The organism is Ectothiorhodospira magna, from assembly GCF_900110965.1.
Classification (GTDB): domain Bacteria; phylum Pseudomonadota; class Gammaproteobacteria; order Ectothiorhodospirales; family Ectothiorhodospiraceae; genus Ectothiorhodospira; species Ectothiorhodospira magna.
The window spans coordinates 1-57,321 of the sequence record NZ_FOFO01000020.1; the positions used below are offsets into that span (position 1 = coordinate 1).

The following is a 57,321-nucleotide window of genomic DNA, read 5'->3' on the forward strand; positions in this document are numbered from 1 at the left end:
TATCCGTTGCCCGGATTCGCCAAAATCACCACAAAATACCCTGATCTCACGGCTACTGGCGCTCGCAGCGTGAGGGAAATTCGGAAACTTCAGACGACAAGGTAGACCCGAATATTTTCCAGCAACAACTGGAAAACCTGTTTGCCCAGAAACAGTTGGTTGCCTATCCCAAGGAAGCCTTCAATCCGGAGGGTGATGCCGATCCCGAGCAGGCGATGACCGGTGACACCGTCCCACTGGAGGGGATTCAGGATGGCATCATCGTGCCGTACCAGACTGCCCAGGCACGGGGCTGGATCACCAAGCCAACGGTGGAACATCGTTCCTTTGTGGTCAAACTACCCGACAAGATCAAGCAACTGTTCAACCTGTTGTCGGGAACCGGCCTCAGCCAGGGGACCACGGAGGTGCAGATGCTGCAAATCTCTGCGGAAACTCCGGCTTGTCGTGTTCTTGCTCGATAATTTCAGGCAGTTGCTGCAGGTCCACCTGATCGCGACTGGCAATGGTCTGTTCAATCCAGGCGGCTACCGTGTTGGGGTCACGGACGATGCTTTCCAGCCAACCCAATTGCTTGGCGTGCTCCTTGGTGCAGAGGATCCAATCCCGTCCTGCCTGCTCCAGGGGGTCTGCCGTGAGGGGTGGCGGATTATCCTTGTGATAGAGGGCGTCCGGCTTATGGGAGTTCTTGTCGGGCATGTGCCCCAGACACCAACTGCTCCTTTTGGCGCCTTCCACCAGAATCGTGGCCAGCAGCGCCGGGCGTTGCAGGATCGGCCAGTTGCGGCGGGTGGCAAACCGTTCCACGAGGTCACTGACATTGACCTGCTTTCGGCTTTCGAAGAACAGCTTGCCAACAGCGCCAGTGCCTCGGCAGTGCAAGCGCGTTCTTCCGTCATCAACTCACCTTCGTCGGCCAGTTGCTTGAGAATGGCGTCTTCCAGGTGCAGACCACTGGATCCCCCCCCGGTGGGGCCAGCCCCTCGCTTGCCCAGATCTCGAACCACAATCCGACCGCCGTCCCGACCGGGATAGATCAAAAAGCGATAAGACTCATCAATGGCCGTGCGCAGTTCGGCCGGTGTTTTGGCGGCTCGGTCCTTGAACTCGCTTTTCTGTAGCTGATCATGGCTCACACCCCAGTTTTCGGGATTTTCCTTGAGGCGTTCCACGGCGATGGCCTTGCGGGCCAGGCTCAGGATGTTCTGGCGTACACGCCGCTCCTGCTGGGCACGGGCTTCCATCCAGGTTGATCCCGCGATATGGGTTGTGCTGGGTGCCAGCAGAAAGATCTGATTCTGGTACTCACGCACTGCCTCGCCACGGCGCTCGATGAAGCGCACGGGATCCAGGGATTCCAGTTCGAAGGCAATGATGCCCAACTGGGGTTTGCGGGTCTTGTCGGGAATCGCTTCGCCGTCATCCACATTGGCGTGCACGTCAAAGACGGCAGACCGTTCCAGGAGTCCACGCACCACCTGCTCTACACGGGTCATGGCTTCCCCATCGGCCACATTGCCCTCGATGCGGCGCAGGATGTTGTTCAGCGTGGGGACGGTATCGGCATACAGTCGGCCATTACGTTCCCGTAAATAATTGGCTTCACGCTCAATGGTGCCCAGAGCGGAACGCACGGTAGCCGGCTTGATGGCGGGGGAAGCCATCTCGTACACGGCAGAGGTCATGTCGATGCCGAATTTTTCATCCTGCAAGCCACCGGCACGGCCAATCAGACTGTGCAGGAAGACCACACGCCAAGCCCATTCATGCACCGGATACCCCTCTGGATGAGGATTTGCGGCGTCCAGTTCGCCGGCAACGGTACGGCTGGTGGCCTGAGCGCCAGAGGCTTTGCTGATATCGGAATCCAGTACCGAGACTAAATCTGTGTTGCCTGTTTTCCCCAATAATTCGGTACGAATGGTGCCATCGGAGAGGTCGATATGGCCGGTCTGGATGAGGGGAATGGAGAGTTTGGCCTCCCAGATGCGCCGCACGGCTCTGGCCAGGGTGCGCAGCAGCCCCCGGGTGCCCTGAAAGCTCTCCAACTGGGCCAGTTCCTTGGAGAGAAACTGGATCAGCGTCGGGTGAAAGGGGTAATGGGCCACCAGGCGGTCATGTGCTTGCGGGTCATTGGCGCCCGCCGGAAGATCCGTGCCTGCCTGTCGGTAGGTCTCGATAAATGCTGATGCGACCTCGCTGGCCGCCTCCATATCCACGGACAGAAACAGACGCTTGGCCATGATGCTGGAGAGGTCGCCCTCCTGCACCGGCGTGGTCGCCTCCGAGGTACGATTGGCAACATCCAGCACCCCGTGCTGCGCCTCCTTCACCACGGCCTCGCCTTCGCTTGTGGTCATGTTATGGGTGGACTTCAGGGTGCGGATGAGTTTATTGAAGTCGCCAAAGGCATTGGTGGCCGAGGCGAGACTGAGCACTACGGCGATGTTGGGTTTGCCGACAGCATAGGTGGAAAGGGCCATCAGGAAGGCAGCCGACTGCTCAGCGCCTACGCCGGGAAAAGCGGCTTCCATGCGCGAGAGGTACTGGGCGATTTCGTCAATGATGATCAGTGTTGGCTGGTCTCCATCAAGGATGGTGCACAACCCCTGTGTCGGGTGGGTGGCATCCCGGAAAAAAGCCACGGGGTCAGAATATAGGGAGTCGGCCCCTTCAATGGCTTTCCCCTGCTTGTAATCGCTCAGGACGCGGCTAAGGCTAGCCGTAAAGATTTCCGGGTTGAAGGTGCCTGCCAGGATTTCCGGGCGCGGATGGCAGGTGGTCAGTAGATCACGCATCGGGAACTTCCTTGCTCCGGTAGGCGCTTTTTGGAATCATCTCGTAAACTGCCATCCCCGAACCGCGTCAGCGATTTCAGGCATGGCTGATGTGTCGAGCGAGAATGGCGGAAGGGGTGGGATTCGAACCCACGGACGGTCTCCCGTCGCTGGTTTTCAAGACCAGTGCAATCGACCACTCTGCCACCCTTCCGCGGGGATGCCTTGCAGGCGAGGGGTCTTCAGGCCGGGTAGTTTAACCGTCTGGAGAAAAAGCGACAACTCGGGTAGCGAACGCACGGGAACAAGGCAAGAGACCTGCCGGTCTCAGATTCCGGCGACCATCGCCGGTTTTGATCCTGGGACGCCAATCAAGTAACTTAGCGCCATCACGGACACACTTGGTGTTCGTCATTCCATCCCGTCAAAGAGGAGCATCCACCATGTCAACCGAGCACGTCACTGCCGCCAGCCGTCCGGCTGAGGGCGTCCTGGCCACCAACAAGGTCATCCGCAATACCTACATGCTGCTGTCCATGACCCTGGCCTTTAGTGCCGTGATGGCCTTTGTCGCCATGGCTGTGGGCGCCCAGCCGGTCCACTGGCTGTTCATGCTGGCTTTCTTCATTGGCTTTCCCTTCCTGATCAATTACCTGCGTAACAGCATCTGGAGCCTGCCGCTGGTCTTTGTGTTCACCGGGGTGATGGGGTACATCCTGGGGCCCATCATTGGCATGTATCTGAGCCTGCCCAATGGCCCGGCTGTGGTGGGCAGTGCGCTGGCCAGCACGGCGCTGGTGTTTGTGGGATTGTCGGCCTATGCGCTGATCACCCGCAAGGATTTCAGCTTCCTGGGCGGCTTTGTCTTTGTGGGGTTTTTGGTGGTACTGGCGGCCATTATTGCCAATATTTTCCTGGCCATGCCGGCCCTGTCCCTGGCCATTTCCTCGGCCGTGGTGCTGCTGGTGTCGGCGGCCATCCTTTGGGATACCAGCCGCATGGTGCATGATGGTGAAGCCAATTATGTGGTGATGACCGTCTCCCTGTATGCCAATATTTATGTGCTGTTTTTGCATCTGATGAGTCTGTACGCCATGCTGACTGGCGACAACTGACGCCGTTCGAGCCGTTGCAGACGTATTGCCAAAGGCCCTGGGCATTGTCCGGGGCCGGTTTTTGTTGCCCGAAGACTCAAATCGCGGAACGTCAAACATGCAGATCGAACATGGTGTATTCCTGGACCTGGAAACCCTGGATCGGGGCGACCTGAACCTTTCCCCCCTCAAGCATGCCTTGCCCCAGTGGACCTTTCATGATTACACCACGCCGGATCAAGTGGTCGAGCGTATCTGTCAGGCTCAGGTGGTGATCACCAACAAGGTAGTGCTGGACCGGCAGGTGCTGTTGGCGGCTCCTCAACTGAAACTGGTCTGCCTGGCGGCTACGGGCACCAATAATGTGGATCTGGAAGCCGCTGCTGAGCAGGGTATTGTGGTCTGCAATGTTCGGGACTATGCCACCGCTTCGGTGGTGCAGCATGTTTTTGCCCTGATTCTGGCCCTGACTGTTCGCCTGGAGGCCTATCAGCGGGATGTCCGGGAAGGTCGCTGGCATGCCAGCCGTCAATTCTGTCTCCTGGATCATCCCATTCATGAGTTGGCGGGTCGGCGGTTGGGAATCATTGGTTACGGGGTGCTGGGGCAGGCCACTGCCCAACTGGCCAGGGCTTTTGGTCTGGAGGTGCTGGTGGCAGAAAGTCTGCGGGATGGTTCACCACAGCCGGATCGGTTGCCGCTGGGGGATGTATTGGCAACCTCGGATATTGTCAGTCTGCATTGTCCGCTCACGCCCCGGACCAAGGGACTCATCAATGCCCAGCGGCTGGCCTGGATGAAGCCGGATGCCTTGTTGATCAATACGGCCCGGGGTGCGGTGGTGGATAATCAGGCGCTGGCCCAGGCGCTGCGGGAGAGGCGGCTGGGCGGGGCAGGCATCGACGTGCTGGAACAGGAGCCGCCTCCGGCAGATCACCCATTGCTGGCGACAGATATCCCGAATCTGATCGTGACGCCCCATGTGGCCTGGGCAGCGGTGGAGGCCCGGCAGCGGATGGTGGATGCGCTGGCGCGAAACATTGCCGGTTTTATGACCGGCGACATCACCCATCAGGTGAACGGATAAGGAAGATAGATATCGAACCGGGTACTGCTGCCCGGTAAGCTGTGACTGGGCGATCTACCCCCCAGAAACTCCCCCCGCGCTGGCCGCTTGACCACTACCCGTTCACGGGCCGCTCCCAGAGCGGCCTCCAGCAGGGCGGCGGCGTCCTGATCATCCCCCACCAGGGTGCGAAACACCCGCATCTCCTTCTTGACCAGGGCCTGCTTGTCCCGGTGGGGATACATGGGGTCCAGACAGACCACATCGGCCTGTTGTCCGCTGAGCCATTGCACCCCATCCCCTGAAATCAGGGTCATGCGTTCGATAATCGGTGCCAGCGCCGCCACTTTCCCGGCCCGGGTCAGCCCGTCGGCCAGCAGGGCGGCAATGACCGGATGACGCTCCAGCAGGATGACCTGACAGCCCAGACCGGCCAGGATGAAGGCATCCCGACCCAGGCCGGCGGTGGCATCCACCACCTGGGGGCGGTGCCCCTTTTTGAGTCCGGCGGCGCGGGCCAGGGGTTCGTTACGCAGACTGGACTGGCGTCCGCGATATCCCAGACGCCCTCCGGCAAAGTCCACATAGACAGGCCCCGGTGCCTTCGGGCCGCTCTGGCGCAGTTCCAGGCGTTCGGCCGTGACCATCAGGACAGGACCATCCGGTTGATCCGATGCCTGCAGGGGCAGGGCCAACTGTCGGGACAGGCATTCGGCCCGATCCTGAAGGTCGGGGGACTGGTGGGCTATGGAAAGGGTATTCACGGTACTGGCGGTTACCTTTATTTCATAAAGCCATATAAAGAATGTTGTTTAGAACTTTCTTGAGGATTTTGTGGTCACAGTATTTCGGCATCAAGGCGTTTTTTTGATGCATGTCAATCGCTGCCCATGACCATCTTGCACTGGGAGGATCAGGATCATGCTGACGTGGTTTGCTATCTTGGTGTCGGTTTTGACCATTGTGGTGGGCGTATGGTCCAGTTGTCTTTCATCCCAGTGGTCGCGGGTGTCCTCCTCGGTGACGCAGGCCCAGGATATTTTCTGGGTCCGGGTGCTGGGTGTCTCTTTGACGGTATTTATTCTGGAGCGTATCTGGCGTGTGGAGCAAGGGGGACTGATTTTGGGGTTTGTGATCTGGTGGCTGGCCATGGGGCCGATTGTTGCACTGGTTTCCATCTTTGCGGCGATGGGCCTGAGGGAGTCGGTGCTGGCCATGATGGATGTGGAACGTCCCAGGGCCGGGTCGCTATGATTGATGGCCGCCCGGAAGGAGCAGTATGGTGGGAGCACCCGCGCCGAATTTTTGGTGGAAAAGTCTGTGGGTAAGTCGAGAAAACCCGACAGGCTGCCAGGGGCCCAAACGAAAAAAGGACCAGCAGCTCTAAGCTGCTGATCCTTCTATCAAAGATATGGCGCGCCCGGAAGGATTCGAACCTCCGACCACCTGGTTCGTAGCCAGGTACTCTATCCAACTGAGCTACGGGCGCTGAACAACTGAAGCGCGCATTTTATGGATCAGGCTCCGGGGCGTCAAGCACTTTTTAAAAACTCCCGAACAGGGTTCCCAGGGTGATCAGCACCACCAGGGAGATGAACGGGGCCAGCATGGCCACCATGGCGATGTCGAAATAAGCCTGGCGGTGGGTGAGGCCGCAGATGGCCAGCAGGGTGATGACCGCGCCATTGTGGGGCAGGGTGTCCAGACCTCCGGTGGCCACCGCCGTGACCCGGTGCAGCAGTTCCGGATCGATGCCCCGGGCCTGGGCCATTTCCATGTAGGTCTCGCCCAGGGTGGACAGGGCAATGCTCATGCCCCCGGAGGCGGAGCCGGTCATGCCCGCCAGGATGTTCACCGCGACGGCCAGGGAAATGAGCGGGTTGTCGCCCCCCAGCCCCACCACCGTATCGCGGATCAGCAGGAAGGCCGCCAGGGAGGCGATGACGGCACCAAAGCCCACCAGGCTGGCGGTGTTGAAGATGGGCAGCAGGGAGGCGTTGGCGCCGCTATCCACCGATTGCTTGAGGGTGGGCAGGCGCTTCCAGTTGGTGGCGATGACCACCAGCAGGGACAGCACCAGGGCGGCGATGACGGACCAGATCCCCCGCACCTGTTCGATGCTGGTCTCGCCGTACAGGGGCAGGGCCAGGAAGTCCGTGTTCATGCGCGGGATGATCAGGAAGGTGAACAGCAGGTTGATGGCAATCACCAGCACCAGGGGCAACAGGGCCACGAACACGGAGGGCGGCGCCACCGGGCGCTGTTCCACCGGCAGTTCCATGAGGTCGAAGCCCTCGCCCGAGGCCCTCTCCCGCAAGTCCTTGTTGGGGGTGAAGTCCGCATCCGGATGGTCGCCGTAGCCTTCATGGGCCAGTTTGCGGGAACGGTAGGTGAGCCAGAGCATGCCCAGGGTGAACATCACCAGGGCGGTGATGATGCCCAGGCCCGGCGCGGCGAAGGGGGAGGTGCCGAAGTAGGGCATGGGGATGGCGTTCTGGATCGCCGGGGTGCCGGGCAGGGCGGTCATGGTGAAGGTGAAGGCACCCAGGGCGATGGTGGCCGGGATCAGGCGCTTGGGAATGTTCGACTGGCGGAACAGGGCGGCGGCGATGGGGTAGACCGCAAACGCCACCACGAACAGGGAAACCCCGCCGTAGGTCATCAGGGCGCAGGAGAGCACCACCGCCAGGATGGCCCGGCTGCTGCCCAGCCAGCTGATGATGGCCTTGGCCAGCACGTCCGCGCTGCCCGAGTCCTCCATCAGCTTGCCGAAGATGGCCCCCAGCAGGAATACCGGGAAGTAGAGGGTGATGAAGTTCCCCGCCGCCCCCATGAAGATCTGGGTGTAGCTGCCCAGCACCGGACCGTCCATGGTGGCCACCACGGCGAAGGTGGCCAGGGCCGGGGCCAGGATCAGCAGGCTGATGCCCCGGTAGGCCAGGTACATGAGCAGGCCCAGGGCGATGAGAATGACCAGGATACCCATCATGGCTTGGCCTCCTTGGGCGGATGGTCGGCGTTGTCGTCGCCGTCCTCGTGTTCCAGGTCGGGCGGGGCGAAGGTGTCGGTGAACAGGCTTTTCAGGTCGAAGCTGGAGCGCTGGCCCAGGTCATCGAAATGCCGTTCCAGGAAGTTGTCGGCCCAGGCCCGGCCCCGGTCACGGAGATGGGTGAGGTATTCCCACTCGGCGTTGAGTTTGCTGGAGGCGTCCAGATCCTTGAGTTCCTCGTGGGCATGGATCAGGTGCACGAAGATGTCCCGGTAACGCTCCGATTCCAGCTGCTCCGCCTCGATCAGCTGGTGCAGCAGTTCGATGGCACGCAGTTCCTTGATCAGGCTGGCGTTGAAGGTGATTTCGTTGAGCCGGTTGATGATGTCCCGGCCGGTGCGGGGCAGTTCCTCCCGGATCAGGGGATTGATCTGCACGATGATCAGGTCCCGGGTGGCGGTGTCTTCCACCAGGGGGTAGAGGGCCGGATTGCCGATGTAGCCCCCGTCCCAGTACGCCTCACCGTTGATCTCCACCGCCTGGAACAGGAAGGGCAGGCAGGCGGAGGCCATCACCGAGTCCACGGTCAGCTCGGGCTGGGTGAAGATGCGGCCCCGCCCGGTGCGCACGTTGGTGGCGGTGACGAAGACCTTGAGTTTACCGCAGTGGTTGACCCGTTCGAAATCCACCTGTGACGCCACCAGATCCCGCAGGGGATTGATGTTCATCGGGTTGAGTTCGTAGGGGGAGAACTGCCGGGTGAGCTGTTCGAAGAAGAGGTAGACCGGTGAATGGTCCATGCTGAAGCGACCGGTGAGCCGGTCCCAGAGGGTGCGCTGGATGGGGGAGAAGCGGGCGGCGTCGCTGACGGTTTTCCAGAAGGCGGTGAGGGCGTCGCGGGCGCCTTCCCGGCCGCCTCGCTCCAGCCCGTCGGCCACCACCACGGCGTTCATGGCGCCGGCACTGGTGCCGCTGACGCTGCTGATGTGGATACGGGGGTCCGCCAGCAGACGGTCCAGGACGCCCCAGGTGAGGGCGCCGTGGGCGCCGCCCCCCTGCAGGGCCAGATCCACGGTCTTGCGGGGTGTGCTGTTGCTCATTGGTCACTGATTCCGGTGTGAGCTTGGCTCTATTGCAACGCAGCAGTGGGGGTGATGTCCAGTCCCTCGGGATGGGGCGGGCGGCTCAATCGTCGTCATCGTCGTCATCATCGGACAGGTCCACGGTGATGGGGCGATAGATCTCCACCCGGTCCCCTTCCTGCACCGGGTTGTCCAGCTTGCAGAACTTGCCGTAGATGCCCACCTTCTGATTGTCCAGATCAATGCCCGGAAACCGCTGGAGGATGCCGGATTGCTCGATGGCCTGCTGCACGGTGGCCCCTTCCGGCAGTTCCACCCGCAGCCACGCCTGGTTGCCGGGTTCACTGTAGGCTACGCCGACTTTCATGGATGTGTTCCTCTCAAGCTGTCATGTCATGGGGATGTGGCCGGGTCCGCCGCCGGCGCCGTCCGCGCCGCCAGTCGGGCATCCAGCACCCGTTTGCCCGCCAGGATGAAACCCAGGGCCAGGAAGGCGCCGGGGGGCAGGATCATGAGCAAAAAGCCCCGGTATTCAGGGATCAGGGTCAGTTCCATCCAGGCAAAGCGTTCTCCCAGCAGCAGGTGGGCATCGGCGAACAGGGTGCCGCTGCCGGGGATCTCGCGCACGGCCCCCAGGACCACCAGGATCACGGTGAACCCCACGCCCATGGCCAGACCGTCCACCATGGCCCGGTGCACCGGCTGGCGGGAAGCGAAGGACTCGGCCCGGCCCAGAATGGCGCAGTTGGTGACGATGAGGGGGATGAACAGGCCCAGTGCCTTGTGCATTTCATACAGGTAGGCATTCATCACCAGGTCCACCAGGGTCACCAGGCTGGCAATCAGCAGGATGAAGACCGGAATCCGCACCTCGGGGGTGATGATGGTACGAAACATGGACACCAGCAGCCCCGAGGCCACCATGACGAAGGTGGTGGCCAGGCCCATGCCCAGTCCGTTGGTGGCGGTGCCCGTGACCGCCAGCAACGGGCACAGGGCCAGCATCTGGGCCATGACCACGTTGTTGTCCCAGATGCCGTCCCGGAACAGACGGCGATAGTCCTCAAAAAGCGCCTTGACGGACGGGTTCATGGCAGGGTCTCCTGCAGATACTGATCGGGCGGGGGCGTTGAGGTGTCAGCCGGAACCGGGGCCTCTGGGGTCATGGGCATCGGCCCATCGGGACCATCCGGGGCCCGTTGCAACAGTTCCGACTGATGGGCATGGAACAGGGTCAGCCCGTCCCGCACCGCGTTCACCACCGCCCGGGGGGTGATGGTGGCCCCGGTGAATTGGTCGAAGGGGCCGCCGTCCTTTTTTACCGCCCAACGGGGGGCGGGCAGGGCGGCGAAGCTCAGGCCGTCGAAGGCCAGGATCCACGGATCACGATTCACCTCGATCTTGTCGCCCAGTCCCGGGGTTTCCTTGTGCTGCAGCACCCGCACACCCAGCACTTCACCCGCCGCATCCACCCCCATGAGGATATGGATAGGGCCGGCATAACCCCGCCCCTGAACCCGGAACGCCACGCCGGACACCCGGCCTTCCTGCCGGGCCCGGTAGACCTCCAGGGTGCGTCCGTCGTCGGTGCGCAGGATGTGGATGTCCTCCTGGGGGCGGTTATCGTGCATCTGCGCGGGCAGAACCTGCTCCAGGGTGCGGCGGAAATCCTCGGCGCGACGCTCGGCAATGGTGTCCCGGGTCTGCAGGTCGGCAATCACCAGCACGGCGCTGGCCAGCAGGGCGATCCCCCCCAGCAAGGTGGCCTGGTAGCCGACCCGTTTGCGGTAGGTGGGTTGTGCCACGGTGGTCATGGGCGTTTCTCCTGGGCCGGTGCTTTGGTGTTTTTCATCGGCAGGGGCTTGCCGCGCCGGGTGCGGCCATAGGCGCGGGGACGCAGGTAGTGGTCGATCAGGGGCGTGAGGGCATTCATGAGGATCACGGCGAAGGCGGCGCCTTCCGGGTAGCCGCCCCAGGTGCGGATGATGTAGATGAGCAGGCCGCAGCCGGCGCCGAACAGCAATCGCCCGGCCACGGTGCTGGGAGAGGTGACCGGATCGGTGATGATGAAAAAGGCCACCAGCATGGCCGCACCGGAGAACAGGTGCAGACCGGGTCCGGCATAGCGCTCCGGGTCGATGAGCATGAATACGGTGGACAGGATCACCAGGGTACCCAGCATGGCCACCGGGATGTCCCAGGTGATGATGCGTTTGGCCATGAGCAGTAGCCCCCCCGCCAGGAGCAGCAGGGCGGAACCTTCACCCAGGCTGCTGGGTACGAAGCCCAGGGCCTGCTGGAGCGGGGCATAGACCCCGGGCAGGGTCTCGGACAGTCCCAGATCCCGGCTGAAACCGGTCTGGGTCTCCCCCAGCACGGTGGCGCCGGTGACGGCGTCGGGAATCGCCACCAGGCCGAAGGTGATGGCCAGCCCGTCCAGGAAGCCGGGGGCACCCTCTGAAAACAGGGGGGAAGGGGTGATCCAGGTGGTCATCTCCAGGGGAAAGGAGACCAGCAGGGCCACCCGGGCCAGCATGGCCGGGTTGAACAGGTTCTGGCCCAGGCCACCGAAGACATGCTTGCCGACGATGATGGCAAAGGCCGCCCCCAGCACGCCGATCCACCAGGGCGCCCACGGCGGCAGGGTCAGGGCCAGCAGCAGGCCGGTGACGATGGCCGAGCCATCCATCAGGAACGGCGATACCGGCCGCCCGGCGATGCGCAGGCACAGGGCCTCGAACAGCACGGCGGCCAGAATGGTGATGAGCAGCAGGTTCAGGGCGGGCCAGCCGAACAGGTAGACACCAAAGGCGGTGGCCGGAAGCAGGGCGAGGGTGACCCAGCCCATGTTCCAGGCCACGCTGCCGGGGGCATGGGTATGGGGTCCGCTGACGGGGGTGGTCTGAGTCATGGGCTAGGTCTCTGCCTGATCGGCGGCGGGGGTCTTGGGTGGCTCCTGGACGGCGGCAGCCTTGGCGGCGCGGGCGGCCTTGGCTTCTTCGGCCTTGCGCTTGGCGGCCTCGCGCTCCGCCTTGCGCCGTTCCGCTGCCTCGGCCTTGGCCCGGGCTTCCGCCTCCTGGCGTTCCCGGCGTTGCTGGGCCAGCCGCTTGATCTCCTCCTGGCGGCGCTGCTGCTCCCGCCGCGCCCCCAGCACCCCCTTGGCATGGTGGAAGAACTGCACCAGGGGGATATGGGAGGGGCAGACATAGGAGCAGGAACCGCAGGCCACGCAGTCCATCAGGCCGTAATCCACGGCGCCGTCCATGTCCTCGTTGCGGATTCTTGCCGCCATCTCCAGGGGCATGAGACCGCAGGGACAGGCCGCCACGCAGCGTCCGCAGCGGATGCAGGGCATGGTCTGGCCGATGTTGATCTCTTCTGCGGTGAGGGCAATGATCCCGTTGCTACCCTTGATGACGGGCACCTGGGCATGGGGCATCACCTGGCCCATCATGGGGCCACCCATCAGCAGCCGGGCCGGTGGTTGCCGGGTGCCGCCGCAATGGGCCAGCAGGTCTTCCACCCGGGTGCCCAGCAGGACCTCCAGGTTGGCGGGGCGCCGGACCGCGCCGCCGCCCACGGTGACGATGCGGGAGATCAGCGGGCGGCCCATGCGCACCGCCCGATGGACGGCGTAGGCCGTCCCCACGTTGTGGACGATCACGCCGATGTCCGCCCCCAGTTTGCCGGCCGGGATCTCACGGCCGGTGACCGCCTTGATCATGTGTTTTTCCGAACCCATGGGATAACGGGTGGGGACCGCCATGGCCTCGATGGTGTCCATCTCATACAGCCGCGCCTGCAGGGCGGACAGGGCTTCGGGTTTGTTGTCCTCCACCACCACCAGGGCCCGCCTGGCCCCCAGAGCGTGACGGATGATGCGGATGCCGTCGATGACTTCATCGGTGCGTTCCCGCATCAGGCGGTCGTCGCAGGTGAGGTAGGGCTCGCATTCGGAGCCGTTGATGATGAGGGTGTCGATGTGATGCCGGGATCCCAGGTTCAGCTTGATGGCAGCGGGAAAGGTGGCGCCCCCCATACCCACCACCCCGGCCTCGGCCACCCGGCGGGCGATGACTTCCGGCGCCAGGTTCAGGGCATGTTCCGGGTCCGGCTGGTCCACCCAACATTCTTCCCCGTCCGGCTCGATGACGATGGTCTCCACCGGCAGGCCGCTGGGATGGGGGGCGGGATGGGGTGCCACCGCCAGGATCCGGCCCGAGGTGGGCGCATGCACCGCCGCCGACACGGCGCCGTCGCCTTGGGCGATCATCTGGCCCTTGAGGACGGTATCGCCGGCCTTGACCACCGGGCGGGCGGCGGCACCGATATGCTGCTGTACCGGCAGGTAGAGCCGTGCCGGCAGGGGCAGGGGTTCGATGGGCAGTCCGCTGGTGGCCTGCTTGCGATCATCGGGATGGACGCCGCCCTGGAAGGCGGGCCGCTTGCGCATGAAAGAGAACATGGGGAGCCCCTTCAGGCCGATTTGGGTTTGGGCCAGTGCCAGCGGCGCAGGCTGGGGGCTTCCGGTACCAGGATCAGACCCTGGGTGGGGCAGACCTCCACACATTTGCCACAGCCATTGCATGCCTCGGTAAAGACCGTGTGGATCTGCCGGTTGGCCCCCATGATGGCGTCGGTGGCGCACACCTTGTAGCAACGGGTGCAGCCGTTGCACTGGTCGGGATCGATCACCGCGAAGGCGGGGACTTCCTCGCCCATGGCGGACAGGTCCACGGTGATGTCCAGCGTGTCGGCCAGTTGCTGGGCCAGCAGCTTGCCGCCCGGCGGACAGAGGGTGACGGGGGCCTCCCGGGCCGCCAGGGCCTGGGCGGCGCTGGCGCAGCCGGGCAGGCCGCACTGGCCGCAGTTGGTGCCGGGCAGCAGGGCCTCGATGTCATCCACCAGGGGGTCCTTTTCCACCCGCAGGTACTTGGCGGCCATGCCCAGGCCGTAGCCCAGGAGCAGACCCATGGTGGTGAGGATGAAAATCGCGGAAAGCAGGGAGGGTTCCATCGAAAGTACCTCGGGTCGCGGTCAGGCGAAGTTGAGTCCGGCGAATCCCATGAAGGCCAGGGACAGCAGACCGGCGACGATGAAGCCAATGGGGGCGCCGGCAAAGGCGGCCGGCACGTTGCTGATGGCCAGCCGCTCCCGCAGGGCGGCAAAAATCACCATCACCAGAGTGAAGCCCAGGGCCGCGCCCAGGCCGAAGGTGACGCTCTGCAAAAAGCCGTGGCCTTCCTGCACGTTGAGCAGGGCCACCCCCAGCACCGCGCAGTTGGTGGTGATCAGGGGCAGGAAAATCCCCAGCACCTGATGGAGGGCGGCGCTGGTCTTGCGGATGACCATCTCGGTGAACTGCACCACGGCGGCAATCACCAGGATGAAGGACAGGATGCGCAAAAAGCCCAGGTCCAGGGGGGCCAGGACGAAATACTCCAGCAGCCAGCCGGCCACGGAGGCCAGGGTGAGCACGAAGGTGGTGGCCAGGCCCATGCTCAGGGCCGTGTCCAGCTTGTTGGACACCCCCATGAAGGGACATAGCCCCAAAAATTGCACCAGCACCACGTTGTTGACCAGGGCGGTGCCCACCAGCAGCAGCATGAACTCGGTCACGGTCGGTTCCTTGGGTTCGGTTGACGAGGGATCTGCATCTTGTGTGCCAGTTGTTCCGTGCACGATAAAGGCGCGCAAATCCTGGGGTCTGGTGATGGATTGCACTGTGCTGGTGCGTATGGGGCTGTGGGGATCGTGACAGGGTGGGCCGAGTGGCGGGGTTTCTGTCGGGAAGACGACAATGGGGGGGCTGTCTGACTCGGGGAAAGACCAGACCCGGTGTATTGGCCTGGATGTTGCAGCATGTTCATCAGCCCCCCAACTCACCCGGGAGACACATCCCCATGAGCCGACCCGATCAACCCGCCGTGGCGGGCCTGACCGATACCATTCCCACTTCGGAGGGGGTGTTGCCGGCGCGCCTGTTCTTTGAAGCGGTGGAGCAGTCCTCGGTGGCCATTTCCATCACCGATACCCGGGCCAACATCCTCTATGCCAATCCGGCCTTTGAGCGGGTGACCGGTTACGGTGTGGCCGAGGTGGTGGGTCGCAACGAATCCATCCTGTCGGATCGCCATACGCCGAGCCTGGTCTACGAAACCCTGTGGGGACGGTTGCGTCAGCTCAAACCTTGGTCCGGGGTGCTGGTGAACCGCCGCAAGGATGGCAGCCGCTACCTGGCGGAACTGAACATTGCACCGGTGCTGGACGGCCAGGGTCAGCTCAGCCATTACCTGGGCATGCATCGGGACGTGACCGAGATGCACCGGCTGGAGCAGCAGGTGCGCAACCAGAAGGCCCTGATCGAATCGGTGGTGGATGCAGAGCCGGTGGCCATCGCCCTGCTGGACGAGGCCGGTCAGGTGGTGCTGGGCAATCAGGCCTACAAGCAGCTGGCCGGTGACATGGGCGGGCGGGAGCCGGCCCGGGAATTTCTCACCGCCCTGGCCGAGAGCATGGGCGATGCCCTGGAAACCGCCCGCAGCACAGAGCAGGGTTTTGTGGACCAGGAAGTGCAATTTGATCCAGGCGGTGGCCGTGCCCCCCGCTGGTTTTCCTGTTCCGGCACTTGGTTCAAGGAGAACGACGCCAGCGCGGATTCATTTTTTGAGGCCCGCAAGGCCAGTTATCTGGTACTGGTGACCAAGGAAGTCACCGAGATCCGGCGCCAGCAGGAAGCCATGCGCATGAATGCCCTGCGTGCCCTGACCGCGGAGGGTGAGCTGGTGGAAAGCATGCGGGAGACTCTGGCCGGCGCCATTTATCAGATGCAGGGGCCGGTGAACATGATCGCCGCCGCCACCCAGTTGCTGGCCCGGCGGCGTCAGGGGGAGGCCGATCCCTTGTTGAATGTGTTGCAGGAGGCCCTGGACGCCGGTCGCCAGGCCCTGCAGACCCTGGAAGACTCCATGCCCGAGGCGCGGGATGAGCCGGTGGCGCCGGTCAACATCAACGCCCTGCTGCGGGAAGTGCTGGGGCTATCCACCCGGCGTCTGCTGGCTGCCGGGGTGGTGGTGGACTGGCAGCCGGCGCCGGTACTGCCCAACGTGCTGGGTCGGGAGGGGCGGTTGCGGGGCATGTTCAAGCAACTGGTGGACAACGCCCTGGATGCCCTGGACAGCGCCACCGATGGCCGCCGGGAGATCCGCATCCTCACCGAGTCCCGGGGGGATGCGGTGCATGTGACCATCCAGGATTCCGGTCCGGGCATTCCCGAGCATCTGCGGCTGCGGGTGTTCGAGCCCTTTGTCAGTACCAAGGGCCGTTCCGGACGTGCCGGAATGGGCCTGCCCATGGTTCAGGAGGTGGTGAACCAGCATGCCGGTCTGATCGAGATCGATCCCGGCTGCCATGACGGTTGCCGTGTCCGGCTGCAGTTTCCCACCGCGGCCCGCCGCCAAGACTCGAACTGACCCCAGGGAAAACCCCATGGTACTGGTTTCTTCCGACGCAAAAGAGAATGGTGGACCTCGCTCGGCCCTGGTGGAGATGCAGCTGGATGCCCTCTATCAGGTGAGTCAGGTGCTCAGCCGTTCGGCGGATCTGCACGAGATCCTGTCCGACGTGCTCCACGTGCTGCACGAAGCCGCCGACATGCAGCGGGGCATGGTGTCGTTGCTGGACCCCACCAGTGGCGAACTGATGGTGGGTGCCGCCCATACCGGTCATCGGGAACAGCTGGAAAAGGTGCGTTATCGTCCCGGCGAGGGGGTGGTGGGGGCGATCCTGAAGGAAGGCGACACCCTGGTGATCCGGCGTATCGCCGACGAGCCCCGGTTTCTGGATCGCCTGCGTCTGTATGTCCCGGAACTGCCCTTTGTCGGCGTGCCCATTCATGTGGGGACTGAAGCCCCCATCGGGGTGCTGGCCGCTCAGCCGGCGGTGGATGACGGGTTGTTGCCGGAGCGTGCCCGTTTTCTGGAGATGGTGGCCAATCTGCTGGCCCAGACCGTGCGTCGTGCCTGGGACCTGGAAAAGGAGCGCCAGGCGCTGACCGACGAGCGGGACCGCCTGCGCCGGGAAGTGCGTAGCGGCTATCATCTGGACAACGTGGTGGGCCATTCCCGGGAGATGCGCCGGGTGTTCGAGCAGGTGCGTCAGGTGGCCAAGTGGCATACCACGGTGCTGATCCGGGGCGAGACCGGCACCGGCAAGGAACTGATTGCCAACGCCATCCATTACAACTCTTCCCGGGCCAATGGCCCCTTCATCAAGCTCAACTGCGCGGCCCTGCCGGACAACCTGCTGGAAAGCGAACTGTTTGGCCATGAAAAGGGGGCCTTTACCGGCGCGGTGAGCCAGCGCAAGGGGCGGTTCGAGCAGGCCGACGGCGGCACCATCTTTCTGGACGAGATCGGTGAGATTTCCCAGGCTTTTCAGGCCAAGCTGCTGCGAGTGTTGCAGGAAGGGGAGTTCGAGCGGGTGGGCGGCACCCGCACCCTTAAGGTGGATGTGCGGGTGGTGGCCGCCACCAACCGTCACCTGGAGGACGAAGTGGAGCAGGGGGAGTTTCGCGAGGACCTGTATTACCGGCTCAACGTGATGCCCATCTTTCTGCCCGCCCTGCGTCAGCGCATCGAGGATATCCCCGATCTGGCCCGTTTTCTGGTGGCCAAGCTGGCCAAAAACCAGGGGCGGCCCCTGGACATCACCGATGGGGCCATCCGCACCCTGATGCGCCACGACTGGCCGGGGAACGTGCGGGAACTGGAGAACTGTCTGGAACGGGCGGCCATTATGAGCGAGACCGGCAGCATCGATCTGGACGCGATTCAGCTCACCGGGTTGGAGGACACCCTGCCCACACCACGCAAGGGCAGCCCGCCGGCCCCGGAAACGGATCTGGATGACCCGGAACTGGACGAGCGGGAACGGGTCATCGCCGCCCTGGAACAGGCGGGCTGGGTGCAGGCCAAGGCGGCCCGCCTGCTGGGGATGACCCCGCGCCAGATCGCCTACCGGATTCAGACCCTGAAGATCCGCGTCAAGCAGTTCTGAGTCCGGCCAGCAACCTGCTGATGCCGGTCCCCTTTTCTGGTACGCTTGGCGATTCGATTCATCAGGCTGGCCTCCATGCGCACCCGTATCAAGATCTGCGGTATCACCCGACCCGAGGACGCCCGGGCCGCCGTACAGGCAGGCGCGGATGCCCTTGGGTTGGTGTTTTATGCCCGCAGCCCCCGTGCCGTCACCCCGGATCAGGCCCGCGCCATTGCTGCCGTGGACGCCCCGTTCGTCACCCGGGTTGGCCTGTTCGTGAATGCGGACGCCCAGTGGGTGCGCGACGTGCTGGACCAGGTCAGTCTGGACCTGCTGCAGTTCCACGGGGATGAATCCCCGGATTACTGCCAGTCCTTTGGTCTGGATTATATCAAGGCCATTCCCATGGCCGGGCCGGTGGCCGTGGGCGAGTACATGGACCGTCATCCCGGCGCTCTGGGCTTTTTGCTGGACAGCCACGGGGTCGGCCAGATGGGCGGGACCGGCAAGACCTTCGACTGGTCCAGCTGGCCTGACCGGGCAACACGCCCCCTGATCCTGGCCGGCGGACTCCATCCGGACAACGTGGCCGTCGCCGTGCAACAGACCCGCCCCTGGGCGGTGGATGTGAGCAGCGGCGTGGAGTCGGCCCCCGGCCTGAAGGACCCGGAACGCATGACCCGATTCATCAGCGAGGTATTACGTGTCGACCGTGATCAAGCCTGAACAGACGCCGGACTGGCGCGCCTTCCCGGATGCCCGCGGGCATTTTGGACCCTATGGTGGCCGTTTCGTTTCCGAGACCCTGATGGAACCCCTGCTGGAATTGCAGGCGGCCTATCAGCGTGATCTCCAGGACCCGCGGTTCCTGGCAGAGCTTGACCGGGACCTGGCCCATTACGTGGGACGCCCCAGCCCCCTCTATCTGGCCGAGCGACTGACCCGGGAGCTGGGTGGGGCCAAGGTCTACCTCAAGCGGGAAGATCTCAATCACACCGGCGCCCACAAGGTGAACAACACCATCGGCCAGGCCCTGCTGGCCAAGCGCATGGGCAAGACCCGCATCATCGCCGAAACCGGCGCCGGTCAGCACGGCGTGGCCACCGCCACCGTGGCGGCCCGGCTGGGGCTGGAATGCGTGGTCTACATGGGCGCCGAGGACATCCAGCGCCAGGCCCCCAATGTCTACCGCATGCGCCTGCTGGGCGCCCGGGTGGTGCCGGTCACCTCCGGTTCCCGCACCCTCAAGGATGCCCTCAACGAGGCCATGCGGGACTGGGTCACCCACGTGGACAACACCTTCTACATCATCGGCACCGTGGCCGGTCCCCACCCCTATCCCGCCATGGTGCGGGATTTCCAGGCCATCATTGGCCGGGAAGCCCGCCAGCAGTATCAGGCCGCCGAAGGCCGGCTGCCCGATGCCCTGGTGGCCTGCGTGGGCGGCGGTTCCAATGCCATCGGCCTGTTCCATCCCTTCCTTGCCGACGAGGGGGTGACCATGTACGGCGTGGAGGCCGCCGGTGACGGCATCGACACCGGGCGCCATTCCGCGCCCCTGTGTGCCGGACGGCCCGGTGTGCTCCATGGCAACCGCACCTATCTGATGGAGGACGAGGACGGTCAGATCATCGAGACCCATTCCGTCTCCGCTGGCCTGGATTATCCGGGGGTGGGGCCGGAGCACGCCTGGCTCAAGGATGTGGGACGGGTGCAGTACGTGCCCATCACCGACCGGGAGGCCATGGATGCCTTCCACCGCCTGACCCGCACCGAGGGCATCATCCCCGCCCTGGAATCCAGTCATGCCGTCGCCTACGGCCTCAAGCTGGCACCCACCCTGGACCCGGAGCAGGGCATCATCATCAATCTGTCCGGTCGGGGCGACAAGGACATCAATACCGTGGCCCGTCTGGAGGGGATCGAACTGTGAGCCGTATCGCCGCCCGTTTTGAAGCCCTCAAGGCCCGTGGCCGCAAGGCCCTGATCCCCTACATCACCGCCGGTGACCCGGAGCCGGGCAATACCGTGCCCCTGATGCACGAGATGGTGGCGGCCGGTGCCGATATCATCGAACTGGGGGTGCCCTTTTCCGATCCCATGGCCGACGGTCCGGTGATCCAGCAAGCCTGTGAGCGGGCCCTCAAGCACCGTGTCAGCCTGCGCAAGGTGCTGGAGATGGTGCGCGAGTTCCGGCGCGACAACATCGAGACCCCGGTGGTCCTGATGGGGTATCTCAATCCGGTGGAGATCATGGGCTATGAGACCCTGGCCGAAGAGGCCGCCCGGGCCGGCGTGGACGGCGTGCTGACCGTGGACCTGCCGCCGGAGGAGAGCGCGGAACTGGCCGGCGCCTTGAAACGTCACGGGGTTGACCCCATCTTCCTGCTGGCACCCACCAGTCATGAGGCCCGCATCCGCAGCGTGAGCGAAGTGGCCGCCGGGTTTGTCTATTATGTCTCCCTCAAGGGTGTCACCGGGGCCGCCACCCTGGATGTGGAGGCGGTGGCCCAAAAGCTGGCCCTGATCCGACGCCAGACCGACCTGCCGGTGGGGGTGGGTTTCGGCATCAGTGATGCCGAGGCCGCCGCCAGGGTGTCCCGGATCGCCGATGCGGTGGTGGTGGGCAGTGCCCTGGTCAAGCGTATCGCCGCCCATGCCGACGATCCCGCCACCGGGCGTCGTGAGGTGGCCCAGGTGCTGGCCGGCATGCGTCGTGCCATGGATCAGGCCAATACCACTCCCGCCTGACGGGCCACCGATTCACTCATCCAAACGTTGACGATCGCCCATGAGCTGGTTTGAAAAACTCGTTCCTTCCCGGATCCGCACCGACGCCACCAACAAGCGGGCGGTGCCCGAAGGGTTGTGGCTGCGCTGTGACGGCTGTACCGCCACCCTGTACCGTCCCGAGGTGGAGCGCAATCTGGAAGTCTGCCCCAAGTGCGGTTTTCACATGCGCATCAACGCCCGTCGGCGGCTGGAAGCCTTTCTGGACGAAGGGGAGCGCCAGGAGATCGGTGCCCAGATCGAACCGGTGGACATGCTCAAATTCCGGGACAGCAAGCGCTACAAGGATCGTCTGGTGGCGGCCCAGAAAACCACGGGGGAAAAGGACGCCCTGATAGTGATTCAGGGCCAGTTGTTCGGTATGCCGGTGGTGGCGGCGGCTTTCAACTTCAATTTCATGGGCGGGTCCATGGGGTCCGTGGTGGGGGAGCGTTTCGTGCGCGGCGTGAATGCCGCCATCGAGGCCCGCTGCCCCATGGTCTGTTTCTCCGCCAGCGGCGGCGCCCGGATGCAGGAGGCCCTGTTCTCCCTCATGCAGATGGCCAAGACCAGTGCCGCCCTGGCACGTCTGAAGGAAGAGAGGCTGCCCTTCATTTCCGTCATGACCGATCCCACCATGGGGGGTGTCTCCGCCAGTCTGGCCATGCTGGGTGATGTGAATGCTGCTGAACCTGGTGCCTTGATCGGCTTTGCCGGCCCCCGGGTGATCAAGCAGACGGTGCGGGAGACTTTGCCGGAAGGTTTCCAGCGGGCGGAATTCCTGCTGGAACATGGCGCGGTGGATCTGATCATCGACCGGCGTCAGATGCGGGCCCGCCTGGGCAAGTTGCTGGCCATGCTGACCCATCAACCCCCGCCGGATGTGCCGGTGCCGGTGGAGGATGATGCAAAGGACACAGAGAAAGACAAGGAAAAGATGGAAGGCAGCACCGTCGAGAACAGCGATGGTCAGGTGGAAGGCAGCGGTGACACAGATGCCCGGCCTGATTCCCAGGGGCAGGGTGGCGGATGACCGCTCCCTCCCGGGTCCACCCCCGACACCGGACGCTGGAGGATTGGCTGGCCTGGCAGGAGCAGGCCCATACCCGGCCCATTGACCTGGGGCTGGACCGGGTGGCCCAGGTGGCTGATGGATTGCAGCTCAGGCCGGCCCCGATGCCTGTGGTCATCGTGGGTGGCACCAACGGCAAGGGTTCCACGGTGGCCATGCTGGAGGCCATCTACCTGGCGGCGGGCTACCGGGTGGGTTGCTACACTTCCCCCCACCTGATCCATTACAACGAACGTATCCGCATCAACGGCCAGCCCGTGGCGGATGAGTCCATCTGCGCCGCCTTCGAGGCCATTGACCAGGCCCGAGGGGAGATCAGCCTGAGTTATTTCGAGTTTGGCACCCTGGCTGCCCTGTGGCTGTTCCGCCGCGAGCCGGTGGATGTGATGGTGCTGGAAGTGGGGCTGGGGGGGCGACTGGATGCGGTCAATATCCTGGATGCGGACGTGGCCGTGGTCACGGCGGTGGGCATCGACCATCAGGCCTTTTTAGGGGACGATCGGGAGTCCATCGGCTTTGAAAAGGCCGGTATCTTCCGGAGCGGCCGCGTGGCGGTCTGCGGCGATGCCGACCCGCCGGCCCGCCTGCTGGACCATGCCCACAGCATCGGCGCCCGCCTGTTGCTGGCCGGGCGGGACTTTGCCCCCCTGACCGGATCGCGCACGGACACCTGGCAATACCGGGGTGCGGGGCTGGTGCTGGAGGGATTACCCTCGCCGGCACTGGCCGGAAGCGTACAATATCGCAATGCCGCTTCTGCCATCACGGCGGTGGTGTCCCTGCGGGAACGCCTGCCAGTGACCCAGGACGCCCTGGGCCAGGGGCTGGCCACAGCCCGTCTGCCGGGGCGTTTTCAGCTGTTGCGGGAAGCGCCCGCTGTATGGGTGGACGTGGCCCACAATCCCCAGGGGGCAGACAGTCTGGCCCTCAATCTCCAGGGTGTCCCCTGCCGGGGCCGCACTCTGGCGGTGATGGGCGTGATGGCTGACAAGGATGTGGACGGCATCCTGCATCCCCTGCTGGAGATCATTCATGGCTGGTATGTGGCTTCCCCCGCCATTGACCGTGCCTTGGCCGCTTCGGTACTGGCGGATCGGGTAGCCGCGTTGACCCGGCAACCGGTGCAGTCCCATGAATCGGTAGACCGGGCCTGCCGGGCAGCCCTGGCGGCAGCCGGTCCCGAAGACCGGGTGATCGTGTTTGGCTCCTTCTTCACGGTGGCCGAAGTATTATCCCGGAACTTTTCCGTTTTTACTTCGGACAGACCACTTAACCACCCTCAACACAGGAGTACATGCTGTGACCCAGATTGATATTGGAATCAAGGAACAGGACAGAGTCGAGATTGCTGAAGGCCTCAAGCGCCTGCTGGCGGATTCCTATACCCTCTACCTGCAGACCCATAATTTTCACTGGAATGTGGTAGGCCCCCAGTTCCGTGACCTGCACCTGATGTTCGAGGAGCATTACACCGAACTGGCCACCGCCGTGGACGACATCGCCGAGCGCATCCGTGCCCTGGATGTGCCCGCACCGGGGACCTATCAGGAATTTGCCCGTCTGAGCAGTATCCGGGAAGTGGAAGGTGTGCCATCTGCCAGGGACATGGTGGATCTGTTGACCGTGGGCCATGAGCAGGTGGTCAAGACCTGCCGCGATGTGCTCAAGGTGTCCCAGGAAGCCGGTGATGAATCCACCTCTGCCCTGGCCTCTGATCGCATGCGCATCCACGAAAAGACCGCCTGGATGCTCCGCGCCCTGAATCAGTAATCACTGTTCCGGATGCCCCGCCATGATCGGCGGGGCATGCCCGATGCACTTCTGGACCAGTCGCCAGCTGCTGTCATTTCCGGTATCTTGCGGGCCTTTTGATGCGGGTGTCTCCAGGAGGGCTGCCAATGGGTGAAAGGATCGGCGTGATCGGTCTTGGCTATGTGGGTTTGCCCGTGGCTTTGGGATTTGCAGCCCATTACCCGCAAACCATCGGTTTTGATATCAGCACGCAGCGGGTGGATACCCTGCGGTCTGGCCATGATGTCACCGGCGAGGTCACCCCCGAAGCACTCAAGGCCAGTGCCCTCAAATACACCACGGACCCTCGTGATCTGATGGGAACCACCTTCTTCGTGGTCACCGTCCCCACCCCCATCGACGACAATCGCCAGCCCGATCTGCGGCCGGTGCTGTCCGCCTGCGAGACCGTGGGCAGGGTACTGTCCCCCGGGGCGGTGGTGGTGTTCGAGTCCACGGTCTATCCCGGCGTGACCGAGGAGATCTGCGGACCGCTGCTGGCCCGGATTTCCGGTCTGCGTCAGGGGGTGGATTTCAAGCTGGGGTATTCCCCCGAGCGTATCAATCCCGGTGACAAGGAACACACCCTGACCCGCATCGTGAAGGTGGTCTCCGGCGAGGACGAGGCGACCCTGGAGCGGGTGGCCGAAGCCTACGGACGTATCGTTGAGGCGGGGGTCCATCGGGCGCCCACCATCAAGGTGGCCGAGGCCGCCAAGGTGATCGAGAACACCCAGCGGGATCTGAACATCGCCCTGATGAACGAGCTGGCGCTGATCTTTGATCGTCTGGGCATCCGCACCCGGGATGTCCTGGCCGCCGCCAGCACCAAATGGAACTTTCTGCCCTTTACCCCCGGTCTGGTGGGAGGCCATTGCATCGGCGTGGACCCCTATTATCTCACCACCAAGGCCAAGGCCGTGGGGTACTACCCCCAGGTGATTCTGGCTGGTCGGCGCATCAACGACGGCATGGGGGCCTATGTGGCCCAGCGTCTGGTGAAGTTGCTGATCGAGCAGGACCGTCCCGTGAAGCAGGGCAGGGTGGGCATCCTCGGACTCACGTTCAAGGAAAACGTCCCGGACCTGCGCAACTCCCGGGTGCCCGACATCATCAAGGAGTTGCGTCAGTTCGGCATCGAACCCCTGATCCATGATCCGCTGGCGGATGGCCATGAAGCCCAGCATGAATACGGTCTGACCCTGTCGCCCCTGGAGTCCTTCCAGAATATGGACGGACTGATCCTGGCCGTGCCTCATCGGGCCTATCTGGCGGAGTCCGACAGCCTTGCCCGGCGCCTGGCCCCAAATGGGGTGCTGATGGATGTGAAATCGGCCCTGTCACCCTCCACCGTGGGGGCCACCCAGGCCTATTGGAGTCTTTGATGAAAATCCTGGTCACCGGCACTGCCGGCTTTATCGGCTCGGCCCTGGCCCTGCGTCTGCTGGCGCGGGGGGACGAGGTCATCGGCGTCGATAATCTCAACGACTATTACGACGTCAATCTCAAGCTGGCCCGTCTGGAGCGGGTGAAGGCCCATCCCGGCTTTACGGATGTGCGGGCCGATATCGCCGATCGCGCCGCGATGGAAGCCCTGTTCGCCCGTCACAAGCCCCAGCGGGTGGTGAACCTGGCGGCTCAGGCGGGGGTGCGCTACTCCCTGGAAAATCCACAGGCCTATGTGGACACCAATCTGGTGGGGTTCATCAATATCCTCGAAGGCTGCCGTCATCACGGGGTGGAGAACCTGGTCTACGCCTCTTCCAGTTCCGTCTACGGGGCCAACACCACCATGCCCTTCACCGTCCACGACAATGTGGATCATCCCATGAGCCTCTACGCCGCCAGCAAGAAGGCCAATGAGCTCATGGCCCATACCTACAGTGCCCTCTACGGCCTGCCCACGGTGGGGTTGCGCTTCTTCACCGTCTACGGCCCCTGGGGGCGCCCGGACATGGCCTTGTTCCTGTTCACCCGCAACATCCTGGAGGGCAAACCCATCGATGTCTTCAACTACGGTCGCCATCGCCGGGACTTCACCTATATCGATGACATCGTCGAAGGGGTGATCCGCACCCTGGACCGGGTGGCCGGGCCGAACCCGGCCTGGTCCGGTGCCGAGCCTGACTCCGCCACCAGCTTTGCCCCCTACCGGCTCTACAACATCGGCAACAACCAGCCGGTGGAACTGCTCCATTACATTCAGGTACTGGAGGACTGCCTGGGCATGAAGGCGGAAAAGAACCTGCTGCCCCTGCAGCCGGGGGACGTGCCGGACACCTATGCGGACGTGCAGGACCTGGTGAACGACGTGGGGTATCGTCCATGTACGCCGGTGGAGCAGGGGGTGGAGCACTTCGTGCGCTGGTATCGTGATTTCTACAAGGTTTGATTTCAATGACCGATCATCTTGCCTGTTTCAAAGCCTATGACATCCGTGGCCGTGTCCCCGATGAGCTGAATCCAGAACTGGCCCGGCGCATTGGCCGGGCTTATGCCCAGGTCATCCGTCCAACGGGGCCGGTGGCGGTGGGGGAGGATATTCGTCTGAGCAGTCCGGCCCTGGCCCGGGCGCTGGTGCAGGGGTTGAACGAGTCGGGGGTGGACACCCGATCCCTGGGGCTGTGCGGCACCGAGACCGTCTACCATGCCGCGTCACTGCCCGCCATGGGGGGCGGCATCATGGTCACCGCCAGCCACAATCCCATGGACTACAACGGCATGAAGCTGGTGAAGGCGGGCGCCGTGCCCATCAGCGGCGACAGCGGCCTGAACGAGATCGAGGCCCTGGCCCGTGATGCCGTCCCGGTCGAGGGCCATGTGCAGATGGGCCGGGACGAGCCGCTGGAGGTGATGGCCGGCTATGTGGAGCGGGTGCTGGGTCTGGTGGATGCGTCGGTGCTCAGACCGCTGCATCTGGTGGTGAATGGGGGCAATGGCGCCGCCGGTCCCACCTTCGATGCCCTGGCCGCCCGGTTGCCCTTCCGGGTGACCCGGGTTCACCATGCCCCCGACGGCCGTTTCCCCAACGGTATTCCCAATCCCCTGTTGCCGGAGAACCGCAGTGCCACCGCCGACGCGGTGAAGGCCCACGGGGCGGATCTGGGCATCGCCTGGGATGGCGATTTCGACCGCTGCTTTCTGTTCGACGAGCAGGGCCGGTTCGTGGAAGGCTATTACGTGGTGGGGCTACTGGCAGCCCAGTTACTGGAACGCCATCCGGGGGAGAAGATCGTCCATGACCCGCGCCTGACCTGGAACACGGTGGACATGGTTCAGTCGGCCGGTGGTGTGCCGGTGATGAGCAAGACCGGACATGCCTTCATCAAGGAGCGCATGCGTCTCGAAGACGCCCTCTATGGCGGGGAGATGTCGGCCCATCATTACTTCCGCGACTTTGCCTACTGCGACAGCGGCATGATTCCCTGGCTGCTGGTGGCCGAGCGCCTGTGCCGGACCGGTCAGCCCCTGTCCGCGCTGGTGGCCGAGCGGATGCGGGCCTTTCCCTGCAGCGGCGAGATCAATTTCCGGGTGGCAGACGTGGGGCAGACCCTGACCCGGATCGGTGCGGCGTTTCGGGATCGTGCCCTGGAAGAGGATGACACCGACGGCCTGAGCATGGGCTTTGGTGACTGGCGCTTCAATCTGCGGGGTTCCAACACGGAACCGGTGATCCGGCTGAACGTGGAGTCCCGGGGGGATGAGGCCCTGATGCGGGAGCGCACGGCGCTACTGTCCGGGCTGATTCAGCAGGTCTGAGTTGGCCCTCCCCCCAGCCCCCTCCCAGGGAGAGAGGGGCTGGGGTGGCCCGTCATCAGGGCGACAGACGCTCCTCGTGCATTTCCATCCGGGCTTCTTGCCGGAGTTGGTCCATATAAGCCTGCAGGGCTTTTCGGGCCAGAATATGCTCCAACTGTTCCTGCACCTCGGCAAAGGGCGGTGGCGCCATATCCCGGCTGTCTTCCCGCAGGATCACATGCCAGCCAAATTCTGTTTCCACCGGCTCATGGGTGAAATGGCCATCCTCCAGCGCCAACACCGCATTGGAGAAGTCCGGCACCATCATGTCCGCGCTGAACCAGCCCAGATCGCCACCGGCAGCGGCAGAGCCATCCGTTGAATAGTCCTGTGCCAGGTCCGGGAATGCTTCTCCGGCCTCAAGGCGTGTAATCAGCGTAGTGGCTTCTTCCTGGCTGGCCACCAGGATATGGCGGGCCCGCAGTTCCAGGGTATCCATATCCGCCACCTGACGGTCATATTCGTCCCGGAGGTCTTTTTCGGTGAAGTTCAGGTCATCGAGAAAATTCTCCACCTGGGTATTGATCAGCAGGTTGGTGCGCAGGCGTTCCAGTTGTCGGATCATCTGCGGATCCCGATCCACGCCCGCCTCGATGGCCGCCTGGCGCAACAGTTCCATATTGATCAGTTCTTCCAGGGCCAGGTCTGGCGTCTGCGGGACACCCTGATGGCCGGACATGCGACTCAGGGACAAAAAATCTGCCAGATCACTGTCATAAATGGGGGTGTTATTGACCATGGCCACCGGCTCGCCACGGTCGGTATCAAGGGGGATTTCCGGGTCGTTGCCGGAGCAGGCCGGCAGGGTGAAGGCCAGGGCAGCGGCCAGGGGAATCAGTTTGAAGGGGTGCATCTGCAATAAAATCCTTGTGGTGATGGGTGGGGTCAAGACATAAATGGAATCAGGGAAATACCTGTTTGAAGGGTTTGACCATGACTTGGGCATAGACACCTGCGGCCACATAAGGATCCGTGTCTGCCCAGGCTCGGGCAGCATCCAGGGAATCGAATTCGGCCACCACCAGGCTGCCGGTGAATCCGGCTGGACCTGGGTCTGTTGTATCCAGGGCCGGATGGGGTCCGGCCAGTACCAGCCGTCCGGAATCCTGTAGCGCTTGCAGCCGCGCCAAGTGAGCGGGGCGGACGCTGAGGCGCCTTTCCAGACTGTCTTCCACGTCCTGGCTGATGATGGCGTAAAGCATGGATGGGACTCCCCGGATGATGAACAATGGCCCGTTAGGTTAGCGCAAGGCGGCGGGTTGGCACAGGGGCGGCTTGTGCGGAACGTCCAAGATCATTCGGGCACAAGCCCGCAGGTCTGATAAAATCCCCCCCCTGATACCCAGTTTCGTTGGCTGCCATACGGCAGCCGCAATTTCTTCCGTGATTGAAATCGCGGGTTTCCTTTCGGAGGTTCTATGAGCCGCGTGATCGAGATCCATCCGGTGGACCCTCAACCCCGCCTGATCCAGCAGGTGGTGGATGTGGTGCAGGACGGCGGGGTCATCGTCTACCCCACCGATTCCTGCTACGCCCTGGGCTGCGCCATCGGCAACAAGTCCGGCATGGAGCGCATCCGGCGTATCCGTCAGCTGGATGAGCAGTATTACCTCACCCTGGTCTGCCGCGACCTGTCCGAGATCGCCACCTACGCCAAGGTGGGCAACACGGCCTATCGTCTGCTCAAGAGCCTCACCCCCGGCCCCTATGCCTTCCTGCTCAAGGCCACCCACGAGGTGCCCCGACGCCTGCAGCATCCCAAGCGCAAGAGCGTCGGCCTGCGGGTGCCGGATCATCCCATCACCCAGGCCATGCTCAAGTCCCTGGGACAGCCGCTCATGAGCAGCAGTCTGGAGATGCCCGGCGATGACCTGCCGTTGACCGACATCTACGAGATTCAGGAACGCCTGTCCTCCCAGGTGGACCTGATCATCGACGGCGGCCCCTGCGGCCTGGAGCCCACCACCGTGATCGACATGGAAAGCGACGTGCCTCGACTGGTGCGTCGGGGCAAGGGGGAAGTGCCCCCCGGGGTGGAGGAGTGAGGCCGGTTCGGGCGCGGAGGACGGACTGATGGACGGCATTTTGCAGATCATCGCCATCTGGGCCTTGCCGGTGCTGTTTGCCATCACCCTGCACGAGGCTGCCCACGGCTGGATGGCCAAGCAACTGGGAGATCCCACCGCCAAGATGCTGGGGCGTCTCACCGCCAACCCCATCAAGCACATCGACCCGGTGGGCACCATTGCCGTGCCCATCGGCCTGCTGATCTTCACCGCCCTGACGCCGGCGCCCCCCTTTGTTTTTGGTTGGGCCAAGCCGGTGCCGGTGAATACCCGCAATCTGCGCAAACCCCAGCGGGACATGGCCATCGTCGCCGCTGCCGGCCCCATCGCCAACCTGCTCATGGCCCTGTTCTGGGCGCTGATGATCAAGCTTGGCCTGATGTTGCAGGGCACCTTCGACTGGGCAGCCATCCCCCTGATTTACATGGGCATGGCGGGAATCACCATCAATGTGCTGCTGATGGTGCTCAACTTGCTGCCCATCCCCCCTCTGGACGGAGGACGGGTGGTGGCCGGTTTCCTGCCCGCCCGGATTGCCACCCGTTATGAGGGAGTGGCACCCTATGGTCTGGTGATTGTTCTGGTCTTGTTGTTCACGGGCATCCTGGGGATGATCCTGTTTCCCATCTTTGGATTCATCGTGGATCTGATCCAGACCCTGTTCGCACTGCCGTCCTGGCGCACGTAACCACCTTGAGTCTTTAACTTTTACCCCATCGAGCACCCCAAGGAGTCCACTTGAGTTCCCTGCCTGCACAAAACCAGCGTGTCCTGTCCGGCATGCGTCCGACGGGCCGACTGCATCTGGGTCATTATCACGGCGTCCTCAAGAACTGGGTCGAATTGCAGCATTCCTATGAATGTCTGTTCTTCGTGGCCGACTGGCACGCCCTCACCACCCATTACGAAGATCCGGGCATCCTCGGCGATAGCGTCTGGGACATGGTGGTGGACTGGCTGGCGGCGGGCGTGAGCCCAGGGTCGGCGCGTATCTTCATCCAGTCCCGGGTACCGGAACACGCCGAGCTGCATCTTTTGCTGTCCATGATCACGCCCCTGGGCTGGCTGGAGCGTGTGCCCACCTACAAGGACCAGCAGGAGAAGCTCAAGGAAAAGGATCTGGCCACCTACGGTTTTTTGGGTTACCCCCTGCTGCAAAGCGCGGACATCCTCATCTACAAGGCGGGTCTGGTGCCGGTGGGCGAGGATCAGGTGGCCCATCTGGAAATCACCCGCGAGGTGGCCCGTCGCTTCAATCATCTCTACGGGCGTGAACCCGGTTTTGAGGAAAAGGCCGAAGCCGCCGCCAACAAGATGGGCAAGAAGAACGCCCGCATGTACCGGGATCTGCGCCGCCGCTACCAGGAACAGGGGGAGGACGAGGCCCTGGACGTGGCCCGCGCCCTGCTGGAGAGCCAGCAGAACATCTCCCTGGGGGACCGGGAACGTCTGTTCGGCTATCTGGAAGGCAGTGGCCGCATCATCCTGCCCGAACCCCACCCCATGCTCACCAAAGCCTCCAAGATGCCCGGCCTGGACGGCCAGAAGATGTCCAAGTCCTACGGCAACACCATCTCCCTGCGGGATGAGCCGGCAGAGGTGGAGAAAAAGGTTCGCACCATGCCGACGGACCCGGCCCGGGTGCGCCGCACCGATCCCGGCAATCCGGACAAATGCCCGGTCTGGTCCCTGCACCAGATTTATACCGGCGAGGATGTTCATCAGTGGGTGCAGGAGGGCTGCCGTCATGCCGGCATTGGCTGTCTGGAATGCAAACAGCCGGTGGTGGACGCGGTGCTGGACGAGCTGCGGCCCATGCAGGCCCGCGCCCGGGAATACGAGGCCGATCCCAATCTGGTCCGGTCCGTGGTGGCGGAAGGCTGCGAGGCCGCCCGTGACATCGCCCGGGATACCCTGGACGAGGTCCGGCGCAGCATGGGGCTGGCCTACCGATGAATGCCGAACCTGCGGCCCTGTTACCCGTGCCGGACGGGGCCGGCCAGGCTCAAGGGGTGCCACTGGCCATCGTCCGTGGAGAGCCCCTGACCCTGGTACCCAGGGATTTATATATCCCACCGGACGCCCTGGAGGTCTTTCTGGAGACCTTCGAAGGACCGCTGGATCTACTGTTGTACCTGATCAAGCGCCAGAACCTGGATATTCTGGATATTCCCATTGCCGAAATTACCCGTCAGTACATGGGGTATATCGAACTGATGCAGGAAATGCGCCTGGAACTGGCGGCGGAGTATCTGCTGATGGCCGCCATGTTGGCGGAGATCAAGTCCCGCATGTTGTTGCCCCGGTCCACCACGGTGGAAGACGAGGTGGACCCCCGGGCTGAACTGGTGCGGCGGTTGCAGGAATACGAACAGTTCAGACAGGCAGCCCAGGACCTGGATGACCTGCCCCGGCTGGAGCGGGATATCTTCCTGGCCACCCTGGCGCCACCGCCCCTCAAAAAGGAACGCCCATTACCGGAAGTGGGTCTGGATGAGCTGTTGCTGGCCCTGAGTGAAGTGTTGCAACGCATGGATCTGTTTACCCATCACCAGATCCGGCGAGAACCCCTGTCGGTGCGCGAGCGCATGTCCCGGGTGCTGGAGGCTTTAGGATCAGGGCCGGTGCCGTTCGTGACCCTGTTCAGCCCGGAGGAAGGCAGACCGGGGGTGGTGGTCACTTTTTTGGCGGTACTGGAACTGCTCAAGGCCCATTTGGTAGAGCTGGTGCAGGCAGAATTATTTGCTCCCATTTATCTGAGCGCAGCAAGACGCGCCGATGTTGCTCATGACACCTGAACTGCTTTGTCGCATTCTCGAAGGCGCCCTTCTGGCCGCTGATCGCCCCCTTTCCCTGGAACAGATGGAACGGCTGTTCGAGGACGCCGAGCGGCCTTCCCGGGCCGAGTTGCGTCAGGCCCTGGAGGCCCTGGCCCGGGCCTGTGACGACCGGGGCTACGCCTTGCGTCAGGTGGGCAGCGGCTACCGTTTCCAGGTACGCGAAGCCCTCTCCCCCTGGATTTCCCGCCTGTGGGAGGAACGGCCACCCCGGTATTCCCGCGCCCTGCTGGAGACCCTGGCCCTGATTGCCTACCGACAACCCATCACCCGGGCAGAGATCGAAGCGGTGCGTGGGGTGACCGTGAGTACCCAGATCATCAAGACCCTGACGGAACGGGAGTGGGTGCGGGTGGTGGGCCATAAGGAGGTGCCGGGGCGTCCGGCCCTGTATGGCACCACGCCCCGGTTTTTGGACTACTTTAATCTATCGTCTCTGGATGATTTGCCCAGCCTGATGGCCTTGAAGGATCTGGGGCCGGCGCAGCAACAAGACGGAGAGCCGCCTGTTCCCTGAGCGGGGATATCAGCTTTTAATTGGCATAGCGGGATCTGAGGATTGGACCACGACCACTTGCACAACCTGCGCCGCAGGCATCCGGCCTGGCGTCTGCTGATCGCAGATAACGGCCCCATGATCATCAGCTTCCTCCATGACAGTTTCGTCGTCCCCAATGTCCGGGTACTGGCGGCCACTGATCTGGAAAACCGGCTGGAGGATTTTCTGTTTCACCTGCGTGGCCAATTGGGTGAGGACGCCTATCCTCGCTCCGCCCGCGCTTACCTGACCGACTGGTCCGCCGATGATCGGGGCTGGCTGCGGCGCTATTACCCGGAGCATAGCGATGAACCCCATTACGATCTGACGCCGGCCACGGAACAGGTCATCCAGTGGCTCAAAAGCCTGGAACAACCCCATTTCATCGGCGCAGAATCCCGTCTGACCCTGGTCTTTGATCTGTTGCAACAGATCCTTCAGGGGGCAGAAAGCGATCCTGAAGCCCGCATTCAGGATCTGGAGGCACGCCGGGATGCCATTGATCGGGAGATCGAACAAATCCGTGCCGGCCATGTTCCACTCATGGACCCAACCCAGTTGCGGGAGCGGTTTTTGCAAATGGCGGGAACCGCCAGGGGATTGCTGGCAGACTTTCGTCAGGTAGAGGAAAATTTCCGCGCCCTGGATCGACAGGTGCGGGAAAAAGTCGCCACCTGGGAAGGCAGCAAGGGGGCGGTGCTGGATGAGGTATTCGGCGAACAGGACCGCATCACCGATTCTGATCAGGGACGCAGCTTTCGCGCCTTTTGGGATCTGCTCATGTCGCCGGCCCGCCAGGAAGCATTGTCCGAGCAACTGGAGCGGGCGCTGGCACTGGTGGAGGTGGCCGAACTGGCACCGGACACCCGGTTGCGGCGCATCCATTATGACTGGCTCGCCGCGGGTGAATACACCCAGCGCATGGTGGCCCGCCTGTCAGAACAGTTGCGCCGTTATCTGGATGATCAGGCCTGGGTAGAAAACCGCCGCATCATGACCCTGATCCGGGAACTGGAACAACACGCCCTGGCCTTGCGGACACAGCCCCCCGAGCTGACAGTGCCCCTGGATGAACCCGCTCCCTGCATCGAACTGCCTATGGAGCGGCCCCTGTTCACCCCGCCAATCAAGCCCCATATCCATCAGCAACAACTTCAGGCCGGAGAAAGCCATGTGGCTCCCGATGCCTTGTTTGAACAAACCTGGGTGGATCGGGCCCTGCTGCAGCGCCATATTCGTCAGGCCCTGCAGACTCAGGACCAGATCACCCTGGTGGCCCTGCTGGAGATGCATCCTCTGGAACAGGGTCTGGCAGAACTGGTGGCCTACCTGAGTCTGGCTGCCGAGGATCACCGTAGCGTGATCGATGAATCCTCTCCCCAGACTGTGCATTGGCAGGATGCCGGGGGTATCCTGCGTCGGGCCACCCTGCCACAGATCATCTTCACCCGTGGGCACTGATGACCGATATCGACACCGATCTGAATTTTTCCGCCATGCTGATCACCCTGTTCAAGGGCGTGCTCTACAAGGATCAGCATCCACGCCATTGGCAGACATTGCAGGACCACCAGACCCGGGTGCGCGACCATGTGGCGATACTGGGCCTGGAATTGATGCTGGACGATGTTGAAGGTCATGCCTGTCTCCGCCAGCGTCCGGCCCAGGATAACGACACGGAACTGCCCCGGCTGGTGCCGCGTCGCCAGCTCAGTTATCCGGTGAGCCTGCTGCTGGCCCTGCTGCGCAAAAAGCTGGTGGAACACGATGCCGGCGGCGGTGATCCACGTCTGATCCTGTCCAGGGAACAGATGGTGGAGATGTTGCGGGTTTTCCTGCCCCCCACCGCCAATGAGGCCAAACTGGTGGACCGTATTCAGACCGACATCAACAAGGTGGTGGAATTGGGGTTTTTGCGCCGGTTGCGGGGTCAGGAAGATCAGTACGAGGTGCGCCGCATCATCAAGACCTTCATCGACGCCCAATGGCTGGCGGAATTTGATCAGCGGCTGGCCGAATACCGTAACCATGTCGAGGAGAGCGATCATGGCGCTTGAACTGGAATTTGCCCCATCGGATGAACACACCGGCTTTCGCCTGCAGCGCCTTGAAGTCTACAACTGGGGTACTTTCCATAATCGGGTCTGGTCTGTGTACCCGGAGGGTGACAATGCCCTGCTCACCGGGGATATCGGTTCGGGTAAATCCACTTTGGTGGATGCCATTACCACCCTGCTGGTGCCGGCTCAACGGATCACCTATAACAAGGCCGCCGGTGCCGAATCCAGGGAACGCAGCCTGCGGTCCTATGTGTTGGGCTATTACAAATCCGAGCGCAGTGACACTGGACTGAGCAGCCGTGCCGTGGGTCTGCGGGATCACAACAGTTATTCCGTGATCCTGGGGCATTTTTATAACGAAGGTTTTGATCAGCATGTCACCCTGGCCCAGGTGTTCTGGATCAAGGATCATCAGGGGCAACCGGCTCGGTTCTTCGTGGTGGCCGACCGGGCCTTGAATATTGCAGACCACTTTGCTGACTTTGGCAGCGACCTGACCCGGCTGCGCAAACGCCTGAGGGATACCTCCGGGGTAGATCTGTTCGACAGCTTCCCGCCCTACAGCGGTGCCTTCCGGCGACGCTTTGGCATCGACAACGACCAGGCCCTGGAACTGTTCAACCAGACCGTCTCCATGAAATCCGTGGGTAACCTCACTGAATTCGTCCGTGGCCACATGCTCGAAGCCTTCCCGATGGAGGAGCGCATTCAGGCCCTGATGACCCATTTTGATGACCTCAACCGGGCCCATGAAGCGGTGCTCAAGGCCAAGGCCCAGGTTGCCCATCTGGAACCGCTGGTGGCTCGGGCCGACACCTATGCCGAACGCTGCCGGGAGGTGGACAACCTGCGGGGTTGCCGGGATGCCCTCCAACCCTGGTTTGCCTCTCTCAAGGCCGGATTGCTGGACCGGAGGCTGACCCATCTGCACAGAGAACTGGCGCGTCTGGCCGAGCGTATCCAGCAGCACCATCGCCAGCAGCGGGAACAGCGGGTGCGGCGGGATGACCTCAAGCAGGCCATTGCCGAGAATGGGGGGGATCGTCTGGATCGCATCAAGGTCGAGCTGGAACGCAAGCGGGAAATCCGCGACCAGCGCCAGCAGCGGGCGGAGCGATACCGGGATCTGGCCCAATCCCTGGCACTGCCCGATGCCACTGACCTGACTGTTTTCCAGCACAATCTCCACGCCCTCACTCAAGCCCTGGAAGACGCTCAGCAAGAAAGGGATAACCTGCAAAACCAGATCACCGAGGCAGGGGTAACCCTGCACCAGCAGCGGACACATCATCAGGAACTGGAAAGCGAGCTGACGTCCCTGCGTCAGCGTCGCTCCAACATCCCCGCCGCCATGCTGGGCATCCGCGATGCCCTGTGTCAGTCCCTGAACCTGCCGGTGGATGATCTGCCCTTTGTGGGGGAATTGCTGCAGGTACATGAGCAGGAAACCGACTGGGAAGGGGCCATCGAACGGGTCCTGCACAACTTTGGCCTTTCCCTGCTGGTGCCTGACACCCACTATGCCCAGGTGGCCGAATGGGTGAATCGCACCCATCTGCGGGGGCGCCTGGTGTACTTTCGGGTGCGGGAGACACGCCAGGGCCAGTCTCAGGATCTGCACCCGGATTCCCTGGTACGCAAACTGTCCATTCGTCCCGATTCGGTTTTTTATGGCTGGCTGGAACAGGAACTGGCCCGGCGCTTTGATTATGCCTGCTGTGCCGACATGGATCAGTTTCGCCGCGAGCAAAGGGCCATTACCCAGACCGGGCAGATCAAGGCCGGTGGCGAGCGCCATGAAAAAGACGACCGTCACCGTCTGGATGACCGCACCCGTTTCATCCTGGGCTGGAGCAATGAAGCCAAGATCGCCGCCCTGGAGACACAGGCCCGAACCCTGGCCCGGCAGATACAGGTTTTGGCTGAGCGGATCGGTGGCTGGGAACAGGCCCGGAAGGCCTGTGAAGCCCGGCGGGATCTGATTGTTGAACTGTCCCATTTTCGGGACTTTCACGACATCGACTGGCGGCCCCTGTCCACGGAGATGGCCGCCCTGGAGACGGAATATGCCCAACTTACCCAGGAGTCGGACATATTGCACACCCTGGCACACCAGTTGCGTGAACTGGAACGGGCCATGGAGGACACGGAACAGGCTCTGGGGGAGGCTCAGCAGGAGCGCAGCCAGGCCCAACTCCGACAGGAGCAGGCCCAGGCTCAGCGGGACGAATGTGCCGCCCTGCTGGATGCCACCCCCCAAGAGGCCCAGGATACTTACTTTCCCCGTCTGGAGACGATGCGGAACGAGGCTTTGGGGGAACATACCCTGAGCGTGGAGTCCTGTGACAACCGGGAACGGGAGATGCGGGAATGGCTGACCGGGCGCATCGAAAACACCAACAAAAGTGCCACCGGTTTGCGGGATCGTATTATCGACGCCATGCGCGGCTATCAGAACGCCTGGCCCATGGACAGCCGGGAAGTGGACGTGAGCATCGAGGCGGTGGGGGAATACCGAGCCATGCTCGAAGCCCTCAAGTCCGATGACCTGCCCCGTTTCGAGGCCCGTTTCCGGCAACTGCTGCTGGAAAATGCCATCAACGAGGTGGCAGCGTTCCATAGCCGGCTGCGTGAACAGCGGCAGACCATCACCGAGCGCATTGAAAGCATCAACCGCTCCCTGCGGGAGATTGACTACAACCCCAACCGTTACATTGCCCTGCTGGCGGAAACCGCCACAGATCCGGAAATCCGGGAATTTGAGCAAAATCTGCGGGCCTGTACCGTTGATGCATTAACCGGCTCCCAGGACAATCAGTATTCCGAGGCCAAGTTCCTGCAGGTCAAGGCCATCATCGAGCGTTTCCGTGGCCGGGAAGGCACCACCGACCTGGACCGGCGCTGGACTCGCAAGGTCACCGATGTGCGCAACTGGTTTGTGTTTTCCGCCTCGGAGCGCTGGCGGGAAGACGACCGGGAACACGAGCATTACACCGACTCCGGCGGCAAGTCCGGCGGTCAGAAGGAAAAACTGGCCTACACGGTGCTGGCCGCCAGCCTGGCCTATCAGTTCGGCCTGGAATGGGGCGAGACCCGTTCCCGCTCGTTCCGCTTCGTGGTCATCGACGAGGCCTTCGGTCGGGGTTCCGACGACTCGGCCCGCTACGGCCTGGACCTGTTCCGGCGCCTGCATCTGCAACTGCTGATTGTTACCCCGTTGCAGAAAATCCACATCATCGAACCCTTTGTGTCCAGCGTGGGCTTTGTCCACAGCGTAGAAGGCCGGGAATCCATGGTGCGCCATCTCACCATTGAGCAGTACCAGGCCGAGAAGGCGGCCCGGCAGACATGAGCTGGACCACCCCCGCCGAACTGCGTGCCCAGCTACAAAAACGCTGGGACAGCGGCCAGATACTGGCTGCCACCCTGACGGGAGAGGCTCTTTTTCCCCTTACCTTGCGCCTGCGCCGTCCCGGCTCCCGGGAACTGACGGAAGATTTTGCCGCAGTGGGACAGTGGGTGCGTACCCTTCGGGCTGGCAGCCGGGAACAGCGGGGGCATGGCTACGAAATCCGCTGGGAGCGGGTGAATCACCGTGTCCACGGTGCCAATGATCTGCCTGCCGGGGTGACGGTGCCCAGCGAAAACGACGCCCTGCAATGGCTGGGAAAAAGCCGGGAGGCACAGCGGTTTCATGGCCTGGCCGAAAAAACCCTGGCCCGTTTCCCGGCACTGGAAAACTGGCTGATCCGCCATCCCCTCACCCTGCTGGAACAGGCGGGTGACTGGCCTCGGATTCTGGCGGTGCTGGCCTGGTTCCAGGCGCATCCCAGGCCCGGCATTTATCTACGGCAGATGGATCTGCCGGGGGTGGATACCAAGTTTGTGGAAAGTCGCCGCAAGCTGCTGTCGGAATTGCTGGATGCCGTGCTGCCTGCCGATGCAGTGGACACGGAGCACAGTGGCGGGCGGGGCTTTGAGCTGCGTTACGGGCTAAGGCCCAAACCGCCCCTGATCCGTTTTCGCATATTGGACCCGAGCCTGTTTCTGCAGGGGCTATCGGACCTATCGGTTCCGCCGCCGCAGTTTGCCGCCCTGGCGCCTGCCGTGGCGCGGGTATTCATCACCGAGAACGAGATCAATGGTCTGGCCTTTCCCGACACCCCCGGTAGTCTGGTGATTTTTGGCCTGGGCTATGGTCTGGAAAGACTGGCGGACATCCCCTGGCTGACAGAGGCGGAGATCCATTACTGGGGCGACATTGACACCCATGGCTTTGCCATCCTGGACCGGCTTCGTGCCCGTCTGCCTCAGGCCCGTTCCCTGCTCATGGACCGGGCGACCCTTGAGGCCCACCGTGACCTGTGGGGCCAGGAACATCCGCGACAGCGTTTCACCGGTACCCTCACCCGCCTTACAGCGGCGGAGCAATCCCTGTTTGAGGATCTGCGGGAGAATCGGCTGGGAGCGTGTATCCGGCTGGAGCAGGAGCGTATCAGCTACGGTGCGTTGGGTGCGGCAATAAAACAGGTCACCGAAAAAATACCCTGATGTGGAACCGGGGCGCCCGGTGGCGCAACTGATTCCGGCGCCGCCGACGAAAGGCCCGGGCTGGGTTAATGCATCTTTGATGTGTTGACCTCGATGCTCGATTTCCATCAGCATCAGTACCTGCTGATGCTCTGGATCAGCATCATCCTCCCGGATCACCGTGACTCCGGTGGTCTTGCTGCCGGGATCAATCTTGATCTGAATGGGTTGCAGCACAGATTCTTCCACCGTGCGATCGGGCGCAGCAGAACCTCAAGCGCAAGCAGAAAGCCCTCTCCCGCTGCCAGAAAGGCAGCGCCAATCGGGCCAAGGCACGGTTACTCGTCGCCAAGGCCCACGAGCGGGTCGCCAATGCCCGCCACGACTTCCAGCACAAGCTCTCTCGACAGATCGTTGACGACAACCAAGCGGTGATCGTCGAGACGCTGAAGGTCAAAAATATGATGAAAAACGCCAGACTCGCCAAGCACATCGGCGATGCGTCCTGGCATGCCTTGATCACCAAGCTGGACTACAAGGCCAAGGAGCAGGGCAAGCATCTGGTCAAGATCGACCCGTGGTTTGCCAGCTCCAGGACCTGCCATGTCTGCCAGCACAAGAGGGACGCCATGCCGTTGAACGTCCGGTCGTGGGCGTGCCCGGCCTGCCACACACAGCATGACCGGGATATCAACGCGGCGCTGAACATCAAGCATCAAGGCATAGTAAAGTTGAAGGCGGAAGGGCTGTCCGTCTCTGCCCATGGAGGCTTGCGTAAGTCCGGCACATCGCCGGCTGCTGCCTGAGAAGTGGGAAGCCTCGCCCGTGGCGCGTCAGCGCTTAGGGCGGGGAGCAGTCACGGTCGCGATGACCCAGATTCCGCCCACGAGCAGCTTTTCGTGCTCCTTGACGATGCCCGCCGAGATCTCGGCGTCCTTGATTCCCAGGTTGCTGAACGCGGCCTCATAGCAATCCTGCTTCTCGTTGAGGCGCACCGTCACCCGGTCGATCACCTTGAAGCTGCCTCGCTCACGGACCAGTGACTTGACCTTCTCGGCCTCGTCGGGGCGCACGTAGTTGTCGGTGAGGATCGTCTTGACGTTCTTCAGGCCCTGGTCGATCACCTCTTGGTCGTCGGAGGCGCAGTACATGCCGAGCAGATACTCCAAGACGTAGACCGGCACGTTGGCGCCTTCCTTGACGCGCTGGGTCAGGTCCTTGCGCACCACCCGATCGGCGAAGTGGGTGTTGAGCAGTGTATCGAGATCGGCAGGCTCTTCGAAGCTGACGCGGGGGAACGCTTCCATTCGAGTGGGTTCCATCGGATTGGTCATTTATGACACCAGGACATCATCGAAGTGGCGGATGTGTTCCGCCGGCACCCGGCGGCTTTCACGGGCCACATTGGCCTGCATGCTGGTCTGCGCCACCTCGTGCAAGGCGTCGTCGATCTTCCTGAGCTGATGGGTCTGAAACCAGTCCAGAACCTCGGCCAGGTGCCACAGCGAGGCACGCCCCGCATGCAGCGGCAGCGGAAAGGTCGCCAGGTGCGTTTGCAGCAGCTTGCGCATGTTCTGGCGAGTGAAATCCAGTAGCTCGGCGATATCCGTGACACCGACCAGGTCAGGCCCCACCTCGATCAGGCGGGCCTCGGGGATGGCGCGCTTCACATCCGCCATGGCGCTGGTAATCGCCTGCTGAGCCGACACCGCCTCGCGGGAAAAATCCAGGGCCAAGCGCCCCTTCAGCCCAACGCCGATCAAGGCATCGTCACAGCCCGCCTCGAAGAGACGGGATTCCAGCGCCTCCGTGCCGAGGTCACCGGGAACGGCAAACTTGAGGGTGAAATCGTAGGTCGTCATCGGATCTCCTGCCTAGAGCTTAGGCATTCGCCGTCAGGGTTGTCAATTGACAACCTCAAAAGAAATCATCGGTGAAAGCCAGGTCAATCACCACCCGATACCGCTCCAACTCTGTGCCCAGATCCTTGTCACGCAGCACCAGGAAATAGTCCCGCTTGCGATCAAAGTCAGTACCCGAAAGCGATAGCTGAATGGACTTCATGCGTTCGTTCATCTTTTCACTGGCACTATCGAAGGTCACGGTCTCTTCGCTTGAGACGGACTCACTCCCTTCAAAGATGGCCACCGCCAGGGTGATGGGCTTGAGACGTTCGCTCACCGCCTCGGTTTGCAACAACTCGAAACGCTGAATGTTATTGACCATCTTCAGCGACGCCTTGGGTGAGATCACGCTCACCTTGCGGAGCGTCCGTTCCTCAACCCGCTCTCCCCGCAACTGCTTGACGGTAAGCACCGGCACCACGATCTCCTGGGGCAGAACACCCCCATGCACGAAGCGGGCTCCGCCGACAAAGTGGAAGCGATGGGCGCCCTTGGGAATCCAGAACTCCGTATCACAGGAGGTGCCTGCCGTGTCACGGGTATGGCCGTGCCATACACTTGGGTTCTCGGGCAACGTGGTGCCCAGCACATAGCGCTTCTTGCTCTTGAAGGCAGTGGCCGGCTTCTCATCCAGCGCGGTGCGGTCGGTGGCGTCCAGCTTGCTGCGCTGAAACAGGAAACCATGATCAGCCGTGATCAGTACGGTACTGGTATTCAGGTGCATGAGGATCTTTCGGGTGAGCGTATCGAGATCTTCGATGGCGTCTTCCACTGCAGAAAAGGTCTCGCTCTCCGTGCTGGCGGTGTCACCGCGAGCATCCACCACGTTGTGATACACGTAGACCAGCTGCATGCCCTTGATGGCTTCACGACCCTGCTCACGTGACCACCCCCTGACCTCTTCGGCAGTCACCGCCATGGCAGCCCGGTCGCGGACAGCGGCTGCAAGTCGCTGGCCCCGGTTTTCTGTTCCCTGGCTGGATTTGCCATCCACCAGCACGGTGTCACTGCCCGGCTGGTAACTCAGCTCCCGATGGGGTAGCAGTGCCGCCATCCCCAGACTGGTGTAGCTGGGCACCGCACCCAACTGGTTTTTCAGGGTGGCCTCGCAGTAGCGCTTGGCATTGATGCGCTCGCGCAGTTCCTCGGCGGCTTCATAGCGAAAGGCATCACTGATGATCACCACCAGGCGCGCACTACGATGGGCGTCCAGATGGGGCTTCACCACATCACGAAAAAAATGCTGCTGATTGGGGACATGGGGCAACCGCCAATTGCGGAGGCGGTCCTCCGCATCCATTCGCTCGCTCCAGTTGCGAGTCAGATGCCCCAGGAACCATTCGTCGTAGCATCGCTCCACCGCCTCATCGAGTTTCTTGAGCAGCTCCACACTGGTGCTGTCCGATGCCACCACATAGTGACGATAAGCGGTGTCAAAACGGTAAAGCTCCTTGCAGTAGGCCTGATACAGGGCTTCGATACCGGGATAGTGGAAACCATCCCGGTGCTGCTGCCGCAGGGCGAACAGGTCGATGGCGGCACTCAAGGCCGCGTAAAGCTGCCGAAACCGAACCCGCCGTTCGTCATTCTTGTGCCGTGAGGCCCAATAGCCATCCAGGCGACTGGCGATGATACCGCGAAACATCTCCAGATCCCGGCCATCCGCCTCGGGAATGGCCTGGCATAAATCGACGATGATCTGCTTCTCCACTGCTTCAAAGGTAGCCACATTGGCCAGCCGTTCCAGCGGTACGTCACGGATCTTGTCCTCGATGCGCAGGGCCTGGGCCACCCACCCGGAGATCACATCGAAGGCCGGGTAGAAACGTGAGCTGTCCCGCCAGCGTGAGAGCAGCGCCCGTGAGGTGGCTCGGGCGTTCACCGAAGCAATGGCCTGCCCCTGCGCCCAGTCGGGAATCTCGGAAATGCTCTCGCAATAACCGGTGATCAGCAGCCGGAGCATCAACTGACCAAAATGCAGCGGTGTCTCGCCGTCGAGTTCTGCCTGGGTCGCCGGGTAACCCACTTCCTGCCGCAAGGCCCGAACCAGACTGGGTACCAGACCATACTTGGTCATCTCCTCCAGTGAAGCGGGCGTGCCTTCCACCCCCACGTCATCAGACACGGCCTCATCGCCCAGGTGGAACAGTAAGGTGGCGATGTCACAGGCCGATGCGCCCAACAAGGCAGCGCACATGGCCAGGTCCAGCTCATCGTCGTCCATCTCTGGCGTGACCAGGCGCTTCAGGGCTTCGATGCGCTTGCGGCTGCCCAGGAACCCCTGCCGCCGGGCCAGATGTTCCCGCAGCATGTGCCGGCTGAGGCCCAGCTCATTGAAGATCATCGACAGCTGATCGGCATAGAAGCGCCCTGAGTAGAGTTTGATGTCCAACAGCCAGTCATCCTCCGGCGCCGGCTCGGCGCAGGGGAAGTACAGCAGCGTCGGCGTCTGCGGCTCTTCCAGCTCCAGACGCAGCTTCACGCCGAAGGTGGACTGACCTGCCATGTTGAGGATCTGCACGCCATCCAGGGCCAGGTCATCCAATGCATCGGCAAAATGGCCGTGCGCGTCGTACCAGAAGACCAGGCGGTGGCCATCCGAAAAAAAGGTCTGCTGCAAACCTTGCTGAAGCTGGCTGAGTTGCATCAGGCCTCCTTACATTGTCCGTCGCTGGAAATGGTCCACCAACTCCCGGGCACTGGGACACTCGGGATGCTGGGCGGATCGCGTGACATCAAAACCATGATATCGGGTAAACCGCTTGGCAAAGGCGGCCTTGCTGCCTGGTCCTTGTTTGCCATGAGCCTTGGCAACATCCTTCAGATACTGCCAAGGCAAATCCGGTGTCCTTTCCGGCTGCGCCTCGAAAAAATCCGCGATGCCCAGCCAGCGGCACATGGCCTGGGTGTCGGCCAAAAACCATGCCTCCAGCGCCTTGACGGCGACGAAGATGACATCCACGCCCGGTGTTTCGATGCGTGCCTTGACAGTGGTGACGGACGCTTCACGCTCCAGATCGGTGATGACAACCACCTGTTGAGCACCGGCCTGTTCAAGTGCTGCCAGGAACACACGGATATTTTGTGGCAGCAGATTGCCGCCGCCCTTGGCGTTGATGACGGGGTTGACTCGCCAAAAACCATGCTCGGTAAGCCAATCGCCGAAGCGCTCAGACTCCACCACAATTTTCTCGCTATCCCCTTCCACGATAAACCCGACACTCACCACGGCAGACCTCCATCCAGCAGGTTGGTCAGCCAGGCTTTGTCCAGAGGAATGCTATCCAGTAGATCAGCGGCCTCTCGCACCGGCCGAAGCTGCGTTTTCCCCTGCTCCTTGGCCACCAGCCAAAGCTCTTGCGGCTGTGTGTTACGCACTACGGATTCACTATGCGTGGTCAAGAAGATCGGGTGTTCTGCCTCGGCATTTTCGCGCATCAGCTGTATAAGCTCCCCGATGGCCTGGGGGTGCAGACCGCGCTCCGGCTCCTCTATCAGGGTCATGCCCAGCTCACGCGATCGGCTCAGCACCGCCGTCAGGATACATAGCGCATACATGGTGCCATCCGATACCAGCCGCGCCGGGAATAGCGTCTTGGTTCCCTCCTCCTTGAAGGTGATAACCGTGGAGCCATCGCGACGCTGATGCTCGGTGGCGACCCGCTCCATGCCCGGCACGATCAGCCCGATCCACTCCAGCACCTGCTGGCGGAAGTGCTCATCCTTCTCAAGCACGGAGAGCATGGTAGCGACATTACGGCCATGGCTGTGCAGCTCTGTGGCATCCGTATCGGATGTGTCCGGCTCCTTGGCAGCGGCAGGGTCGATGCGAAACACGCGAATATTGGTGAGATAATCATAAACCGGCAACTGACTCAGCAGCATGAGTGCGGTCATGTCCGGGGCGTAGTTATCCAGCGCCCTCAGTTCCCCTGAACTATCGAGCCTGACGTGTGCCGACCCACCGCTGGAGCGCTCGATCATCACCTCGCCATCCACCTTCAGATGTTCTACCAGCTGCGGCGTATGGTCGATGTTGTTGAGCGTCAGGCGATAGTCATAGTCACGCGCCTGCAGTCGCATCTTCAGCGCAAACTCAATGGTGGTTCGATTCACTGTGTAATGCTTGAAACAGTGAATCTGCGAAAATCCGCCAAATTCACGAATCGCCTGCTTTGCGCCACGCTTGACCACGGCACCCAGAAAGACCAGCGCATCAATCAGGTTGCTCTTTCCTGCGCCATTGGGCCCGGCCATCACTATCAGCGGGCTGACATCCTCCATGATCAGCGACGACAGGCTCTTGAAGCCTTTGATACTCAACTGCCGGATTTGCATCAACAGGCTCCTCTCAGGATGTACCAGTGACCTGCTTCACTTCCGCCAGCAGCTCGCCAAACTTCCCATAATTCACCTTCACCCCATCATCCAGATCCAGTGAGATCCGCTGGTCGGCATAGTGGCGCAGCTTTTCATCGAAGGTGTTGAGTTCGGCCTGCTGCTTGTAGAGCCTGCCCAGTTCCTTCTCGATGCGCTTGGCCTCTGCGGCTGAGGCACTGGCTTCCTTGTCCTGTTCCAGTTTTTCAATGTAGCTGGTGAGTTTTTCGGTGAGGGGGATTACATAGTCGGTGCGCATCTCGGCCAAGGTACCTTCGTGGTAACGGTGCAGGTAGACCAGGCACTCGAAGGCTTTCTGCTTGCCGGAGCTGAACAGCCAGTAGATGGGGCGCTTTTTGTAGGTGCGTAGATGGTCCTTGAAGAACTGGGTGCTCAGGTAGCGGCGGATAGTGTCCAGCGCGGCTTCGCCTTTTTTGGGTTTGATGGCGTGCAGGCAGAGGCTTTCAGCCACGAAGTCGAGATTCTCTTGCAGGTGTTCGTCACCCCAGACGGTGCGAACGAAGTCGCGGAAGCGGTTGGTGGCGTCGTCGGGGAACCACTCCTGATCCGTGAGTGGGATGATGGCGTTTTCATCCGGGGCGAAGCTGGGCTCAGGGATCTGGGCGAGGTAGTCGCGAATGGTCTCGCTCTGGCTGGCGAGGATCAAGCTGGGCTTGTCCAGCGAGTATCGCCCCATCATGCAGCCGATGGCGTAGCTGACCAGCTCCTTGAGGGTGTCGCACTGAAGCAGGGTTTCCAGCTCTTCTTCAGAACGGTTGCCACCGTAGCGGTAATGGGGGTTACAATTCAGGCTGATATCTTGCAGCGGGACACCGGAATCAAGTTCGTCTTGAAGGCCGTATGCGTAAATAAATATTTTATTATTCTCTACCTCAAGGCGCTGTGTTTCTGATATTAAGTCTTGCCATTCACTTCGCGCACACTTAAAGACCAAGCTTAACTTTTTAGTGGAAAATTTCTCTTCTAATATAGGAGGCTCCGAGAAATTCCAAGACGTTTCAAACGCATCCCAATCCAGCTTGGAGTTGTTTACTAGTTTTTCTATATGCCTCACGCTGGCCTCTACCTCTATTAATGGCAGACGCCCCATGCTTGTTATTCTAAAATCCATAGTCGGACTAAGAGCCTCGAGTAGCTTAAAGACAACGCAGCTGTTTAGAAAGCCCATAATTACATCAAGCCCACCCTCGTTTGAAAAAACTGAGGGAGCTGTAGAGTCGTAGGTCATTCCAACTTCATAGTAGCGAACCGCAAAGCTTCCAGATGTAATTCTGCTCCAGCTAAGGCCTGGTTTAAAAAAAAACGACTTCCCCCTTACGGGAGCCCCATTGTAATCAATGGGGAGGCCGTGAAAGTCATGAATAGCCTTGCCATTAAACTGCCAGTTCAAAACATAATCAAGATTTCCGTACCATCGCCTAAACTCCCCACCCTTACGATGTGCGTACCATCTTTTCTCGACTCTTTCGAGGTCAATACCCGAAGGTTTGGCAAATTTTTCATAATCAATCTCGTACCATCTCCTGAGAAATCTATCATTTTCACCAGTATTGATTCCTTCTCTTAGTGAACATTTGCTTTTAAGAGAGGGACGGCTGTAAAAAAGATCAAGCATTTTCTCTGAAAGCCAATAAGCCACCGGACTCCCCGGAATCTTCTTGAAATCATCCGGCTTCGCCTCATAGAGCCACCCGCATTGACGGTCCTGAATGGCCTTCAAAATAGCATCTTTCTTCTCTGATTCCGATTTACCATCAACCAGCCTAATATAGGCACCTTGAAAATCCGGTTTCGCAATTTTTTCCATCACAAAAGCAGTAGCTGAGACAACTTCGCCGCTAATGCTGTCAAAAGCCCGAGACCCAAGGTGGGCCATTGTGATGATTGTGGCATTACTCAGCAGCCATTCCCGCAGCTTTTCGTAGCTGGAGAGAAACATCCATGACTGCATATTGATCTGAGAGTTGTAGCCAAGCGGCGTCAGCAGACTAAAGGCATGCTCCATAAAGATGGCAAAAAGGTCAGATTTGCTGTTTGGGTACGCCTTTTTGGCATAATCCTTCAGCGCCTTGTTCATCCCCTTGCTGCCCATGTACGGCGGGTTAGCAATCACCGCCTCATACCGCTGCGCCAACACCCACGCCTGCCGCACAATCGGCATCAACTGCCTGGCAGCGGTCTTCTGCATGGTATCGCCCTTGTGGGCAAGCTCACCTAACTCCCCCAGCAAGGCCTTGAGTGGAGCTTCCAGATCGTTCGACACCTCAATCAGCGACCCAAACGTCTTGGCCTCCTGAAAACGCTCGATCAGATCCACAATGACCTTGAAGGTGCTGTCATTACTGGACAGTTCAGTCTGCTCGCTCTCGAACAGGCTCTGGGACTGCCCCCGGTGCCAGTCGCCAGTCAGATTGAGATCCCTCCAGAGACTCCCGGCATCCAGGTGCCGGGTGCTCTGCAGGGCCATCACATTCATGCGGATGCCACGACTGAAGATCCGGCGGTCGTCTTCCCTGGCCTTCATCAGCAGTGCGAAACCGGCAAGCTGGGCGGCGCGGTCGTCGATATCCAGGCCAAACAGGTTGTGCTCCAGAATCAGCCTGGGAATGTCGCGGGAGCGGTAGCCTCGCTCTTCGTAGATGGCCTTCAGTACATTATAGGCTTCCACCAGGATGTGGCCGGAGCCACACGCCGGGTCCAGCACCTTGATGCGCTCGGGGTCGATGCTCGCCGGTGTGATGGCATCCAGTTGGGCCTGCACCTCGGGCGTTTGCTCAGCCGGCTCGATGTAGTAAGGCATCCGGCCCTTGAGGGGGGAGTCCGGGTAGGTCTGCAGCCATTGGCGGCCGACAGAGTTCTGTACCAGGTACTGAACGATCCAGTTGGGGGTGAACAGCTGGGTGGCGGCGGGGATGTCCTCGCTCTTGACCACCTTGCCGATCACCTGGTCCTTCTTCTCGGCGATGTAAAACTGGTAGAGCCAGCCGATCACCTCCACCTCCTGCCAGTCCTCCTCGGGGATCGCCTCCACCAGTTCACGGATCAGGGAGTCGGTCTTGGTCAGGTTGTCCGGCAGCAGCAACTCGCTGGCATCGTCCAGTGGCTCGAACAGGAACGGCATGGCCTCGTGCAGGGCGTGGCACTGGGCCAGCAGCAGCTCGCGGTAGAGCGCCTCGTCCTGGGTGCCGTCGAGCTTGAGCTCGCGCACCCGGGCGGTATCGAGTCCGGGCAGGTCGATTTCCAGGCAGTCGTCGAGGATCTGGAAACTGCCCTCGTGAGCCGGATGGGAGAGCACCCGCCGACCATGATCCAGATACCCCTTGAGTTCCATGAAGCGAATCGCACACAGGCGGTTGAACCAGCTGTAGGCGGCCTGCTCCATGGCCTGCTCGAAGCCCAATTGGGTCACCCACCTGGCCAGGGCCTCGCGGGGGCCGTGCAGCGCCTTGGGAAAGCTGTGGGTCTGGCCGTCCAGGGTGCTGATCAGCATCACATCGCCACGCACCTCGGCAGGCGCCACGTTGCCCTTGGTGATCCCGTAGCGGGCGGCCTGGCGGGTCATGGTTTCAATGAAGCGGGTACGCGCCTTGGGGGCGTACTTCTTGATGTTGGCAGTGTTCATGCTGAATTCCTTCACGTACAGCTGGCCTTTGGCAGGCAAGATGATCCCGGTTGCCCTGTGTCCCAGGATATGGGACAGGCTTCGACGCGCAACAGTGATGACGGCAAGCGGTGGATCACGATCATGGTACGGCTCTCGCTGAGCGCTGCCGTAGTCGTGCTTGCTCGTCCCGGCCCGCCCGGACTATACTGGTGGCAAATGGACTGGGAGTGCCCGGTCGGCGTCTGAGCTTCGGTGAGTGTCATCGAGGCTCTTCGCTTTTCTGGGGGAAGCGTTTTAATCCCCACTGCTCATAGCCCACCCCGGCATTCTGCCTGCCGCCCTGGCACATGCTCATTGCAGCCATGATCGCCGCTTTCGTCCACGTAGACGATGTAGTCGCTAAAATTGTCCATATCAGACTTCCTACTGTCTCCCCCCCGCATCAGCGCAGGCGAATACGCTTGTTGGACTGGATCGCCTCTTCCAGTTCGCGCTTGAGTGCATCGAGGAAGGCATCCACCTCCTGCTGGTCTTCCAGATAAACCCCTTCATGGGTGCGACCCAGTATCCGTCTGACGGATACCTCGACCACCGGCTTGGGTGCCACCACAGGATCCCGCTCGCGCACTTCCTGAGCATCATCACCGGCCTTGGTGGAGGTGACTGAACCCGTGCCGTGGACATCATCCCCCCGGTCGTCGGCCTCCTCTGAGTCCACCGGCCCCACTCCCTGCTGCCGGGCCGCCAGTTCCTGGGCGCGATGCAGGGCATCCAGGCTCTCATCCTCTCGCTCTCTGGCCATTTCCCCCTGGAGCATGGAGATCTGGGCAATACTGCGGGTCGATTCAATCTCCCGCTTGATCAGCTGCAGGGGGCGCAGCAGTTGGTTGCTCAGTTCCGGGGTGCCAATGCCACTCCTGACGAGTTCGGCGCTGATGCGAGCGATACGCTTGTCGATCAGGCCCAGTGCATGTTCACGCTTGCGCTCCAGTAACTGCCGGTTGATCTCCTCCACGGTGTGAATCAACCCGGCGACTTTCTGCAACAGGCCGTAGGGCGCATCAGCGGCATGGATGCGATCCAGCTCCGCCAGGGCCTTTTGGGCCTCTGGGTTCTTCTCCAGCATCCCGCGATTGGGCTGGAAACGAGTCAGCGCCTCTGAAAGCTGCTGCCAGGTGGTGAGCTGCTTGGTGAAGAACTCGTGGAGGTCGCGATAGACCTCTTCAAGATCAAGCAGGTCATCCTTCTGCTCGGCTACGGCCTTGAAGAAATCGAAGCTGTCGTCGATGCAAAGCAGGCGCTCGACGGCCTTGAGCGTGCTGTCGATGTCGGCGCGGCCGGGGAAATATCCCACCTCGGTCTTGCTGCGGTAGCCTTCCAGCTGTTTGCGCCACTGGCCGAACTGTTCCTGGTAAAAGGCGTAAAGTTCTTTCTCGCTGGACGGCCCCAGCTTGCTGAATAGATCCCTGGTAAGATTACGCACCTGGCCCAGCACGGCCTCGTCCGTCTGGCGCTTCTTCTGTACCCTCACCTCACCACGCCGGCGCGCGTTGTTGAGCAGATCAAAGGCTTCCTTGCCCGTCAGGGCGGGCCCTGCGGTATGGAACGTCAGGCGACCCACGGCAAACAGCCTGCCCAGGATCAGCAGGGTTTCCTCCACCGGCCAACCAAAGGGCCGATTGCTGAAGCGCTCCAGTAATGCATTGAGCGCCACCGGCTCGCCATTGTGCAGGTTGATGTACTGCTCCACCTCGCGCACCGCCTGGGGATTGCCCTCTTCCCCATCAAGGCCAATGCTCAACTGAGTAATATCATCAGCAGTAAGCACAGCCAGCAATTCACGGGTGGGTTCGGCGCTGAGCATTTTTAGATATCCCAGCTTGCCAAAGGTATTCTTCAACAAGTATTCGCAAGCGCCATCCAGACGGCTGTTGAGCTGACTGCGGTTGAGATCGAGCTTCTGGCCCAGGGCATAAACATTCCCATCCAGCAACATTTCCTCCAGACGAATGCGCAGACGCTTGCGTCGTGCCTGGTTCTCCCGGCCACGGTCGGCCAGGATGCGCTCCACGTTGCTATCGCCAGAGGCGGCGTTCAGGCGGATGAATTTCTCGGTCTTGAGAAAGGTACGCAGATCGTCAAAGAAGGCCTTGTCATCACTGAGGCGGATCAGTACCTGCCCCTGGTTTTCGCTGCTCTTGAAGATGCAGGCGGCCTCTCCGCTCTGGTCGGCATAGCTTCGGCCATAATCGATGTCCAGCGGTGATACCACCTCGACGCGGAGCTGGGTCTGAAACCGACCGTCGAGGGTGTGACCATCCAGATACCGGCCAATGGTGTAGTCGGTCTTGTTGAGTGGGTAGCGGTACTTGTTGCGGTCGCGTAGCAGATCCTTGTAGATCAGGTTGGCCAACTCCTTGTTCTCGTCACTGCTGGAGATCTCGGTGGCCTTGATCTTGCGGGTGATGTCCCGCTCCTCGTTGGTAAGAAAGAGGTACTCCTCACCATTGCGAGTGACCAGGCTCTCCTTCTCCAGACGGGCCAGGGTGCCTTCGAGGCGCTCACGGATCGCCAGGCGATCGTCATCTATGCGCGTGATGGAGAGCGTGACCAGGTTGTCGAGCGTCCCCTTGACCAGGTCCACATAACGGATCATGAACAGGGTACGCAGGATTTCCACGTCAAAGTCATCCAGCGCCGCGTTCTCGCTGGCCTGGTCAATGGTGCGCTTGACGGCCGTATCGAGAAACCCCTCCACAGCCCTGTAGAAGCTATGCATTGGCACCAGGGCGCCGACCTCTTGGTCGCTCACCGCCTTGGCGGCTATCTGGAAGGCATCGAGCATGGAGCGCTCACCGTAGGCCAGGTGAGCCCCGGTGGCACCCACTTTGCGGATCTCCTCGAAGACCTTCTGGACCAGCTGAAAGTGGTAAGGCACGAAAGGGTAGTTGGCAATGAAGCTCTCGGTGCCATCCACGTTCTTCAAGGTGGGACCGGAGCGATCGAAGGTGAGTTGGTTGCGCAGGATCGCACCCTGGGCCTCGAACACCCCGGAGAGCTCCTCTCGGGCCGCCGGGGTCTTGGCCAGCAGGCGCCGGCGGATCACCTCATCCGAGTTGGAACTCGAGAGTGACAGGCGGGTCTTGAAGCGTCCGGCAATCTTGGAAAAGTCATTGGCCTTGGCGGCTGTCATCTCCCCCAGCACTGCGTCCATGTCGGCCTGGGAGGTCACAACGATCCAGGCGCGGCCATTGCAGATGGTTCCAAGGTTCTCGGTCAGCGTTTGCAAGGTCAGCATGAGCCGGGTATTGCTGCCGATGAACTGGCCCACTTCGTCGACCATGAAAACCATGCGCCGTGTCGGGGACTGATCGTTCAGATATTCATTCACCCAACGGCAGAAATTGTCCACCGAAACGCTGAAAGCCTCTTCGGACTGCTCAAACCACCGGTGAGCGGCTTCGGGTGAAAGCTCCAGAGTCTGGCTGATCGCCTTTTCAATGTCGTCCTGGTAGAACTGATAGCCATCACGCTCCTCTTCCCAAACCATGCCGCTGGATTCCTGGAAGGCGGCCTTGAAGCGTTCGAGCATGCCACGCTGTGCCAGGTGACGCTCCATGTGGGCGATATGGGGGTGGTCGCCGCTGAACCCCTGATATTCATTGAAGACCCGCAGGAAGACGTTGAGGATGGGATTGCCGGCGTCGTTGGAACTGGCCTTGCTGTCGATGTTGAACAGGATGACATCCGCCGGTTCCTGCACGGCCTTGGCAATGTCTGCGCGGATCATCGGGTCATGAAGCTTGTTCTCGTCGAAAAAATCGGCGGCACATCGCTCGTGGCCATCTGCGTCTTGGGCCTTGATATTGGCCAGAAGGTAAGAGAGGGCCTTGAGGAAGTGTGACTTACCGGAGCCGAAGAACCCGGAGATCCAGACACCGACCCGGTTGGCAAGGGACGGGTCACCCAGCGGCGTGGTGTAGGACTCGAAGAAAGCACGGAAATGCTTCTCCAGTTCGTTGGTCACCACGTACTCATCAAGTTCCTGGTAGACCGTTTCCCGGTCCTTCTGGTCGGCCTTCACGACCCCATTGATGGGACGGTGCAAGGGTTTCTGGAAGAGCTCCTGGATACGCATGTCCGATCGATTCCTTAACTGGCGGCACCCTGCCCTGCGGACAGGGCAAATGGGGATCTCAAGGTGAATTTCACTGGGCCGAGGTGCTGGTGGTCCGCGATGACGGCACGAGCGAAAATGCACGGTAGTAGGGGTGACTGGTGATCTGGTCGAAAAGAGTCAGCCTCTGACCGTCATAACTGCCGGGATAAAACAGGACCAGCGGCTTATGGCCGAGCCGGCCATGCAGTGCATTGAGCAGGCTGTGGGCGCGCATCACGGGCCAGACGCTGCCCACGCCAGAAATCAGCACCACATCCGGGTCTTCAGACAAAGCGTGTCCCATCAGGAAGGGCGCGAACTTGTCCATGTGCAGGGGGCCACGAAGGGCCTTGAGCAGCGCCTGATCTCCCTTCTGCTGCTGCATGGCGATGGCCTTTTCGAGGAAACAGCGTTCTTCAAGGTAGTCGCGCAAGACGCGCAGAAGATTGACGTGATCCACCTTCAGCTCGCCATGCTGGCGGGCCAGCACACCCTCCAGGAAGCCGAGGTACTCGCGCACCTGCAGTTCGTGCTCGGGTGGATAGTCGAAAACCCAGAAGCCAATTTCATTGCCCAGCCCCTGGCCGGAGAGAAAGCTCGGGCTTGTGATCCTGTCGGTGATCTGGTTGAGGCGATTCTTGAGGTGGGGATCGTCCCGGCGGGTCAGCGGCATTCGGTTCCCATCCCTGTGTCAGCGTTTGTCTTCTTTAAGGGCATTCTACCCACCCCCCGCAAAACCAGCGAGCCCCGGGCGATTGCCCCTCCTGCCCGCCCGGGTCGGATTACCGTGGACCCAGGGCCTTCAGGCAATTCAGCAACCGGGTGAACCGATGTCTCTCCAGTAGCCCCACCAGTTCCGGCCTCAAAAACAGGGGGCGCAGACGGCGGCTGCGGGTGCTTTCCAGTAAACCGACTTCTGCCAGCATCCGAAAGGCAACCTGCCTCATCTTGCGTTTGGAGGCGCTCGTCCAGTCGGCGATTGATGCATCACGGTACACGCGCTCGTCCAGAAAATCGTCCCAGTGGTAGAGCTCGAGGATCTCTGCCCGCGTGACGAAAGCATCGGTCACCACGACCTCCAGAAACTCCACCAACAATGGGTTGCGTGCAAGGGCGGCACAGAACGCCACTTGGGTCGCCAGCTGGTCATCACCATCCCGCAGTGCTTGCCAAAACGGCGCTTCCAGCCGCTCAAGGCGCTGACGAACCGCACGGGCCACACGCGTCGCCGTGGCGGGACGCGCCTTTTGCAGGCGATTCTCGTCATGGATCGCGGTCTTCCAGGCCGCCCGGTCAACATCGGACAGCATCAGATCCGCGATAATTCGACTCTCAAAAACCATCAGTGAACCGCCGATGAGATCGGAGTGATAGCGGAAGCCGTAAGATGATTTTAGCGGTAGGTTAGTCACCCCTGTGTTGTGCCATATCACCATGATAACATCAATACTCAACAGCTCGGGGTTTTCGAGAAGCTGGGTATCGAACCTGGCGCTCTCCAAACTCAGGGCGGTGACGGGGCTCCAGCGTCGCAGGTGGGTGATCCAGGTCTCGGTGGTTTGCACCCGGTAGCGGACGGAAGGTGGCAGCCAGCCTCGATTTGCTGCACCCCCAGCTTACTTTTAATCCGTCCCGACAGGGCTTGGAACTGGCGCGCGCGCATTCCAAGGTGTCATGACCCCTCCAACGGAGTCCCGCCAAGGACTGAGCCTGGTCAACCCGGAGGCTTACAAGCCTCACCTAAACCGCGCAAGCGGTTAGATGGGGTGGTTGACCATTGCGGCCCATTCGCATGAGTGTTGACACCCTGATAGAAGCCTGTATAATCCGCCCTTCAACAACGACAGGCGCGTAGCTCAGCTGGTTAGAGCACCACCTTGACATGGTGGGGGTCGTTGGTTCGAGTCCAATCGCGCCTACCATATTGTTTTAAAAGCAAAAAGCCCCTTGATCAAGGGGCTTTTTGCTGTGCTCAAAACAGTTCGATACGATCCCCGTCTTCCGCAGTGGAAGATGGCAGGGCCAGGGCCTCCTGAATGCTGGCGCCCCCCAAAATGGCATCAAACATCCTGCGATCTGCCTCATTGGTGTACTTGGAGCGAATGGCCCGCTGTAAACCATGCCACTCATAAGGGTTGTAAAGCCGTTGGGGGTCTGCCACCAATCTGGCCAGATCATCCAGGCTGTTGCCAATATGGGTCAGACGCTGGGTGAGTTGATCGTAGAACTGAAAAGCCATGATGGCCTCAGCCATGCTGGCTTCAATCTCCTGACAATTGCTCAAAATGGTGTCCTTTTCCCGGCTTTCTGGCAGATTGTCCGCAGCCACGTGGATACTTTGGCTTTTACCTACCATGGCGGTAAAGGAGCGGGTCAGGGTGTTGACCGAGTCATTGCCATCTCCCATGGTGCGCTCGATCTGGGCCACCGCCAGATGCAGCATCATGACGGTTTCCCGAACCTGACTCCAGTCCAGGTCTGGCTGCTCTGCCCGGGAAGGTATTGCTGACTTATCAGACATGATCTACCCGATTGCTTGATCCAGGTTGATTTGAGGATGCATCAAATGATTCTTTTGAGCAGCTTGCGCACCTGATTCACTTCAAAGGGCTTGTCGCAGATGGCCGATACCCCGGCCTGCTTTACCGATGACAACCGGGAAATATCCGATTCGGAAGTCACCATCATCACCGGGATGTGGACATAGGCCGGATTGCTGCGGATTTCGTTGACCAGGGCCTGACCATCCATGACCGGCATGTTGTAATCGGTCACCACCAGGTCATATTCATGCTGGCTCAGTTGTTCCAGAGCCAGGGCACCGTTTTCCACTTCGTCGATATGTTGTGCCCCTACATGCTCCAGCACCCGCCGCAAATGATTACGGGCCATGCGGGAATCATCCACCAGCAGCACCCTGACTTCGGTGATATCCCGATCCTCCAGATCCAGTTCCTCTTCTTCCAGGTAATCCAGAGTCACCCTGAGGGCCCGTTCCAGGTCGCAACGATCAAAAGGTTTGGGCAACAGAGCCAGTACCCCGCTTTGACGCACGGCGTCCAGCTTGTCGTGGTCCTGTTCGCTGGAAATCACCATCTTGGGCACTTCTGATAGATTGGGGTCGGCGCTCATCCGGGCGAACAGCTCGGGCGCTTCCATGTCCGGCATGTAAAAATTGGAAATCAGCAGATCGGGAACGTAACCGGCCATGATATTCAGAGCCGCTGCGGCGCTGTCGGCGGTTTCGATTTTTTGGATCTGTCCATCAGACAGCAGTTTGGTGATGATCTGACGCTGGGTTCGAGATGGCTCGATCAGCAAAATGGCCAGATCTTCAACACATACCCTTTGACTCATTAATCAAGCCCCGTGAATTTCATCATTGACACCCTCCCCTCCCCACAAGTTGGGGGATTTCTCTTGCGAGACGCTTGTGCCCAGGCGCGAGAATGGTCCTTGTGGCATTGAGGTCGCGGTTATGCCGCAATTCGACAGGCCCGTTCTCTTATTCCAGGCGCTGTCCTGCCTTTGGGACTGCTGTTGCCGATATGACCATGGCACGAACAGGCTTGGGTGGTATAGGTGTGGTCTGTACTGATGGATTATTCTATATACATCGGGATGACACAAGGGGATGACCCAAGCCACCACCGCCTTGGGTGGTACGCTATCCCGGGAAAATCAGGGGGGGGGAGACTGCTTTGCACGATCGGGGAGATGGTGCCCATGGGCAGGATCGAACTGCCGA

General features: G+C 61.5%; 49 protein-coding genes, 4 tRNA genes and 1 pseudogene (1 of these 54 only partly in view). 26 read left to right on the plus strand and 28 right to left on the minus strand.

What is annotated here, in order from left to right:
- Positions 1–155: 155 nt before the first annotated feature.
- Positions 156–464, plus strand: coding sequence for a hypothetical protein (locus BMX62_RS09035; RefSeq protein ID WP_090207698.1), 309 nt, complete (start codon positions 156–158; stop codon positions 462–464).
- A gap of 63 nt (positions 465–527) precedes the next feature.
- Here BMX62_RS09035 and BMX62_RS09040 read toward each other — a convergent pair whose 3' ends face one another.
- Positions 528–2,798, minus strand: coding sequence for a DUF499 domain-containing protein (locus BMX62_RS09040; protein ID WP_090207699.1), 2,271 nt, complete (start codon positions 2,796–2,798; stop codon positions 528–530).
- A 105-nt stretch (positions 2,799–2,903) separates the two neighbouring features.
- Positions 2,904–2,991: transfer RNA gene (locus BMX62_RS09045), tRNA-Ser, on the minus strand.
- A 229-nt stretch (positions 2,992–3,220) separates the two neighbouring features.
- Here BMX62_RS09045 and BMX62_RS09050 point away from each other — a divergent pair.
- Both BMX62_RS09050 and BMX62_RS09055 read left to right on the plus strand, forming a co-directional pair.
- Positions 3,221–3,892, plus strand: a complete 672-nt coding sequence (locus tag BMX62_RS09050) for a Bax inhibitor-1/YccA family protein (protein ID WP_090207702.1) — start codon at positions 3,221–3,223, stop codon at positions 3,890–3,892.
- A gap of 97 nt (positions 3,893–3,989) precedes the next feature.
- Positions 3,990–4,958 (plus strand): 2-hydroxyacid dehydrogenase, encoded by a 969-nt coding sequence (locus BMX62_RS09055; RefSeq protein ID WP_090207704.1) that lies wholly within the window; start codon positions 3,990–3,992, stop codon positions 4,956–4,958.
- Here the strand turns inward: BMX62_RS09055 and BMX62_RS09060 are convergent.
- On the minus strand, positions 4,943–5,701 hold the full coding sequence (locus tag BMX62_RS09060) for a class I SAM-dependent methyltransferase (protein ID WP_090207707.1): 759 nt from the start codon (positions 5,699–5,701) through the stop codon (positions 4,943–4,945). The genes BMX62_RS09055 and BMX62_RS09060 overlap by 16 nt on opposite strands.
- A 157-nt stretch (positions 5,702–5,858) precedes the next feature.
- On the opposite strand from BMX62_RS09060, the gene BMX62_RS09065 reads away from it, so the two are divergent.
- On the plus strand, positions 5,859–6,191 hold the full coding sequence (locus tag BMX62_RS09065; protein WP_090207710.1) for a hypothetical protein: 333 nt from the start codon (positions 5,859–5,861) through the stop codon (positions 6,189–6,191).
- Between the two features lie 158 nt (positions 6,192–6,349).
- On the opposite strand, the gene BMX62_RS09070 is transcribed toward BMX62_RS09065, so the two are convergent.
- The 10 genes from BMX62_RS09070 to rsxA all read right to left on the minus strand — a co-directional run bounded on the left by BMX62_RS09070 (position 6,350) and on the right by rsxA (position 14,627).
- A tRNA-Arg gene (locus BMX62_RS09070) sits at positions 6,350–6,426 on the minus strand.
- A 54-nt stretch (positions 6,427–6,480) separates the two neighbouring features.
- On the minus strand, positions 6,481–7,926 hold the full coding sequence (locus tag BMX62_RS09075; protein ID WP_090207716.1) for a GntP family permease: 1,446 nt from the start codon (positions 7,924–7,926) through the stop codon (positions 6,481–6,483).
- Positions 7,923–9,026: a patatin-like phospholipase family protein gene (locus BMX62_RS09080; protein WP_090207719.1), complete on the minus strand. Its 1,104-nt coding sequence runs from the start codon at positions 9,024–9,026 to the stop codon at positions 7,923–7,925. Before BMX62_RS09080 ends, BMX62_RS09075 begins: the two co-directional genes overlap by 4 nt.
- A gap of 85 nt (positions 9,027–9,111) precedes the next feature.
- Positions 9,112–9,375: an RnfH family protein gene (locus BMX62_RS09085; RefSeq protein WP_090207724.1), complete on the minus strand. Its 264-nt coding sequence runs from the start codon at positions 9,373–9,375 to the stop codon at positions 9,112–9,114.
- Positions 9,376–9,401: 26 nt separating this feature from the next.
- Positions 9,402–10,100 carry an electron transport complex subunit E gene (locus BMX62_RS09090; RefSeq protein ID WP_090207727.1) on the minus strand — a complete coding sequence of 233 codons (699 nt, stop codon included), beginning with the start codon at positions 10,098–10,100 and terminating at the stop codon, positions 9,402–9,404.
- Positions 10,097–10,822, minus strand: coding sequence for an electron transport complex subunit RsxG (gene rsxG, locus BMX62_RS09095; RefSeq protein WP_238375927.1), 726 nt, complete (start codon positions 10,820–10,822; stop codon positions 10,097–10,099). Before rsxG ends, BMX62_RS09090 begins: the two co-directional genes overlap by 4 nt.
- The gene (locus BMX62_RS09100; RefSeq protein WP_090207731.1) at positions 10,819–11,919 is read right to left on the minus strand and encodes an RnfABCDGE type electron transport complex subunit D; all 1,101 of its coding nucleotides are present in this window, start codon (positions 11,917–11,919) and stop codon (positions 10,819–10,821) included. The genes rsxG and BMX62_RS09100 overlap by 4 nt, the downstream gene beginning before the upstream one ends.
- 3 nt (positions 11,920–11,922) lie before the next feature.
- Positions 11,923–13,473 carry an electron transport complex subunit RsxC gene (gene rsxC / locus BMX62_RS09105; protein WP_090207735.1) on the minus strand — a complete coding sequence of 517 codons (1,551 nt, stop codon included), beginning with the start codon at positions 13,471–13,473 and terminating at the stop codon, positions 11,923–11,925.
- 11 nt (positions 13,474–13,484) lie between these two features.
- A complete protein-coding gene (locus tag BMX62_RS09110; RefSeq protein WP_090207739.1) occupies positions 13,485–14,024 on the minus strand; it encodes an RnfABCDGE type electron transport complex subunit B in 540 nt (179 codons plus the stop codon).
- A gap of 21 nt (positions 14,025–14,045) precedes the next feature.
- Positions 14,046–14,627, minus strand: coding sequence for an electron transport complex subunit RsxA (gene rsxA / locus BMX62_RS09115; RefSeq protein WP_090207743.1), 582 nt, complete (start codon positions 14,625–14,627; stop codon positions 14,046–14,048).
- Positions 14,628–14,911: 284 nt separating this feature from the next.
- Here rsxA and nifL point away from each other — a divergent pair, with 284 nt between their 5' ends.
- From nifL to BMX62_RS09170, 11 genes are all read left to right on the plus strand, one after another.
- Complete coding sequence (gene nifL / locus BMX62_RS09120; RefSeq protein ID WP_090207748.1) at positions 14,912–16,480, plus strand: nitrogen fixation negative regulator NifL; 1,569 nt, start codon at positions 14,912–14,914, stop codon at positions 16,478–16,480.
- Between the two features lie 16 nt (positions 16,481–16,496).
- Entirely contained in the window at positions 16,497–18,065 is a 1,569-nt protein-coding gene (gene nifA, locus BMX62_RS09125; protein ID WP_090207752.1) for a nif-specific transcriptional activator NifA, read from the plus strand.
- 75 nt (positions 18,066–18,140) lie between these two features.
- Entirely contained in the window at positions 18,141–18,773 is a 633-nt protein-coding gene (locus BMX62_RS09130; protein WP_202906239.1) for a phosphoribosylanthranilate isomerase, read from the plus strand.
- Complete coding sequence (gene trpB, locus BMX62_RS09135; RefSeq protein ID WP_090207755.1) at positions 18,760–19,980, plus strand: tryptophan synthase subunit beta; 1,221 nt, start codon at positions 18,760–18,762, stop codon at positions 19,978–19,980. The genes BMX62_RS09130 and trpB overlap by 14 nt, the downstream gene beginning before the upstream one ends.
- Complete coding sequence (gene trpA, locus BMX62_RS09140; protein WP_090207758.1) at positions 19,977–20,798, plus strand: tryptophan synthase subunit alpha; 822 nt, start codon at positions 19,977–19,979, stop codon at positions 20,796–20,798. Before trpB ends, trpA begins: the two co-directional genes overlap by 4 nt.
- Before the next feature lie 40 nt (positions 20,799–20,838).
- Positions 20,839–21,849 (plus strand): acetyl-CoA carboxylase, carboxyltransferase subunit beta, encoded by a 1,011-nt coding sequence (accD, locus tag BMX62_RS09145; RefSeq protein ID WP_090207761.1) that lies wholly within the window; start codon positions 20,839–20,841, stop codon positions 21,847–21,849.
- Positions 21,846–23,201, plus strand: a complete 1,356-nt coding sequence (gene folC / locus BMX62_RS09150) for a bifunctional tetrahydrofolate synthase/dihydrofolate synthase (protein WP_090207764.1) — start codon at positions 21,846–21,848, stop codon at positions 23,199–23,201. Before accD ends, folC begins: the two co-directional genes overlap by 4 nt.
- The gene (locus BMX62_RS09155) at positions 23,188–23,658 is read left to right on the plus strand and encodes a Dps family protein (protein WP_090207767.1); all 471 of its coding nucleotides are present in this window, start codon (positions 23,188–23,190) and stop codon (positions 23,656–23,658) included. The genes folC and BMX62_RS09155 overlap by 14 nt, the downstream gene beginning before the upstream one ends.
- Positions 23,659–23,786: 128 nt before the next feature.
- Positions 23,787–25,064, plus strand: coding sequence for a nucleotide sugar dehydrogenase (locus BMX62_RS09160; RefSeq protein ID WP_090207770.1), 1,278 nt, complete (start codon positions 23,787–23,789; stop codon positions 25,062–25,064).
- Positions 25,064–26,071, plus strand: coding sequence for an NAD-dependent epimerase (locus BMX62_RS09165; protein ID WP_090207773.1), 1,008 nt, complete (start codon positions 25,064–25,066; stop codon positions 26,069–26,071). The genes BMX62_RS09160 and BMX62_RS09165 overlap by 1 nt, the downstream gene beginning before the upstream one ends.
- Positions 26,072–26,076: 5 nt before the next feature.
- Positions 26,077–27,438, plus strand: coding sequence for a phosphohexomutase domain-containing protein (locus tag BMX62_RS09170; RefSeq protein ID WP_090207777.1), 1,362 nt, complete (start codon positions 26,077–26,079; stop codon positions 27,436–27,438).
- A gap of 55 nt (positions 27,439–27,493) precedes the next feature.
- Here the strand turns inward: BMX62_RS09170 and BMX62_RS09175 are convergent, their stop codons facing one another.
- On the minus strand, positions 27,494–28,330 hold the full coding sequence (locus BMX62_RS09175) for a peptidylprolyl isomerase (RefSeq protein ID WP_090207780.1): 837 nt from the start codon (positions 28,328–28,330) through the stop codon (positions 27,494–27,496).
- A gap of 49 nt (positions 28,331–28,379) precedes the next feature.
- Positions 28,380–28,679: a YciI family protein gene (locus BMX62_RS09180; RefSeq protein WP_090207786.1), complete on the minus strand. Its 300-nt coding sequence runs from the start codon at positions 28,677–28,679 to the stop codon at positions 28,380–28,382.
- 216 nt (positions 28,680–28,895) lie between these two features.
- Between BMX62_RS09180 and BMX62_RS09185 the strand changes: the two genes are divergently transcribed.
- The 9 genes from BMX62_RS09185 to BMX62_RS09225 are packed head-to-tail and all read left to right on the plus strand — an operon-like array spanning position 28,896 to position 39,529.
- A complete protein-coding gene (locus BMX62_RS09185) occupies positions 28,896–29,522 on the plus strand; it encodes an L-threonylcarbamoyladenylate synthase (protein WP_090207789.1) in 627 nt (208 codons plus the stop codon).
- Between the two features lie 28 nt (positions 29,523–29,550).
- Positions 29,551–30,231 carry a site-2 protease family protein gene (locus BMX62_RS09190; protein WP_090207792.1) on the plus strand — a complete coding sequence of 227 codons (681 nt, stop codon included), beginning with the start codon at positions 29,551–29,553 and terminating at the stop codon, positions 30,229–30,231.
- A gap of 50 nt (positions 30,232–30,281) precedes the next feature.
- Positions 30,282–31,499: a tryptophan--tRNA ligase gene (locus BMX62_RS09195; RefSeq protein ID WP_090207795.1), complete on the plus strand. Its 1,218-nt coding sequence runs from the start codon at positions 30,282–30,284 to the stop codon at positions 31,497–31,499.
- Complete coding sequence (locus BMX62_RS09200) at positions 31,496–32,341, plus strand: segregation and condensation protein A (protein WP_090207797.1); 846 nt, start codon at positions 31,496–31,498, stop codon at positions 32,339–32,341. Before BMX62_RS09195 ends, BMX62_RS09200 begins: the two co-directional genes overlap by 4 nt.
- Complete coding sequence (scpB, locus tag BMX62_RS09205) at positions 32,331–32,897, plus strand: SMC-Scp complex subunit ScpB (RefSeq protein WP_202906240.1); 567 nt, start codon at positions 32,331–32,333, stop codon at positions 32,895–32,897. Before BMX62_RS09200 ends, scpB begins: the two co-directional genes overlap by 11 nt.
- 42 nt (positions 32,898–32,939) lie before the next feature.
- Positions 32,940–34,379, plus strand: coding sequence for a DUF3375 domain-containing protein (locus BMX62_RS09210; protein ID WP_090207803.1), 1,440 nt, complete (start codon positions 32,940–32,942; stop codon positions 34,377–34,379).
- Positions 34,379–34,975: a DUF4194 domain-containing protein gene (locus BMX62_RS09215; RefSeq protein WP_090207807.1), complete on the plus strand. Its 597-nt coding sequence runs from the start codon at positions 34,379–34,381 to the stop codon at positions 34,973–34,975. The genes BMX62_RS09210 and BMX62_RS09215 overlap by 1 nt, the downstream gene beginning before the upstream one ends.
- Entirely contained in the window at positions 34,965–38,330 is a 3,366-nt protein-coding gene (locus BMX62_RS09220) for an ATP-binding protein (protein ID WP_090207809.1), read from the plus strand. Before BMX62_RS09215 ends, BMX62_RS09220 begins: the two co-directional genes overlap by 11 nt.
- Positions 38,327–39,529 carry a DUF3322 domain-containing protein gene (locus BMX62_RS09225; RefSeq protein WP_090207811.1) on the plus strand — a complete coding sequence of 401 codons (1,203 nt, stop codon included), beginning with the start codon at positions 38,327–38,329 and terminating at the stop codon, positions 39,527–39,529. Before BMX62_RS09220 ends, BMX62_RS09225 begins: the two co-directional genes overlap by 4 nt.
- Before the next feature lie 72 nt (positions 39,530–39,601).
- Here the strand turns inward: BMX62_RS09225 and BMX62_RS13390 are convergent.
- Positions 39,602–39,757, minus strand: a pseudogene (locus BMX62_RS13390) (RRXRR domain-containing protein); the annotation flags it as partial.
- Here BMX62_RS13390 and BMX62_RS09235 point away from each other — a divergent pair.
- On the plus strand, positions 39,748–40,314 hold the full coding sequence (locus BMX62_RS09235) for an RNA-guided endonuclease InsQ/TnpB family protein (RefSeq protein WP_238375930.1): 567 nt from the start codon (positions 39,748–39,750) through the stop codon (positions 40,312–40,314). The pseudogene BMX62_RS13390 and the gene BMX62_RS09235 overlap by 10 nt on opposite strands.
- 27 nt (positions 40,315–40,341) lie before the next feature.
- On the opposite strand, the gene BMX62_RS09240 is transcribed toward BMX62_RS09235, so the two are convergent.
- The 9 genes from BMX62_RS09240 to BMX62_RS09280 form a co-directional block, all read right to left on the minus strand.
- Positions 40,342–40,842 carry an anti-phage BREX system Lon protease BrxL gene (locus BMX62_RS09240; protein WP_238375928.1) on the minus strand — a complete coding sequence of 167 codons (501 nt, stop codon included), beginning with the start codon at positions 40,840–40,842 and terminating at the stop codon, positions 40,342–40,344.
- Positions 40,843–41,370 carry a helix-turn-helix transcriptional regulator gene (locus BMX62_RS09245; RefSeq protein WP_090207814.1) on the minus strand — a complete coding sequence of 176 codons (528 nt, stop codon included), beginning with the start codon at positions 41,368–41,370 and terminating at the stop codon, positions 40,843–40,845.
- 55 nt (positions 41,371–41,425) lie between these two features.
- Positions 41,426–44,059: a BREX-1 system phosphatase PglZ type A gene (gene pglZ, locus BMX62_RS09250; RefSeq protein WP_090207815.1), complete on the minus strand. Its 2,634-nt coding sequence runs from the start codon at positions 44,057–44,059 to the stop codon at positions 41,426–41,428.
- A gap of 9 nt (positions 44,060–44,068) precedes the next feature.
- A complete protein-coding gene (locus tag BMX62_RS09255; protein WP_202906241.1) occupies positions 44,069–44,638 on the minus strand; it encodes a hypothetical protein in 570 nt (189 codons plus the stop codon).
- Positions 44,635–45,750, minus strand: a complete 1,116-nt coding sequence (locus BMX62_RS09260; RefSeq protein WP_090207820.1) for an AAA family ATPase — start codon at positions 45,748–45,750, stop codon at positions 44,635–44,637. The genes BMX62_RS09255 and BMX62_RS09260 overlap by 4 nt, the downstream gene beginning before the upstream one ends.
- A gap of 13 nt (positions 45,751–45,763) precedes the next feature.
- Positions 45,764–49,432 (minus strand): BREX-1 system adenine-specific DNA-methyltransferase PglX, encoded by a 3,669-nt coding sequence (gene pglX, locus BMX62_RS09265; RefSeq protein ID WP_090207823.1) that lies wholly within the window; start codon positions 49,430–49,432, stop codon positions 45,764–45,766.
- 424 nt (positions 49,433–49,856) lie between these two features.
- On the minus strand, positions 49,857–53,552 hold the full coding sequence (gene brxC, locus BMX62_RS09270; RefSeq protein ID WP_090207826.1) for a BREX system P-loop protein BrxC: 3,696 nt from the start codon (positions 53,550–53,552) through the stop codon (positions 49,857–49,859).
- A 70-nt stretch (positions 53,553–53,622) separates the two neighbouring features.
- Positions 53,623–54,246: a DUF1788 domain-containing protein gene (locus tag BMX62_RS09275; protein WP_090207829.1), complete on the minus strand. Its 624-nt coding sequence runs from the start codon at positions 54,244–54,246 to the stop codon at positions 53,623–53,625.
- A gap of 109 nt (positions 54,247–54,355) precedes the next feature.
- On the minus strand, positions 54,356–55,162 hold the full coding sequence (locus tag BMX62_RS09280) for a DUF1819 family protein (RefSeq protein WP_274377168.1): 807 nt from the start codon (positions 55,160–55,162) through the stop codon (positions 54,356–54,358).
- Positions 55,163–55,418: 256 nt separating this feature from the next.
- Here BMX62_RS09280 and BMX62_RS09285 point away from each other — a divergent pair.
- Positions 55,419–55,495, plus strand: a tRNA-Val gene (locus BMX62_RS09285).
- A gap of 50 nt (positions 55,496–55,545) precedes the next feature.
- Here the strand turns inward: BMX62_RS09285 and BMX62_RS09290 are convergent.
- The 3 genes from BMX62_RS09290 to BMX62_RS09300 all read right to left on the minus strand — a co-directional run.
- Positions 55,546–56,094 carry a hypothetical protein gene (locus BMX62_RS09290; protein WP_143339723.1) on the minus strand — a complete coding sequence of 183 codons (549 nt, stop codon included), beginning with the start codon at positions 56,092–56,094 and terminating at the stop codon, positions 55,546–55,548.
- A gap of 41 nt (positions 56,095–56,135) precedes the next feature.
- A complete protein-coding gene (locus tag BMX62_RS09295) occupies positions 56,136–56,930 on the minus strand; it encodes a response regulator (RefSeq protein ID WP_090207837.1) in 795 nt (264 codons plus the stop codon).
- Between the two features lie 361 nt (positions 56,931–57,291).
- A tRNA-Thr gene (locus tag BMX62_RS09300) sits at positions 57,292–57,321 on the minus strand; it runs 45 nt beyond the window's last position.

Excerpts from the sequence above, each read along its gene's own strand:
- BMX62_RS09200 (WP_090207797.1), top strand. The coding sequence starts at position 31,496 with ATGAATGCCGAACCTGCGGCCCTGTTACCCGTGCCGGACGGGGCCGGC.
- BMX62_RS09245 (WP_090207814.1), bottom strand. The coding sequence starts at position 41,370 with ATGACGACCTACGATTTCACCCTCAAGTTTGCCGTTCCCGGTGACCTC.
- BMX62_RS09225 (WP_090207811.1), top strand. The coding sequence starts at position 38,327 with ATGAGCTGGACCACCCCCGCCGAACTGCGTGCCCAGCTACAAAAACGC.
- BMX62_RS09100 (WP_090207731.1), bottom strand. The coding sequence starts at position 11,919 with ATGACTCAGACCACCCCCGTCAGCGGACCCCATACCCATGCCCCCGGC.
- BMX62_RS09190 (WP_090207792.1), top strand. The coding sequence starts at position 29,551 with ATGGACGGCATTTTGCAGATCATCGCCATCTGGGCCTTGCCGGTGCTG.
- scpB (WP_202906240.1), top strand. The coding sequence starts at position 32,331 with ATGACACCTGAACTGCTTTGTCGCATTCTCGAAGGCGCCCTTCTGGCC.
- BMX62_RS09065 (WP_090207710.1), top strand. The coding sequence starts at position 5,859 with ATGCTGACGTGGTTTGCTATCTTGGTGTCGGTTTTGACCATTGTGGTG.
- BMX62_RS09240 (WP_238375928.1), bottom strand. The coding sequence starts at position 40,842 with ATGACCAATCCGATGGAACCCACTCGAATGGAAGCGTTCCCCCGCGTC.
- BMX62_RS09185 (WP_090207789.1), top strand. The coding sequence starts at position 28,896 with ATGAGCCGCGTGATCGAGATCCATCCGGTGGACCCTCAACCCCGCCTG.
- BMX62_RS09220 (WP_090207809.1), top strand. The coding sequence starts at position 34,965 with ATGGCGCTTGAACTGGAATTTGCCCCATCGGATGAACACACCGGCTTT.
- accD (WP_090207761.1), top strand. The coding sequence starts at position 20,839 with ATGAGCTGGTTTGAAAAACTCGTTCCTTCCCGGATCCGCACCGACGCC.
- folC (WP_090207764.1), top strand. The coding sequence starts at position 21,846 with ATGACCGCTCCCTCCCGGGTCCACCCCCGACACCGGACGCTGGAGGAT.
- nifA (WP_090207752.1), top strand. The coding sequence starts at position 16,497 with ATGGTACTGGTTTCTTCCGACGCAAAAGAGAATGGTGGACCTCGCTCG.
- BMX62_RS09085 (WP_090207724.1), bottom strand. The coding sequence starts at position 9,375 with ATGAAAGTCGGCGTAGCCTACAGTGAACCCGGCAACCAGGCGTGGCTG.
- BMX62_RS09275 (WP_090207829.1), bottom strand. The coding sequence starts at position 54,246 with ATGCCGCTGACCCGCCGGGACGATCCCCACCTCAAGAATCGCCTCAAC.
- BMX62_RS09090 (WP_090207727.1), bottom strand. The coding sequence starts at position 10,100 with ATGAACCCGTCCGTCAAGGCGCTTTTTGAGGACTATCGCCGTCTGTTC.
- BMX62_RS09295 (WP_090207837.1), bottom strand. The coding sequence starts at position 56,930 with ATGAGTCAAAGGGTATGTGTTGAAGATCTGGCCATTTTGCTGATCGAG.
- brxC (WP_090207826.1), bottom strand. The coding sequence starts at position 53,552 with ATGCGTATCCAGGAGCTCTTCCAGAAACCCTTGCACCGTCCCATCAAT.
- BMX62_RS09160 (WP_090207770.1), top strand. The coding sequence starts at position 23,787 with ATGGGTGAAAGGATCGGCGTGATCGGTCTTGGCTATGTGGGTTTGCCC.
- BMX62_RS09290 (WP_143339723.1), bottom strand. The coding sequence starts at position 56,094 with ATGTCTGATAAGTCAGCAATACCTTCCCGGGCAGAGCAGCCAGACCTG.
- BMX62_RS09260 (WP_090207820.1), bottom strand. The coding sequence starts at position 45,750 with ATGCAAATCCGGCAGTTGAGTATCAAAGGCTTCAAGAGCCTGTCGTCG.
- BMX62_RS09055 (WP_090207704.1), top strand. The coding sequence starts at position 3,990 with ATGCAGATCGAACATGGTGTATTCCTGGACCTGGAAACCCTGGATCGG.
- rsxG (WP_238375927.1), bottom strand. The coding sequence starts at position 10,822 with ATGACCACCGTGGCACAACCCACCTACCGCAAACGGGTCGGCTACCAG.
- pglX (WP_090207823.1), bottom strand. The coding sequence starts at position 49,432 with ATGAACACTGCCAACATCAAGAAGTACGCCCCCAAGGCGCGTACCCGC.
- BMX62_RS09215 (WP_090207807.1), top strand. The coding sequence starts at position 34,379 with ATGACCGATATCGACACCGATCTGAATTTTTCCGCCATGCTGATCACC.
- BMX62_RS09080 (WP_090207719.1), bottom strand. The coding sequence starts at position 9,026 with ATGAGCAACAGCACACCCCGCAAGACCGTGGATCTGGCCCTGCAGGGG.
- BMX62_RS09170 (WP_090207777.1), top strand. The coding sequence starts at position 26,077 with ATGACCGATCATCTTGCCTGTTTCAAAGCCTATGACATCCGTGGCCGT.
- BMX62_RS09180 (WP_090207786.1), bottom strand. The coding sequence starts at position 28,679 with ATGCTTTACGCCATCATCAGCCAGGACGTGGAAGACAGTCTGGAAAGG.
- nifL (WP_090207748.1), top strand. The coding sequence starts at position 14,912 with ATGAGCCGACCCGATCAACCCGCCGTGGCGGGCCTGACCGATACCATT.
- BMX62_RS09175 (WP_090207780.1), bottom strand. The coding sequence starts at position 28,330 with ATGCACCCCTTCAAACTGATTCCCCTGGCCGCTGCCCTGGCCTTCACC.
- BMX62_RS09130 (WP_202906239.1), top strand. The coding sequence starts at position 18,141 with ATGCGCACCCGTATCAAGATCTGCGGTATCACCCGACCCGAGGACGCC.
- rsxC (WP_090207735.1), bottom strand. The coding sequence starts at position 13,473 with ATGTTCTCTTTCATGCGCAAGCGGCCCGCCTTCCAGGGCGGCGTCCAT.
- BMX62_RS09110 (WP_090207739.1), bottom strand. The coding sequence starts at position 14,024 with ATGGAACCCTCCCTGCTTTCCGCGATTTTCATCCTCACCACCATGGGT.
- BMX62_RS09165 (WP_090207773.1), top strand. The coding sequence starts at position 25,064 with ATGAAAATCCTGGTCACCGGCACTGCCGGCTTTATCGGCTCGGCCCTG.
- BMX62_RS09075 (WP_090207716.1), bottom strand. The coding sequence starts at position 7,926 with ATGATGGGTATCCTGGTCATTCTCATCGCCCTGGGCCTGCTCATGTAC.
- BMX62_RS09050 (WP_090207702.1), top strand. The coding sequence starts at position 3,221 with ATGTCAACCGAGCACGTCACTGCCGCCAGCCGTCCGGCTGAGGGCGTC.
- pglZ (WP_090207815.1), bottom strand. The coding sequence starts at position 44,059 with ATGCAACTCAGCCAGCTTCAGCAAGGTTTGCAGCAGACCTTTTTTTCG.
- BMX62_RS09040 (WP_090207699.1), bottom strand. The coding sequence starts at position 2,798 with ATGCGTGATCTACTGACCACCTGCCATCCGCGCCCGGAAATCCTGGCA.